52 protein-coding genes, 6 pseudogenes and 1 riboswitch (2 of these 59 only partly in view) are annotated in these 57,465 nt (G+C 59.7%); of the genes and pseudogenes, 43 read left to right on the top strand and 15 right to left on the bottom strand.

Going from position 1 to position 57,465, the window contains the following annotated elements; all coding sequences use genetic code 11:
• Nucleotides 1–262: the end of a Ger(x)C family spore germination C-terminal domain-containing protein gene (locus tag OMP40_RS28895; protein WP_277536527.1), read on the top strand. 302 nt of this gene lie to the left of the window's left edge; only the last 262 of its 564 coding nucleotides appear in the window; its start codon lies off the left edge, out of view; the stop codon is at nt 260–262.
• A 73-nt stretch (nt 263–335) separates the two neighbouring features.
• On the opposite strand, the gene OMP40_RS28890 is transcribed toward OMP40_RS28895, so the two are convergent.
• The gene (locus OMP40_RS28890; protein ID WP_277536525.1) at nt 336–827 is read right to left on the bottom strand and encodes a C40 family peptidase; all 492 of its coding nucleotides are present in this window, start codon (nt 825–827) and stop codon (nt 336–338) included.
• A 279-nt stretch (nt 828–1,106) separates the two neighbouring features.
• Between OMP40_RS28890 and OMP40_RS28885 the strand changes: the two genes are divergently transcribed.
• The 8 genes from OMP40_RS28885 (at nt 1,107) to OMP40_RS28850 (ending at nt 9,240) form a co-directional block, all read left to right on the top strand.
• The gene (locus OMP40_RS28885) at nt 1,107–1,370 is read left to right on the top strand and encodes a hypothetical protein (protein ID WP_277536523.1); all 264 of its coding nucleotides are present in this window, start codon (nt 1,107–1,109) and stop codon (nt 1,368–1,370) included.
• A 291-nt stretch (nt 1,371–1,661) separates the two neighbouring features.
• A complete protein-coding gene (locus OMP40_RS28880; RefSeq protein WP_277536521.1) occupies nt 1,662–2,924 on the top strand; it encodes a ribulose-bisphosphate carboxylase large subunit family protein in 1,263 nt (420 codons plus the stop codon).
• Entirely contained in the window at nt 2,921–4,312 is a 1,392-nt protein-coding gene (locus tag OMP40_RS28875) for a four-carbon acid sugar kinase family protein (protein WP_277536518.1), read from the top strand. Before OMP40_RS28880 ends, OMP40_RS28875 begins: the two co-directional genes overlap by 4 nt.
• Nucleotides 4,313–4,351: 39 nt before the next feature.
• The gene (locus OMP40_RS28870) at nt 4,352–5,197 is read left to right on the top strand and encodes a phosphogluconate dehydrogenase C-terminal domain-containing protein (protein WP_277536517.1); all 846 of its coding nucleotides are present in this window, start codon (nt 4,352–4,354) and stop codon (nt 5,195–5,197) included.
• 25 nt (nt 5,198–5,222) lie between these two features.
• A complete protein-coding gene (locus OMP40_RS28865) occupies nt 5,223–5,987 on the top strand; it encodes an amidohydrolase family protein (protein ID WP_277536515.1) in 765 nt (254 codons plus the stop codon).
• Nucleotides 5,984–7,045 (top strand): Gfo/Idh/MocA family protein, encoded by a 1,062-nt coding sequence (locus OMP40_RS28860; protein ID WP_277536513.1) that lies wholly within the window; start codon nt 5,984–5,986, stop codon nt 7,043–7,045. The genes OMP40_RS28865 and OMP40_RS28860 overlap by 4 nt, the downstream gene beginning before the upstream one ends.
• Nucleotides 7,046–7,077: 32 nt before the next feature.
• The gene (locus OMP40_RS28855) at nt 7,078–7,734 is read left to right on the top strand and encodes a GntR family transcriptional regulator (protein ID WP_277536511.1); all 657 of its coding nucleotides are present in this window, start codon (nt 7,078–7,080) and stop codon (nt 7,732–7,734) included.
• A gap of 258 nt (nt 7,735–7,992) precedes the next feature.
• Nucleotides 7,993–9,240 (top strand): apiosidase-like domain-containing protein, encoded by a 1,248-nt coding sequence (locus OMP40_RS28850; protein WP_277538092.1) that lies wholly within the window; start codon nt 7,993–7,995, stop codon nt 9,238–9,240.
• A 171-nt stretch (nt 9,241–9,411) separates the two neighbouring features.
• On the opposite strand, the gene OMP40_RS28845 is transcribed toward OMP40_RS28850, so the two are convergent.
• The gene (locus OMP40_RS28845) at nt 9,412–9,840 is read right to left on the bottom strand and encodes a universal stress protein (protein ID WP_277536510.1); all 429 of its coding nucleotides are present in this window, start codon (nt 9,838–9,840) and stop codon (nt 9,412–9,414) included.
• A gap of 104 nt (nt 9,841–9,944) precedes the next feature.
• Between OMP40_RS28845 and OMP40_RS28840 the strand changes: the two genes are divergently transcribed.
• The 6 genes from OMP40_RS28840 to OMP40_RS28815 all read left to right on the top strand — a co-directional run bounded on the left by OMP40_RS28840 (nt 9,945) and on the right by OMP40_RS28815 (nt 15,209).
• Nucleotides 9,945–11,312, top strand: coding sequence for a HelD family protein (locus OMP40_RS28840; protein WP_277536509.1), 1,368 nt, complete (start codon nt 9,945–9,947; stop codon nt 11,310–11,312).
• Nucleotides 11,313–11,329: 17 nt separating this feature from the next.
• Complete coding sequence (locus tag OMP40_RS28835) at nt 11,330–12,064, top strand: ATP-binding domain-containing protein (protein WP_277536508.1); 735 nt, start codon at nt 11,330–11,332, stop codon at nt 12,062–12,064.
• Nucleotides 12,061–13,215: a metallophosphoesterase gene (locus tag OMP40_RS28830; protein WP_277536506.1), complete on the top strand. Its 1,155-nt coding sequence runs from the start codon at nt 12,061–12,063 to the stop codon at nt 13,213–13,215. The genes OMP40_RS28835 and OMP40_RS28830 overlap by 4 nt, the downstream gene beginning before the upstream one ends.
• Before the next feature lie 6 nt (nt 13,216–13,221).
• Nucleotides 13,222–13,647, top strand: a complete 426-nt coding sequence (locus tag OMP40_RS28825; RefSeq protein WP_277536504.1) for a zinc ribbon domain-containing protein — start codon at nt 13,222–13,224, stop codon at nt 13,645–13,647.
• Nucleotides 13,648–14,145: 498 nt separating this feature from the next.
• Nucleotides 14,146–14,616 (top strand): hypothetical protein, encoded by a 471-nt coding sequence (locus OMP40_RS28820; RefSeq protein ID WP_277536503.1) that lies wholly within the window; start codon nt 14,146–14,148, stop codon nt 14,614–14,616.
• Complete coding sequence (locus tag OMP40_RS28815) at nt 14,613–15,209, top strand: AAA family ATPase (protein WP_277536500.1); 597 nt, start codon at nt 14,613–14,615, stop codon at nt 15,207–15,209. The genes OMP40_RS28820 and OMP40_RS28815 overlap by 4 nt, the downstream gene beginning before the upstream one ends.
• Nucleotides 15,210–15,276: 67 nt before the next feature.
• Here the strand turns inward: OMP40_RS28815 and OMP40_RS40575 are convergent, their stop codons facing one another.
• Both OMP40_RS40575 and OMP40_RS40570 read right to left on the bottom strand, forming a co-directional pair.
• Complete coding sequence (locus tag OMP40_RS40575) at nt 15,277–15,546, bottom strand: substrate-binding domain-containing protein (protein WP_338131258.1); 270 nt, start codon at nt 15,544–15,546, stop codon at nt 15,277–15,279.
• A gap of 154 nt (nt 15,547–15,700) precedes the next feature.
• A pseudogene (locus OMP40_RS40570) lies at nt 15,701–16,015 on the bottom strand (type 1 periplasmic-binding domain-containing protein); the annotation flags it as partial.
• Between the two features lie 413 nt (nt 16,016–16,428).
• Between OMP40_RS40570 and OMP40_RS28805 the strand changes: the two are divergent.
• From OMP40_RS28805 to OMP40_RS28785, 5 genes and pseudogenes are all read left to right on the top strand, one after another.
• Nucleotides 16,429–18,220, top strand: a pseudogene (locus OMP40_RS28805) (L-fucose isomerase).
• Between the two features lie 166 nt (nt 18,221–18,386).
• Nucleotides 18,387–19,046 carry a class II aldolase/adducin family protein gene (locus OMP40_RS28800; RefSeq protein WP_277536496.1) on the top strand — a complete coding sequence of 220 codons (660 nt, stop codon included), beginning with the start codon at nt 18,387–18,389 and terminating at the stop codon, nt 19,044–19,046.
• A gap of 14 nt (nt 19,047–19,060) precedes the next feature.
• Nucleotides 19,061–20,590, top strand: a complete 1,530-nt coding sequence (locus OMP40_RS28795; protein WP_277536494.1) for a rhamnulokinase — start codon at nt 19,061–19,063, stop codon at nt 20,588–20,590.
• Between the two features lie 254 nt (nt 20,591–20,844).
• The gene (locus OMP40_RS28790) at nt 20,845–21,357 is read left to right on the top strand and encodes an MCP four helix bundle domain-containing protein (RefSeq protein ID WP_277536491.1); all 513 of its coding nucleotides are present in this window, start codon (nt 20,845–20,847) and stop codon (nt 21,355–21,357) included.
• Nucleotides 21,358–21,364: 7 nt separating this feature from the next.
• Nucleotides 21,365–22,528, top strand: coding sequence for a methyl-accepting chemotaxis protein (locus tag OMP40_RS28785; RefSeq protein ID WP_277536488.1), 1,164 nt, complete (start codon nt 21,365–21,367; stop codon nt 22,526–22,528).
• 57 nt (nt 22,529–22,585) lie between these two features.
• Here OMP40_RS28785 and OMP40_RS28780 read toward each other — a convergent pair whose 3' ends face one another.
• Genes OMP40_RS28780 through OMP40_RS28770 form a run of 3 tightly spaced genes read right to left on the bottom strand, consistent with a single transcriptional unit; the run spans nt 22,586 to nt 24,473 of the window.
• On the bottom strand, nt 22,586–23,557 hold the full coding sequence (locus OMP40_RS28780) for a sensor histidine kinase (RefSeq protein WP_277536486.1): 972 nt from the start codon (nt 23,555–23,557) through the stop codon (nt 22,586–22,588).
• The gene (locus OMP40_RS28775; protein ID WP_277536484.1) at nt 23,548–23,805 is read right to left on the bottom strand and encodes a hypothetical protein; all 258 of its coding nucleotides are present in this window, start codon (nt 23,803–23,805) and stop codon (nt 23,548–23,550) included. The genes OMP40_RS28780 and OMP40_RS28775 overlap by 10 nt, the downstream gene beginning before the upstream one ends.
• A complete protein-coding gene (locus tag OMP40_RS28770; RefSeq protein ID WP_277536481.1) occupies nt 23,802–24,473 on the bottom strand; it encodes a response regulator transcription factor in 672 nt (223 codons plus the stop codon). Before OMP40_RS28770 ends, OMP40_RS28775 begins: the two co-directional genes overlap by 4 nt.
• 146 nt (nt 24,474–24,619) lie before the next feature.
• Between OMP40_RS28770 and gluQRS the strand changes: the two genes are divergently transcribed.
• From gluQRS to OMP40_RS28745, 6 genes are all read left to right on the top strand, one after another.
• Entirely contained in the window at nt 24,620–25,537 is a 918-nt protein-coding gene (gene gluQRS, locus OMP40_RS28765; RefSeq protein ID WP_338131257.1) for a tRNA glutamyl-Q(34) synthetase GluQRS, read from the top strand.
• Between the two features lie 110 nt (nt 25,538–25,647).
• Nucleotides 25,648–25,830 (top strand): hypothetical protein, encoded by a 183-nt coding sequence (locus OMP40_RS40565; RefSeq protein WP_338131256.1) that lies wholly within the window; start codon nt 25,648–25,650, stop codon nt 25,828–25,830.
• Nucleotides 25,811–26,188, top strand: a complete 378-nt coding sequence (locus tag OMP40_RS28760; protein WP_338131255.1) for a GNAT family N-acetyltransferase — start codon at nt 25,811–25,813, stop codon at nt 26,186–26,188. The genes OMP40_RS40565 and OMP40_RS28760 overlap by 20 nt, the downstream gene beginning before the upstream one ends.
• A gap of 237 nt (nt 26,189–26,425) precedes the next feature.
• Nucleotides 26,426–27,703, top strand: coding sequence for a stalk domain-containing protein (locus tag OMP40_RS28755; RefSeq protein WP_277536479.1), 1,278 nt, complete (start codon nt 26,426–26,428; stop codon nt 27,701–27,703).
• 2 nt (nt 27,704–27,705) lie between these two features.
• Nucleotides 27,706–28,749, top strand: a complete 1,044-nt coding sequence (locus OMP40_RS28750; RefSeq protein WP_277536478.1) for a phosphotransferase — start codon at nt 27,706–27,708, stop codon at nt 28,747–28,749.
• Nucleotides 28,731–29,048, top strand: a complete 318-nt coding sequence (locus OMP40_RS28745) for an MTH1187 family thiamine-binding protein (RefSeq protein WP_277536476.1) — start codon at nt 28,731–28,733, stop codon at nt 29,046–29,048. Before OMP40_RS28750 ends, OMP40_RS28745 begins: the two co-directional genes overlap by 19 nt.
• Before the next feature lie 479 nt (nt 29,049–29,527).
• On the opposite strand, the pseudogene xerS reads toward OMP40_RS28745, so the two are convergent.
• The 3 genes and pseudogenes from xerS to OMP40_RS28730 all read right to left on the bottom strand — a co-directional run bounded on the left by xerS (nt 29,528) and on the right by OMP40_RS28730 (nt 31,630).
• A pseudogene (gene xerS, locus OMP40_RS28740) lies at nt 29,528–30,618 on the bottom strand (tyrosine recombinase XerS).
• A 197-nt stretch (nt 30,619–30,815) separates the two neighbouring features.
• On the bottom strand, nt 30,816–31,172 hold the full coding sequence (sda, locus tag OMP40_RS28735) for a sporulation histidine kinase inhibitor Sda (RefSeq protein ID WP_277538091.1): 357 nt from the start codon (nt 31,170–31,172) through the stop codon (nt 30,816–30,818).
• Nucleotides 31,173–31,432: 260 nt separating this feature from the next.
• On the bottom strand, nt 31,433–31,630 hold the full coding sequence (locus OMP40_RS28730) for a hypothetical protein (RefSeq protein ID WP_277536474.1): 198 nt from the start codon (nt 31,628–31,630) through the stop codon (nt 31,433–31,435).
• A gap of 70 nt (nt 31,631–31,700) precedes the next feature.
• Between OMP40_RS28730 and OMP40_RS28725 the strand changes: the two genes are divergently transcribed.
• The 6 genes from OMP40_RS28725 (at nt 31,701) to OMP40_RS28700 (ending at nt 36,442) form a co-directional block, all read left to right on the top strand.
• The gene (locus tag OMP40_RS28725; protein ID WP_277536472.1) at nt 31,701–32,168 is read left to right on the top strand and encodes a hypothetical protein; all 468 of its coding nucleotides are present in this window, start codon (nt 31,701–31,703) and stop codon (nt 32,166–32,168) included.
• A gap of 812 nt (nt 32,169–32,980) precedes the next feature.
• Entirely contained in the window at nt 32,981–33,763 is a 783-nt protein-coding gene (locus OMP40_RS28720) for a histidine kinase (RefSeq protein WP_277536470.1), read from the top strand.
• Nucleotides 33,696–34,028, top strand: coding sequence for a sensor histidine kinase (locus tag OMP40_RS28715; RefSeq protein ID WP_277536468.1), 333 nt, complete (start codon nt 33,696–33,698; stop codon nt 34,026–34,028). The genes OMP40_RS28720 and OMP40_RS28715 overlap by 68 nt, the downstream gene beginning before the upstream one ends.
• On the top strand, nt 34,025–34,660 hold the full coding sequence (locus OMP40_RS28710) for a response regulator transcription factor (protein ID WP_277536466.1): 636 nt from the start codon (nt 34,025–34,027) through the stop codon (nt 34,658–34,660). The genes OMP40_RS28715 and OMP40_RS28710 overlap by 4 nt, the downstream gene beginning before the upstream one ends.
• Nucleotides 34,661–34,673: 13 nt before the next feature.
• The gene (locus OMP40_RS28705) at nt 34,674–35,618 is read left to right on the top strand and encodes a polyprenyl synthetase family protein (protein WP_277536463.1); all 945 of its coding nucleotides are present in this window, start codon (nt 34,674–34,676) and stop codon (nt 35,616–35,618) included.
• Between the two features lie 173 nt (nt 35,619–35,791).
• Nucleotides 35,792–36,442 carry a FusB/FusC family EF-G-binding protein gene (locus OMP40_RS28700; protein WP_277536460.1) on the top strand — a complete coding sequence of 217 codons (651 nt, stop codon included), beginning with the start codon at nt 35,792–35,794 and terminating at the stop codon, nt 36,440–36,442.
• 376 nt (nt 36,443–36,818) lie between these two features.
• Here the strand turns inward: OMP40_RS28700 and OMP40_RS28695 are convergent.
• The 4 genes and pseudogenes from OMP40_RS28695 to gcvT form a co-directional block, all read right to left on the bottom strand.
• Nucleotides 36,819–37,710: pseudogene (locus OMP40_RS28695) on the bottom strand (deoxyribonuclease IV).
• A 194-nt stretch (nt 37,711–37,904) separates the two neighbouring features.
• Nucleotides 37,905–39,395 (bottom strand): aminomethyl-transferring glycine dehydrogenase subunit GcvPB, encoded by a 1,491-nt coding sequence (gene gcvPB, locus OMP40_RS28690; protein ID WP_277536457.1) that lies wholly within the window; start codon nt 39,393–39,395, stop codon nt 37,905–37,907.
• A pseudogene (gene gcvPA / locus OMP40_RS28685) lies at nt 39,392–40,751 on the bottom strand (aminomethyl-transferring glycine dehydrogenase subunit GcvPA). Before gcvPA ends, gcvPB begins: the two are co-directional and overlap by 4 nt.
• A gap of 6 nt (nt 40,752–40,757) precedes the next feature.
• Nucleotides 40,758–41,870: a glycine cleavage system aminomethyltransferase GcvT gene (gcvT, locus tag OMP40_RS28680; protein WP_277536456.1), complete on the bottom strand. Its 1,113-nt coding sequence runs from the start codon at nt 41,868–41,870 to the stop codon at nt 40,758–40,760.
• 256 nt (nt 41,871–42,126) lie between these two features.
• Nucleotides 42,127–42,231, bottom strand: a riboswitch (glycine riboswitch).
• A 111-nt stretch (nt 42,232–42,342) separates the two neighbouring features.
• Between gcvT and OMP40_RS28675 the strand changes: the two genes are divergently transcribed.
• Nucleotides 42,343–43,449 carry a threonine aldolase family protein gene (locus OMP40_RS28675; RefSeq protein ID WP_277536453.1) on the top strand — a complete coding sequence of 369 codons (1,107 nt, stop codon included), beginning with the start codon at nt 42,343–42,345 and terminating at the stop codon, nt 43,447–43,449.
• 56 nt (nt 43,450–43,505) lie between these two features.
• Nucleotides 43,506–44,777: an erythromycin esterase family protein gene (locus OMP40_RS28670; protein WP_277536452.1), complete on the top strand. Its 1,272-nt coding sequence runs from the start codon at nt 43,506–43,508 to the stop codon at nt 44,775–44,777.
• A gap of 182 nt (nt 44,778–44,959) precedes the next feature.
• Here the strand turns inward: OMP40_RS28670 and OMP40_RS28665 are convergent, their stop codons facing one another.
• On the bottom strand, nt 44,960–45,760 hold the full coding sequence (locus tag OMP40_RS28665; RefSeq protein ID WP_277536450.1) for a DeoR/GlpR family DNA-binding transcription regulator: 801 nt from the start codon (nt 45,758–45,760) through the stop codon (nt 44,960–44,962).
• A 236-nt stretch (nt 45,761–45,996) separates the two neighbouring features.
• Between OMP40_RS28665 and OMP40_RS28660 the strand changes: the two genes are divergently transcribed.
• The 9 genes and pseudogenes from OMP40_RS28660 to OMP40_RS28615 all read left to right on the top strand — a co-directional run.
• Nucleotides 45,997–47,016, top strand: coding sequence for a Gfo/Idh/MocA family oxidoreductase (locus OMP40_RS28660; protein WP_277536448.1), 1,020 nt, complete (start codon nt 45,997–45,999; stop codon nt 47,014–47,016).
• Nucleotides 47,017–47,031: 15 nt separating this feature from the next.
• A complete protein-coding gene (locus tag OMP40_RS28655; RefSeq protein WP_277536446.1) occupies nt 47,032–48,075 on the top strand; it encodes an alcohol dehydrogenase catalytic domain-containing protein in 1,044 nt (347 codons plus the stop codon).
• 17 nt (nt 48,076–48,092) lie between these two features.
• On the top strand, nt 48,093–49,640 hold the full coding sequence (locus OMP40_RS28650) for a xylulokinase (protein ID WP_277536445.1): 1,548 nt from the start codon (nt 48,093–48,095) through the stop codon (nt 49,638–49,640).
• 67 nt (nt 49,641–49,707) lie between these two features.
• On the top strand, nt 49,708–50,682 hold the full coding sequence (locus OMP40_RS28645) for a shikimate dehydrogenase family protein (RefSeq protein WP_277536442.1): 975 nt from the start codon (nt 49,708–49,710) through the stop codon (nt 50,680–50,682).
• A complete protein-coding gene (locus OMP40_RS28640) occupies nt 50,679–51,284 on the top strand; it encodes a glucose-6-phosphate isomerase family protein (protein WP_277536440.1) in 606 nt (201 codons plus the stop codon). The genes OMP40_RS28645 and OMP40_RS28640 overlap by 4 nt, the downstream gene beginning before the upstream one ends.
• Nucleotides 51,285–51,315: 31 nt before the next feature.
• Nucleotides 51,316–53,109: an NAD(P)-dependent oxidoreductase gene (locus OMP40_RS28635; RefSeq protein WP_277536436.1), complete on the top strand. Its 1,794-nt coding sequence runs from the start codon at nt 51,316–51,318 to the stop codon at nt 53,107–53,109.
• Between the two features lie 142 nt (nt 53,110–53,251).
• On the top strand, nt 53,252–55,042 hold the full coding sequence (locus tag OMP40_RS28630; protein ID WP_277536433.1) for an L-fucose isomerase: 1,791 nt from the start codon (nt 53,252–53,254) through the stop codon (nt 55,040–55,042).
• 981 nt (nt 55,043–56,023) lie between these two features.
• A pseudogene (locus tag OMP40_RS40560) lies at nt 56,024–56,669 on the top strand (phosphatase PAP2 family protein).
• Nucleotides 56,670–57,056: 387 nt separating this feature from the next.
• Nucleotides 57,057–57,465: the beginning of an MGDG synthase family glycosyltransferase gene (locus OMP40_RS28615; RefSeq protein WP_277536431.1), read on the top strand. The gene runs 773 nt beyond the window's last position; only the first 409 of its 1,182 coding nucleotides appear in the window; the start codon lies at nt 57,057–57,059; the stop codon falls past the right edge of the window.

Genomic DNA, 57,465 nt, shown 5'->3' with positions numbered 1-57,465 from the left:
TTATATTTACGAGCTGCATGACAAGGCCCGGGAGGTGCAGCTGGAAGCTTGGGCGGAAAATGGCGTACGGGAAAAGTTTCAGCAATCTTTAGCCGCGGGGCGCGCGCAACGAATCGACCTGATCGGTTTGGAGGACGAACTGTACCGCCACCATCTCGCGACTTGGAAAAAGCTGAAGAAAGACGGAATCGAAGCAACGTCGCTCCCGATCGATGTCGTCGTAGACGTCAAGGTGACCAATTCGGGGAAGCATAAGCTTTAAACGAAGAGCGGCTTGCGAAGAAACAAGAAAAGCCGTCCCTTGCGAAGGGGCGGCCAGAAGGAACGATGCGCGATTAGAGGACGCGGCGTGCGGTCGTGTAATGGTCTTTCCACCAGCCGGAGTTGATGCTCGAGATCGTGACGCCGGGACTGCCGTAGGTATGGATCACTTTGCCGCCGCCGATGTAGATGCCGACATGATGAATCGGGGAATAGAAGAACACGAGATCGCCGGGCTGCAGGTTGGACTTGGATACGTACCTGCCCGATTTGGATTGCGCCTTGGATTCGCGGGGCAGATGCACGCCGTACTTGCCGTACAAGTATTGCGTAAAGGAAGAGCAATCGAACGAGCTGGTATTGCCGGTTTTTGCGCCGAACTTATATTTAACGCCCATATATCTTTTGCCGAGGGCGATAATGCTGGATGCTTTGGAGCTGGCGGTCACGGTCGCTTCCGCCGCGCTGACCGGCTTAACCGGGAGCGTCGTTGCCGCGCCTCCGAACAGGACGGTTAATGCGACGGCGGATGCCATTAATTTTTTAAAGGTATAGGATGCTGCCATGGATGTGATTCCTCCAATGATGTTGTAGTTGTGCTGCGCTTGCTGCTAGAATCAATATAACAGATCATATTTTCCCTCCATTTCCCTCTAAGCGGCCGAAAGCTTGATGCGTGGCGGTTTTTTCTTTTATATGAAAAACAGCTAAGAAAATATTAATTATAGACAACTGGACAAACGCCCAAAGTGCGCATTTTTTGCAAAATTGGTTTTGAAACCGTTAAAATGGGGCAAGAAGCCGCGGCAGACCGCGATTAGAAACGGCAAAAAAGGAGAATCGGCATGAACGTAACGATACGCGAGGCGTCAATGACGAAGGACGAGGTCAACGGTTACGTCGGAAAAGTCGTGTTCGAGGTCGAAGGACACGATGCGGCCTACGAGATGGCGCTGCAGAGCGACAAGGGCAGGGAGTGGAGCTATTCGCTGCTTTTCGCGGGCAAGTCGGGCAGCGAGGCGCAAATCGACGCCGTCGACGCGGAGATCGAGTCGAACGACGAGCTTTATGAACGGTTGGTCGATGCGGCGGTAGACGCGCTGGATTAACGCTGCCTGCCGTTCGACAGGGATAAGACGCATGAAGCGAGATAAAGGAAGGCCGACAGCAGAGCCCGAACAGCTCTGGCGTTCGGTCTTTTTTTGTGCTAGGGCGAAGCGCTTCGGCGGATATCGGGTTCGACGGAGGGTGCAGCGAATCGAAGAGGAGTACAGGGCAACCTATGAAATGCAGGATTCGCTGATTTGCGATTGACAGGCGGGAGGCAAGCTTTTATGCTAGGAAAGTCTTCAAAATACAACTTAGATCTAAGATAGATACTATCGAGGTGAAAACGTTCTATGAGTTCCGCAGTTGTACGCGCGACCTACCGCATCGAAACGCCGTATCCGCTCGATCGGGCGGCGGCCGTCATCGCCGGCGAGCAATCGACCGGCACCTTCGTCGCCGTGCCTGGCGAGAGCGACAGGCTTAAGGCGTTGCACGCGGCGCGCATCTGTTCCATCGAAGCGGAAGAGCCCGCGGCCGCGCCGTCGCTGCCTGGCGCGAAGACGCCCGCAGGCGATGGCGCGGTATTCAATCGCGGCAAGGTGACGCTGGAATTTCCGCTGGCGAACTTCGGACCGTCGATTCCGAATCTGCTGGCGACGGTCGCCGGCAATCTTTACGAGCTGCAGGAAGTGTCCGGGCTCCGGCTGCTCGATCTGGAGCTGCCGGACGACTTCGCGCGGCGCTACGGAGGACCGCGGTTCGGCGTACCGGGCACGCGCGCCTTGACGGGCGTATACGGCAGGCCGATCGTCGGCACGATCGTGAAGCCCAGCATCGGCCTAAGTCCCGAGGAGCTGGCGTCGCTTGTCGGAAGGCTGTGCGAAGCGGGCCTCGACTTTATCAAGGACGACGAATTGAACGCGGATCCGCCGTTCGCCACGCTGGAGCAAAAGGTCAAGGCGGTGATGCCGGTCATCGAGCGGGCCGCCGACCGCGCCGGCCGGAAAGTGATGTACGCCTTCAACATCACCGGCGATATCGAGGAACTGAATCGCAGGCACGAGCTGGTGGTCTCTCACGGCGGCACCTGCGTCATGGCGAGCGTGCAAAGCGTAGGCTTCGCGGGACTGGCATACCTGCGTTCGTTTTGCGAGGTGCCCATTCACGCCCATCGCAACGGGTGGGGCATGCTGACGCGCCATCCGATGCTGGGCATGTCGTTCGCGGCCTATCAGAAACTGGCTCGGCTCGCCGGCGCCGATCATCTGCATGTCAATGCGCTCGACAGCAAGTTTTACGAGAGCAACGAATCCGTCATCGCCTCCGTACAGGCGCTCCGTACGCCGCTCTCCGGCACCGAAAGCTGCATGCCGGTCCTCTCCTCGGGCCAATCGGCCGCGACGGCGGGAACCACGTACCGGGAGCTTGGCACCGTCGATCTGATGAACATCGCGGGCGGCGGCATTCTCGCGCATCCGGACGGGGCGGCGGCAGGCGTAGCCAGCATGCATCAAGCGTGGGAAGCGGCGCTTGCGGGGATGCCCGCGGAGCGGTACGCCGAGACCCGGCCCGAGCTGCGGCGCGCGCTGGATGCGTTCGGGAGACGCCCGTGAACGGCGGCGCGGCCGAAGGGCCGCCGACCGCCGCGCCCCTGTTGATGGCCTACTACGGCGACGATTTTACGGGGACGACGGATTCGCTCGAAGCGCTGACGACCGCGGGAATCCCGGCGGCGATGTTCCTCGAGCCGCCCGCCGCAAGCTTGCTTCGGGAGCGATTCCCGCATATTCGCGCTTTCGGCGTGGCCGGCGTCGGCCGTTCCCTGTCGCCGGCGGAGATGGCGCGGGAGCTCCCGCCGACGTTCGAGGCATTAAGCCGAAGCGGCGCCCCGGTCGTGCACTACAAGCTCTGCTCGACGTTCGATTCGTCGCCGCAGCTCGGCAGCATCGGCAAAGCGATCGATCTGGCGCTCGAGACGTTCGGCGGGCAGCGCTACGCGCCGCTGCTCGTCGGCGTGCCGCAGCTGCGCAGGTACACGGTGTTCGGCCAGCACTTCGCCGCGTTCGGCGCGGACGTCGCGCGGCTCGACCGTCATCCGACGATGTCCGCGCATCCGGCGACGCCGATGGACGAGGCCGACCTTCGCCTGCATCTGGCCAAGCAGACGGACAAGCGGATCGCGCTCTTCAGCATTCTGGACCAGGACGGCTCGCCTGAGCGCGTCGCGCGGACGTTCGACGAGACGCTGGCGGGCGATCCCGGCATCGTGCTGTTCGACGTGCTGGACGAGGCGAGGCTGCGCGCGGCCGGCAGGCTGCTCGCCCGGGAGGCGAAGCGAGGCGTAAGGTTCGTCGCCGGCTCCTCGAGCGTGCAGTATGCGCTTGCGGCCCATTGGAAGGAGTCGGGCGAGCTTGGAGCCGCCGCGTCGCTGCTCCGGCCTTCCTCGCCCGTCGAGCAGATCCTCGTCGTCTCCGGAAGCTGCTCGCCCGTTACCGAATCGCAGATCAGACATGCGCGCTCACGCGGCTTCACGGGCATTCGCGTCCATCCCGAGTTTTTTCTGTCGGATGCCGAAGGCGCCCGCGCGACGATTCTGTCGCAAGCGGAAGCCGTCTGGCGAGCGGGCGGCAGTCCGCTTGTATACACGGCGCTCGGCGGCGAGGGACTTAACGTCGGCGAACTCAAGCGGCTCATGCGCGAAGCGGGCGTCGCATCGCCAGATACGGGACGACTGATCGGGGAACAACTGGGCAAAGTCGCCCGCGCCTTCGTCGAGCGCTGCCGCCCTAGGCGGATGATCGTCGCCGGCGGAGACACGTCGGGCTACGTCGCCCGAGCGCTCGGGATCCTTGGTCTCGAATGCCTGACGCCGATCGCGCCGGGCGGTCCGCTTTGCCTTGCGCACGGCGCCGAAGCCGGCGTCGATGGCCTTGAGCTTGCGCTGAAGGGCGGCCAGGTCGGACAAGCCGACTATTTCGAACGCGTCAGACTGGGGCGATAGCCACGCTTCAGACATCATATCGGAAAGAAGGAACGCAACATGGCGATTATCGCGCTAATCGGCGCCGGGGGCAAAATGGGCGGAAGAATCTCCGACCGTTTGTCTCACGGCAGCCACCAAGTTTATTATGTAGAAAACGGGGAGCGCGGCAGGGCGAATATGAACGCGCGCGGCCTTGCGCCAAGCAGACTGGACGAAGCCGCATCAAGCGCGGACGCGGTCGTGCTCGCGGTGCCGGATACGGCGATCCGCGGCGTGGCCGCGCAGGTCGTGCCGCTCATGAAAAGCGGCGCCATGCTCATGCTGCTCGACCCGGCGGCGGCGTACGCCGGTCATCTGCCGGCACGCGACGACGTCGCCTATTTCGTGGCGCATCCGTGCCATCCGCCGGTATTCGGCGACGAGGACGACCCGGAGGCGCGCCGCGACTTCTTCGGCGGCATCAAGGCGAAGCAGGCGATCGTCTGCGCGCTCATGCAGGGCGCGGAGGCCGACTATGCGCGCGGCGAAGCGCTCGGCCGCGAGATATACGCGCCGGTCATGCGAAGCCACCGCATGACGGTCGAGCAGATGGCGACGCTCGAGCCCGGCATGGCGGAGACGATCGGCGCGAGCGCGGCGATGTTCCTGCGCGGCGCCATGGACGAGGCGATCAAGCGTGGCGTGCCTGCCGAAGCCGCCCGGGACTTTATGCTCGGACATATCCATATCGAGCTTGCCATCGCCTTCGGCGAAGCCGGCAATCCGTTCTCCGACGCCTGCCAGGTCGCGATGGCGTACGGCCGCGAAGCCTGGCTGAAGCCCGGGTGGGAACGGCTGCTTACGCCCCAAAGCGTGCGCGAACAGGTGGATATCATGCTGGCGCCGCGCGGCGGCGCGGTTTGATTAGAATCTCGAGGGGGAAGCGCCAGTGATTATCGACGTACATGCGCATCTGGGGACGGACCGCGTATTCGACGAGGCATTCACCGAACGGGAGCAATGGGACAAGATCGAGAAGTTCGGCATCGACTTCACGATCTTGCAGCCTGCGCTCGTGCACACGATAGAGGAGGTTAGGGCGCAGCACGACGTCATCGCGACGCTCGCGCGCAGTCATCCGGACCGGTTCGCCGGCATGGCGAACCCGAATCCGCATTTGCCGGACGACGTCTATGCGTCCGAAGTCCGGCGCTGCATCGAAAAGCTCGGCTTCGTCGGCATCAAGCTTCATACGTCCGCGCATGCGGTCAATCCGACGAGCCGTGACGGACGCAAAGTGTTCGAATGGGGCCGCAGGCTCGGCGTACCGGTCATGGTGCATACCGGCGCGGGCATTCCGTTCGCGAACCCGAGCCATCTGATCCCGGTCGCGCAGTCGTATCCGGACGTGAACATCGTCATCGCGCATTGCGGCATGATGGTGCTCGCGGGCGAGACGCACATCGCGATGCAAGCCTGCCCGAACCTGTATGCCGACATCACCTGGACGGGCGGCTTTCTCATCCGGCACTGGGTACGCGAGCTGGGCGCGGAGCGCTTCATGTTCGGCACCGATCATGCGGACAACTGCGGCACGGAGCTCGCCAAGGTGCGGACGAGCGATCTGACGGCGGAGGAGCAGGAATGGCTGCTGTATCGCTCCGCGCTCCGCGTCTATGGCTTGCAGGATCGCATCGGGAGATCGGGGGCATGAGCGCGAGCAAAATCTGGCGGGTCGGCGTCCTGGGTACCGGCTACTGGAGCGAGCATCATCTGAACGCGTGGAGCGCCATCCCCGGCGCGCGCGTCTCCGCGCTTTGCAACCGCAGCCCCGGCAAGCTGGCTGCGCGGGCGGCGCAGTTCGGCGTGCCGGCCGAGCGGACCTACGCGTCGCTGGACGACATGCTGGCCGCGGACGAGATCGACGTCGTCGACATCGTCACGGGACCCGAGACGCATCTTGAACTGGTCGTCAAGGCGGCCGAGGCAGGCAAGCATATCATGTGCCAGAAGCCGTTCGCGTCTTCGATGGTTGAAGCGAAGGCGATGGTCGCGGCCGCCGAGAAGGCAGGCGTGCGACTGATGGTCACCGAAAACTGGCGCTGGCTGGAGCCGAACCGGCTGATCAAGCGGCTGCTGGACGATGGCGCCGTCGGACAGGTCCGGATGGCGCGCTATACGCATACGGACTTTTATACGCCGCGCATGGCGCCGGGCAAGGCGCTGCCTCAGCCGTTTTTTCGCGAGATGCCGCGATTGCTGTTCTACGAGATGGGCGCCCATTGGTTCGATACGTGGCGCTTTCTGTTCGGCGAATCCGATCGGCTGTATGCGCAGATGCTGCGCGTGAGTCCCCATATCGCCGGCGAAGACAGCGGCATCGTCACCCTGTCGGGGGGCGGCTTCGCAGGGCTGATGGACATGAGCTGGGCGACCCGCGGGGCGCTGGAAGGTCCCGTCGGCGATCCCGTCGGGCCCGCGCATCGCGAGCAGCTGATCGTCGAGGGCGATCTCGCTACGATCAAGCTCTACCGCAGCGGCAGACTCGCCTTGATCGGCGACGACGGCGCGGAGCGAACCGTGAGGGAGCGAACGACGCTCGACCACGCCGCGAGCCACTTGCGTCTTCAGACGCATTTTATCGACCGGCTGAACGACGGGGCGCCTTTCGAGACGGATGGCGCGGACAACTTGCGCACGCTGGCTCTCATGTTCGCGGCATACGAGAGCGCTCGTACCCATCTGCCAGTCTCGCCCGCGGACATGCTATAATGACACATTATGCCGGGGGGGAGTGAGACGCGTTGAACGTCAATCCGGGTGGCGCCCAAAGCGCGCCGTTGTTGAAGGAAAAGGCCTATGCGGCCATCAGGCAGGCGATTATGGACGAGGTGTTCCCGCCGGGAGGCTTCCTGTCCGAAAAAAAGCTGATCGATTTCCTCGGCATGAGCAAGACGCCGATCAAGTCGGCGCTAGACCGGCTTGAATCCGAGGGGTTCGTGACCGTCTCGCCGAAGCAGGGCGTGCTCATTCGCGAGCTGTCCGTCGCCAAGGCGCGGGATATGTTCGAGCTGCGCGAGGCGATCGAGTGCTTCGTATGCGCGCGCGTCGCCGGCCGCTTGCGGCCGCAGGCGCTGGATGCGCTGCGCGGCTCGCTGGCGCGGCAGCGCGAAGCGGCCGCGGCGGGCGACGAGATCGCCTTTACCCGGGAAGACATCGCGTTTCACACGCTGCTGTGCGCGAGCGCGGGCAACGCCGAGTTCGAGACGCTCATGCAAAATTATCAGTCGCATCTGTACCGCTTCACGCTCGGCGTGCTTCGGCGAGTTCCGGACCGGATGCGCGCGGCGATCGATGATCACGCGGAGATCGTCGACCTGCTGGCGGCTGGCGCGGCGGAGGATGCGGCCGATCGGATGCGGGCGCATCTCGATTTCGGCAAAAAGGTGCTCACCGGCTGAAGCGCGACGCGACCTGCGCTTCAAGCGTCTACGCGAACCCCCTTTATACCGTACCGCGAGGCTGTAGGCTAACATTTTCACTTTCAGCTGCTTTCTGAATTTTGCTCGGGCCGGCAGCATCACTTTTCGCCTAAGCGGCTGCCGAGAGATACGGGCATGCAGGCGCGGGAGGTTACGAAAGCCCAAATAAACGCGTGGCAACGAAGAAAGGGGAACCAACCGTGAAAGACCGGATTCAAATTTCGAAGGACGGCTCCTATTTGGAGCGAGCGGGCAAGCCGTTTTTTTTATATCGCCGATACGGTGTGGAGCGTATTTTCCAACGCCACCCTCGAAGAGTGGGCGCAGTATCTCGATTACCGGCGGGGGCAGGGCTTTAACGCGGTGCAAATCTCGATTTTGCCGATCATTCACGACGCCAGCGAATCGGTGCTCGGCATCGAGCCTTTTCAGGCGCGGGAGGACGGAGGCTGGGATTATGCGCGGCCGAACGACGGATTTTTCGAGCGGGCGGGGACGATGGCGCGGATGGCGAGCGAGCGCGGCATTTTGCCGTGTCTGGTCGTGCTGTGGGGCAACTATGCGCCGGGCAACTGGATGAGCCGGCAGTCGGAGGGCTCGCATGTCATGCCGATCGAGACGGTGCGGCCGTACGCGGAGCTCGTGGCCCGCACGTTCCTGCCCTATTCCCCGATGTACTTCATCAGCGGCGATACGAACTTCGAGTCGGAGGAGGCAGCGGCCGGCCATTATCTGGAGGCGCTGCGGGGCATCAAGGCGGTCGATCCAGATGCGATCGCCTCGCTGCACATGAACGGCGGCGCATACGAGATTCCGGCCGATCTCGAGCGGGAGCTCGACTTCTACGTATATCAATCGAGCCACGACCCGGCAAGCCAGAACGGCGCTTATTCGCTGCCGGAGAAGTTTATGGCGAAAAGCGTCCGCCGGCCGGTGCTGAACGCGGAGCCGTGCTACGAAGGGATCGGGCATTTCGGCAAATACGGACGATTCCAGGCGTTCGACGTGCGCAAGGCGTTCTGGTGGAGCGTGCTGTCCGGCGCATCGGCGGGCTTCGCCTACGGTGCGCACGGCTTATGGTCCTGGCACCGCAAGGAGACGGCGTTCAACAGCGAAGACTTTTACTTGACGCCGTTCGTCTGGTCGGAAGCGCTGCGGCTGTCCGGCGCGGCGGACGTCTCGCTTGGCGGCTGGCTCGTCGAAAAGTACGGCTTGTGCGGCATTCCCGCCGCCCAGGACAAGCTTGCCTTCGATTGTCCGGATATCCGCGTGGCGGCCTGGCCGGACGACAGCGCCATTTTCGCCTATGTCCCTTACAGCCGCAAGCTCGCGCTTCGCGTCGAGCCGGAGCGTTACCGCTTCGAGGCGTTCGACCTGGAGCGCCGGCTGCCGATCGTCCTTGACGTGCGGGCTTGTCCGGACGGCGCGCTCGTGGCGCTTCCCGAGACGAATGCCGATCTGTTGATCGCGGCGATACGGATCTGACGCGGTCTTCCTATGTATTTTACTTGGCTAACGATATACGATATATTATAGGGCAGACCTGCACAGTCAGCCTGCATAAGCCTTGAATAACAGACATCGGTCCCTTCCCTTGCGGGAAGAGACCGATTTTTGTCGTTGGACCCGGCAAGCGCCGGAAGCTTGCTGCCCCGATTATTTGACGATCAGCACCGGCGTTTTGGCATGCTGCATGACGTTGTGGCTGACGCTGCCGAGCACGAACTCGCGGATGCCGCCGAGCCCGCGGCTGCCGAGCACGATCAGGTCCGCGCCATTTTCGCCGGCATAGTCGAGGATCGTGTTGGCCGGATCGCCGTCGATCAGCTTGAACGACGCGTTGACCGTGGACGGCACGAGCGACTTCGCTTCCTCGAGCACCTTGAACGAGTGGTCCATGTATTGCTGGGACCAGTCGGCAGGCAGGGTGACCATGAAGTCGCCGTTGTTGACGAGCGGCACCTGGTAGACGTGAATGACCGTCAATGCGGCGCCGTAGCTTTCCGCCAGCGCGGCGGCTTGGGAGATCGCCTTGCGCGACAATTTAGAACCGTCGAACGCCACCAAAATGTTGTTGTAGCTCATCGTAATGCCCTCCTCGCCGAATTATGTAAGTTGCATAGGCCATGTATCTTCCTTTATTTAACCATACTTAATCTGCCGTAATCAATTTGAAGGAGGACGCGATCGTGTCGGAAGACCAAAGATTCCGTGAAGAAACGGTGAAGCTGGAGCGCACGAAGGAAGCGATCCGAACGCAGATCGCGGGCATCGGCCCGCGGTACACTGGCAACGATTATACCGAACAGACGCTCGATGCCATCCGTCAGGAACGCAAGATTCGACTGACCGCGTCCGAGAAGGAACCGTATTTTGGCAGGCTCGACTTCCGCGAAGCGGGAAAGGGCGAGACGTTGCCGCTGTATATCGGCAAGTCGGGCGTGGGCGAAGAGAACGGACACCGTCTGCTCGTCGTGGATTGGCGGGCGCCGGTGTCAAGCTTGTTTTACGCGTTCTCGGGCGGCGATCCGGAGGTCGTCTACGACTCGCCTGAAGGACCGGTGTCGGGCACCGTACATTTGAAGCGCAATTTGCTCGTGCGCGAAGGCGAGCTGCAGCGCGTCGTGGACAGCTACGCCGAAGACGGCGAGCAGGGCGGCTCGGCCGGCGACGAGTTTTTGCTGCACAAGCTAGGAGAGAGCAAGGACAACAAGCTACGGGATATCGTGTCGACGATTCAGCAGGAGCAGGACGCGATTATCCGTACCGAGAAAAACAAAGCCGTGTTCATCCAGGGCGTCGCGGGAAGCGGCAAGACGACCGTCGCGCTTCATCGGCTCGCCTACCTGCTCTATCGCTATCAGGATCGCGTCCGCGCCGACCGCATGATGATTCTTGCGCCGAGCAAAATGTTCCTGAATTACATCTCCGGGGTGCTGCCCGAGCTTGGTGTCGGGGATATCGGCCAGCAGACGTTCGAGGACTGGGCGCTCGAGCAGATCGGCGAAGAGCTACGGCTCCGGGATCCGGCGGAAGAGCTGGCCCGGTGGTTCGAGGGCGATGCCGCCGCAGGCGGGCGTTCGGATACGCCGGCGAAGCGCAAGGGCAGTCTGGGCTTCTTGGCCGAGATCGACGAAGCGATCGCGGAGCTTGCGCGGACGATGGTGCCGGACGAGCCGTTCTCGCCCGACGATCGCCGCATGCTGACGGCCGAGCAAGTTCGCGCCTGGTTCGCGGAGGAAAATCCGCTCGATCCGCTCATGAAAAAGCGCGAACGGGTATTGAACCGGATCAAGCGCTGGATGGAGATCGAGCTCGGCAAAGCCAGATGGAGCGAAGCCGAGGTGCGCAAAAAAGGCGAACGCCCGCTGGAAGGCATACGCCGGCAAACTGCCGCAGCATACAGCCGCTTCTTTTTTACAAAGCGTGCGGCTGGCTGGCGGACGAGGCGGAAGGGACGAAGCGCGCTGGCGCGTCTTCCAGATCAAAGGGGAAAAGCAAGGCTTCCGCCGTTTTCGCCAGAGAAGATCTGGCCGCGCTCGTTCATATTCATCTAAAGCTGCTTGGTCCGACCGTGCCGGCCTACGACCATATCGTGATCGACGAAGCGCAGGATTATTCGCCAGCGCAGTTGCACGTGCTGAGGCAGCATCAGCGGATCACGTCCATGACGGTGCTCGGGGACCTGCAGCAGGGGATTCACGACTATGCGGGCGTTACCGACTGGGCGGAGCTCAAAGGCTTGTTTCCCGCGGATGAAACGTCGTATTACGAGCTCGACCGGAGTTATCGTTCCACGCTGGAGATCATCGAATTCGCCAACCGCATTTTGAAGGGCATGGGCGGGGGCGTCAAGCCGGCGCGGCCCGTCTTCCGCAGCGGCTGGCCGGTGGAGGTCGAGCGGACCGCCGCCGAGTCGCCGGACGTCGCCGCGATCGCTTCGATCGTCGAAGCGTGGGGGCGGGAATCCGAGCTGCAAAGCATCGCGGTGCTGGGACGGACGGCCGTGGCCTGCGCGCGCATTCATGCCGGGCTGACGGCCCGCGGCATCCAAGCTTCGCTGCTCGAGGCGAAGCAGCAGAATTACGAGGGCGGGATCACGGTCGCGCCGGTGTATTTGTCCAAGGGACTCGAATTCGATGCCGTGCTCATACCCGATGCGGACGCGGCGGACTACGGGGCGGAGGACGCCAAGCTGCTCTACGTCGGCTGCACGCGCGCGCTGCACAGGCTCAAGCTGCTGTATGCGGACGCGCCGACGCCGCTCATCGCCGAGCGGGACGGCGTGCCGGAGGAGGCGAGCCGATGAGAAGAGGAGGATTGCGGGCTGTCTTGACGTTCGCGCTAGTCATTGCCGCGTATCTCGGTCTGAACTTCTTTATCGGCTGGAACGCACAAACCTGGCTGAACGCCTGGCTGCCCGGCTTTCCCGGCGCGGCGCTGTGGACATTGCTCGCTTTGGCCGCGCTCGGCTATTTGATCGGACGTCTCCGTTTTCTGCCGAAGCCGGTCGGGCGCGGGCTGAAGGTGTTCGGCGCTTATTATATCGGGCTGTTCGAATACGCGGTGCTGCTGCTGCCGATCGCGGATTTGGCGGTATGGCTGTTCTACGAAGCGGGATCGGATTATAAAGATACGGTAGAATCGATCGGCTTCGTCGTGGCCGTCCTGCTGCTGCTCCTGTTCGCCTGGGGAACCTGGAACGCCTGGACGCCGATCGTGCGCAAGTACGAGATCGACGTCGAAAAGGCGGCCGGGGGCCGACGCCGCATGGATATCGTGCTCGTCAGCGATCTGCATCTGGGCAATATCGTCGGCAATCGCCACTTGGACCGTCTGCTCCCCCGCGTGGAGCGGATCAAGCCCGATCTTATCCTGCTGGCGGGCGACGTGCTCGACGACGTCATCGAGCCGTTCATCCGCAACCGGATGGCCGAGCGGCTCGGCCGGCTCGCGGCGCCGCTTGGCGTCTATGCCGTGCTCGGCAACCACGAATATTACGGCGGCCATATCGAGGAATACGTCGAACGGATGGCGGCGCTCGGCATCCCCGTCCTGCGCGACGAGCGCGCGACGCCGGGCGGCATCTTGAACGTCGTGGGCCGCAAGGACAAGGCGGCGGAGTCGATGGACCCGCAAGGCCGCAAGCCGGTGGCGGAGCTGCTTAAAGGCGTCGATCGCTCGCTGCCGATTATATTGATGGACCATCAGCCATACGGCTATGCGGCGGACGAGGAGGCCGGCGTCGACATCGTCGTTTCGGGACACACGCATCGGGGCCAGTTCGCGCCGAACCACTGGGTGACGGGAAGACTGTTCGAGCTGGACTGGGGTTATTTGCGAAAAGGCAGGATGCACGCCGTCGTCTCGTCCGGCTACGGCACCTGGGGGCCGCCGGTCCGTCTGGCGAGCCGCAGCGAGATCGTGCACTTGTCCGTCACCTTCAGCGGAGGAGCGTGAAAAGCGGTGGAATGTCCTTATTGCCAGGCCGCGCTGGCGCGTGTCGCTGGCAGATGTCCGAACTGCGGTCGCAAGCTGTACGAGGTAACCGAAGAGGACTTCGAGGAATCGGCGTTAAGCGCTGGCAGCGCGTCGGAGGATGACGGAGCTCCGATCGGTGCGGACGGCGAGGAGCCTACCGGTATTCGCGAGCTGGCGGAGACGCTCGAATCCCGATTCGTCTGCCGCCGATGCGGCAACCATGGGGGCATTGCCAAAGAGGTGGCGATGACCGGCGCCGGACTCAGCAAGCTGCTGGACGTGCAGCATCGCCACTATTTATTTGTGTCCTGCGAACGCTGCGGCAACGTCGAAATTTACGACCCGGAGGTGCTGCTCGGCCGCAAGCCGGGTATGCTGGGCACCCTGCTCGACGCGCTCTTCGGAGGCTAACAGGAAAAAGTTACGCTACAGACTTGCTAACCGGGCTAAATGGAGCTGTAGAGGAAAAAAGTTACGCTACAGGCTCGCGAACGGGTCTGAATGGGGCTGTAAAGGAAAAAAGTTACGCTACAGGCTCGCTAACCGGGCTAAATGGAGCTGTAGAGGGAAAAAGTTACGCTACAGGCTCGCGAACGGGTCTGAATGGGGCTGTAAAGGAAAAAAGTTACGCTACAGGCTTGCTAACCGGGCTAAATGGAGCTGTAGAGGAAAAAAGTTACGCTACAGGCCCGCGAACCGGTCTAAAAGGTGCTGTAAAGGAAAAAAGTTACGCTACGGTGTCGCGATTCGGAAACATGATGCTGTAAAGTCAAAAAGTTGCTCTACGGGCTCGCGACCCGGTCCGATGGTGCTCTAGGGAGGACTTTTCGCAGCGTTTGTTTTGCTTTAAAATGTGAACCAAGCATGTTTTTTCCTTGTGTGAATCATTCGATCCAAAGGAGCCTGACCATGTCACGTAAGCTTCTGCTGTTGTTCGCGGCGCTGATGCTGCTTGTTCCGTCCGTTGGCGCCGCGGCCGGCTGGGACACGCCGTTTGTCGTTTATTACGACAATTTGTACAAGATAACGGATGAAGCCGTGCCCGCCGACCGGCTCGGCATGAAGCTGGGCAAAGTTTCTCTCTATGCCGAGAGCGAAGGCGCTTACAAGGGCAACTTCTCCAACGCGCTGCCGAAGGGCACCGAATTCAAAGGCATTCTGGGCATCGACGTGCAGGATGCGATCGCCATCGACGCAGGAGGCGGCGCCTATGTTAAAGCGATCTATCTGGAGTCGTACAAGGACAGCAGCCTAAACAGCACAAGACAAGCGCTGGCGCGTCTGGACTGGCTATGGTCGCTGCTTATTGCCGCCGCCGCGATCGCCGCTTTCGTCATTTGGCGGCGCAAGACGAAGCGAATCGACGGGCCAAGCCTGTGATCATATGGATCAACGGCGCGTTCGGCGCAGGCAAGACGACGGCCGCGTACGAGCTGCGCCGAAGGCTGGCCGGCTCGCTTGTGTTCGATCCGGAGGAGGCCGGCTTCTACATCCGAGCGAGGCTGCCGAAGCCGCTTCGCGGCAGCGACTTCCAGGACTATCCGATGTGGCGGTCGATCAACCGCGACATGCTGGCCTACCTCGCCGCGAAGCATGACGGGCCGATCATCGTGCCGATGACGGTCGTGAACGAAGATTACATGAACGAAATGGTCGGCGCGCTGCGCGGCTCTGGCATCCGGGTCGACCACTACGCGTTGACGGCATCGCGGGAAACGCTAATGCGACGCCTTCGAAGCCGGTGGGAGGGCGAGCGGTCCTGGGCGGCCATGCAGATCGACCGATGTCTGGACGGTTTGTCGAAGCCCGCATTCGAGGTCCATATTCAAACGGACGGCATGAACGCAGATCAAGTCGTTGACCGCATCGCAGAGCTGTCCGGACTCGCGCTCGCGCCGGATCGCCGGAGTCCGATCAAGCGGGCATGGGACCGGCTCCGAACGAAAGCCGGGCATATTCGGCTCGGACGATAGCGGGCAAGGGGTTCGCCAATGGCGCCGCGGAAAATATTCCGCGGCGCCATTTCATGTGACGCCACCGTCACAGCTGGCGAACCGAACGCCTCACGATCAGCTCAGCGGGCAGCACGATCTTGCGCCAGCCCGGCGCCTGTCCGTCGCGCGATTGAATCCGGTCGAGCAGCATCTGCATGCCGAGATGGCCGAACTGGTAAGCTTGCTGGGAGATGACCGTGAAAAAGGGGTCCATCTCGGCGTAAGAGGCCAATTCGTCGAAGCAGACGATCGACACGTCTTCCGGCACGCGAAGCCCGCGCGAACGAAGCGAACGCATGAGCTCGACGGCAAGCACGTTGTTGCCCGCGACGACGGCGGTAGGAAGGGGGGCGCATGCGGTCGAGCCACGCTTCGATGCCCGTCAGATCGCTGCGCGGACCGAAGCTCGTTTCCAACACGAGCGCTTCGTCGTATTCGAGATCGTTCAGCTTGAGCGCTTCCCGGTAGCCGTCGAGCCGATCCCTGGCGCTCGAGATGGTGCGCGAGCCGTTGATCAGCGCGATGCGGCGATGGCCGCCGCCGACGAGCTGCTTGACCAGTTGGCGCGCGCCTTCTTTGCTGTCGCCGAGCACGACGTCGCTATCCATGCCGGGCACTTCGCGGTCGAGCAATACGAACGGCACGCGGTGACGCCGCAGCATCTCGAGGTGAGGGAGGGACGCATCCCCGGCCGGGGCGAGCAGCACGCCGTCCGCCCGCGTTTTCAGAACGGCGTCGATATAGTCGTTTTCTTTTTCCAGATCCTCGTCCGTGTTGCCGAACAGCAGCCGGTAGCCATGCTTTTTCGCCGCATCCTCGGCGCCGCGCGCAAGCGTCGTATAAAAAAGGATTCGTAATATCGGTAATCATCAGAAACAGCAGCCGCGTCTCCTGAAGGACGAGGCTGCGCGCCATTTGGTTCGGCACGTAACCGAGCTCGTCCATGACGCGCTTGACCTTCGCCCGCGTTTTCTCGCTGATTCGCCCCGTGTTATTGATAACTCTAGATACCGTCATCGCCGAGACGCCGGCTTTTTCCGCGATATCGTAGATGGTGACCATACGCGTCCAATCCTCTCATAAATCCGGCTCATACTTAACATCTATCTTACAAAACTAATGGATTGACAGCAATACGTTTCGTTGTTAACTTAGAGTTATCGATAACATATTAATCGCTTTCAAGGAGGCTTCATTGATGACTGACCATGCATACCGGTACCAAAGCGGATTTCCCAAGATCGGCATTCGTCCGACGATCGACGGCCGGCGCAAGGGCGTGCGCGAATCGCTCGAAGACCAGACGATGAACATGGCCAAGGCGGTGGCCGAGCTGCTCAGCGGCTCGCTTCGCTATCCGAACGGCGAGCCTGTCGAGTGCGTCATCTCGGACACCTGCATCGGCGGCGTCGCCGAAGCGGCCGCGTCGGCGGACAAGTTCGCCAAGGCGGGCGTCGGCGTCTCGCTCACCGTCACGCCTTGCTGGTGCTACGGCACGGAGACGATGGACATGGACCCGACGCTTCCGAAGGCGGTCTGGGGCTTCAACGGCACGGAGCGTCCTGGCGCGGTCTATCTGGCGGCGGTATTGTCCGGCTACGCGCAAAAAGGGCCTGCCGGCGTTCGGCATCTACGGCGAGCAGGTGCAGGATTCGGGCGACACGACCGTTCCCGAGGACGTCCGCGAAAAGCTGATCGGTTTCGCCCGCGCGGGTCTTGCGGTCGCGATCATGCGCGGCAAATCGTATTTGTCGATGGGCTCGGTGTCGATGGGCATCGCGGGCTCGATCGTGAACGACGGGCTGTTTCAGGAGTACCTCGGCATGCGCACGGAATACGTGGACATGTCCGAGTTCGTGCGCCGCATCGAAGAAGAGATCTACGACCCGGCTGAGTTCGAGAAGGCGCTTGCCTGGGTGAAGGAAAACTGCAAGGAGGGGCCCGACAACAATCCGGAGCGCTTGCAGAAGAGCCGCGCGGACAAGGACAAGGATTGGGAGACCGTCGTCAAAATGACCCAGATCGCCCGCGACCTGATGATCGGCAATCCGCGTCTGGCCGAGCTCGGCTTCGGCGAAGAAGCGCAGGGCCACAATGCGCTCGTCTCCGGCTTCCAGGGACAGCGCGCCTGGACCGACCACTTCCCGAACGGCGACTTCCTGGAGACGATCCTGAATTCTTCGTTCGACTGGAACGGCATCCGCGCGCCTTATATCGTCGCCACGGAGAATGACAGCCTGAACGGCATCCCGATGCTGATGGGCTACCTGCTCACCAACACCGCGCAAATTTTCGCCGACGTCCGGACATACTGGGGACCCGATTCGGTCGAGAGAGTTACCGGTCACAAATTGACGGGCGCGGCGGCGGGCGGCTTGCTTCACCTCATCAACTCCGGCTCCGCGACGATGGACGGCACCGGCGAACAATCGAAAGACGGCAAGCCGGCGATGAAGCCGTTCTGGGACATCTCCGCCGATGAGGCGCAAAAATGTCTGGACGCGACGAGCTGGCGTCCGGCGTCCGCGGAATACTTCCGGGGGGGCGGCTATTCGTCCGACTTCCTGACGAAGGGCGGCATGCCGATGACGATGTCCCGCCTGAACTTCGTCAAGGGCATCGGGCCGACGCTGCAGATCGCCGAAGGCTATTCGGTGGACCTTCCGCCGGAAGTGCACGACGCGCTCGACAAGCGCACGGACCCGACCTGGCCGACGACGTGGTTCGCCCCGGTCGTCACGGGCAAGGGCGCGTTCCGCACCGTATACGACGTCATGGACAATTGGGGCGCGAACCACGGCTCGATCAGCTACGGCCATATCGGCGCGGACCTGATCACGCTCGCGTCGATGCTCCGGATTCCGGTCAGCATGCACAATGTCGCCGAGGAGCGCGTCTTCCGCCCGCGGGCCTGGGGGCTGTTCGGCACGGACGGCATCGAGGGCGCCGACTTCAGAGCGTGCGCGAACTTCGGACCGCTTTACAAATAAAGGGTCAACCGGCGAAGCCGTCCGCACCGGGCGGCCTTCGTCCCGTTTTTTCCGTTTGGCATGAACGCGTCGACGCTATCCTTTCGATCCGATACGTTTTCGTCGGCATCTTCCTGTTGTCGGCATCTTCCCATCGTAACATTTTAACCTTGGAGGTCATTCACGCATGAGCGCCACCGATATTCGCAATGAGCTGTGCAAGTACGCGCGCAAGACGGTATCGAACAAGCTGGTCGTCGGACCCGGCGGCAATCTGAGCGCCCGTCACGAGGGCAAGATGTATCTGTCTCCGAGCGGATTCGCGCTGGACGAGATCGCGCCCGAGCAGTGGGTCGAGGTGGACATCGAGAGCGGCGATATCACCGACATCGGCCTGCGGCCGTCGTCCGAGGTGCTGATGCACTTGTACGCCTACCGGGCCAACCCGTCCATCGGGGCGATCGTGCATACGCATCCGCCGTATTGCATCGCCTTTACGCTGGTCGAGCAGAACCTGCCGGTCATGTTCCCCGACCAGGCGGCACTCGTCGGCACGACGACCTACGTCCCCTACGTACTGCCCACGACCGACCGCCTCGCCGACGCCGTCGTCGCCAAGGTGAACGACTATAGCACGATCCTGCTAGGCAATCACGGCCTCGTCACGACGGGACGCAATCTTCGCGAAGCCTACTACCGCACCGAGGTGGTCGAGGAGAGCGCGAAGATCTGGCTGATCGCAAGCGCGATCAAGACGCCCAAGGCGTTGACGGACGCGGAATACAAAGAGATCGCTTCGCTGGAGAGCGAAGCCTACCGGATCGAGCTGCTGCAAAAAATGAAATAGGCGGGGGACGGGACATGAGCGAGACAACGGCTGTAGTTGGCGAATCTCGCCGCGCGATCGCGCTGGCGTTCGATATGGGCGCAAGCTCGGGACGCGCCTATGTCGGCGAGCTTGCCGCGGAAGCGGACGGCACCCGCAAGCTTAAAGTGGCCGAGATGCACCGCTTCGAAAACGAAGCCGTCCGCGTGGGCAAGCATTTGCACTGGGATATTCTGCGCCTGCTGCAGGAGATCAAGCGGGGCATCCGCAAGACGTTCCAGGCCGGCTACGATCCGCGGACGCTCGGCATCGATACGTGGGGCGTCGACTTCGGACTCATCGACGGCGGCGGCGAGCTGCTCGGCAATCCGTATCATTACCGCGATCCGCAGACCGAAGGGTTGATCGAGGAGCTGAGCGCGCGCTTCGGCGCGGACGCGCTGTTCGCGTCGAGCGGGCTTCAATTCATGCCCTTCAACACGATTTATCAGCTATACGCGATGAGCCGGACCGGTTCGGCGAAGCTCGCCGCGGCCAGGACGCTGCTGCTGACGCCCGATCTGCTCACCTATCTGCTGACGGGCGTGCCGGCCTGCGAATTCACGATGGCGACGACGACGCAGCTGTTCGATCCGCGCACGCGGAGCTGGAACAAGACGTTGATGAGAGAGCTGGGAATCCCGGAGACGCTCTTTCTGGAGCCCGTCGCGCCGGGCACGCGGATCGGCCCGCTGTCGGAGGAAGTGCTCGAGGAGCTGCGAATTCCCCCGGTCGAGGCGGTGGCGGTCGGCTCCCACGATACGGCATCCGCGATTGCGGCCGTGCCGGCGGGAGACGAACCGTTCGCCTATCTCGTCTGCGGCACCTGGTCGCTGCTCGGCACAGAGCTGGCGGAGCCGGTTCTGAAGCCGGAGACGCTCGCGCTGTCCTTTTCCAACGAAGGCGGCGTCGGCGGCAAGTATCAGCTGCTTGAAAACATCATGGGCTTGTGGATCTTGCAGGAATGCAAGCGGGAATGGGACGATGACGGATCCCCGATCGGCTATCCGGAGCTGGTCGAACGCGCTGAAGCGGCCGAGCCGCTGCGAAGCTTGATCGACCCCGACGACGCGCGCTTTTACGGGCCTTCCGACATGACGTCCAAGATCCGCGCTTTCTGCCGGGAGACCGGACAGCCGGAGCCGCGTGACCGGGGCGAATTCGCCCGCTGCATTCTCGAGAGTCTCGCGCTTCGTTATCGCCAGGCGTTCGAGCAGGCGGAGACGCTCGCCGGGCGGAAGTTCGCCGGGCTCCACATGGTCGGCGGCGGCATCCAGAACAAGCTGCTCTGCCGGCTCTCGGCCGGCGCGATCGGCCGCCCGGTCTTCGCGGGACCGGCAGAGGCGAGCGCGATCGGCAATTTGCTGCTGCAGTTCGTCGCGCAGGGCGAGATCGCGGATCTCGCCGAAGCGAGACGTCTCGTGTCGGATTCGTTCCCGGCCGATCGCTACGAGCCTGACGATAGGGAGGCGTGGGAAGCCGCATACGGACGGTTTCTGGCGCTGAGCGCTGCTTCTAAAGCTTAGCTTCCGTCCAAATTAGACGATGAAATACGCATCAGAAACCCGCTGCTTCCCACTGGGAAAAGCGGGTTCTTTACGTTGCGTGCTTTCGATTTTTACGACATAAAACGACATAATGCGACTTAATTGTTTATGTTTCATCAAATTCTTCCTCGATTTTCTGGTTTGCTGTTAAGTTTTTTTTTAACTTCGCACCGATATGATTAAGAGGAAAGCAACATTATGAGGCCGGACGTGCGGCGGGAGGCAGTCAACGGATGAATTGGACGGTCGGCAAAAAAATGGTAGGGGCGTTTAGCGCCATCGTCGTCGCGCTTGCGGCGCTGGGTTTTATCAGTCTGGTCAACATGAGTTTGATGAACAAGCAGTCTCAGGAGATCGGCACCGATTGGCTGAACGGCGTGGAAACGATGAGCAGCATCAAAATCGATCTTCAGGAGATCACGAATTTATATTATCAGTCGTTGATGGCCGCGGACGCAGCAGCCAAAAAGAAGGCTGTCGATCAAATGAACGCATTGTTTCCGGAGATCGAGAACCACGTGAACGAATATAAAGGCTCCGTAGCGAACGAAAAGGATCAAAAGCTGTACGCGTCGTTGGAGCAGGATTGGGAGCAGTTCAAGGCTACCTATGCGGCTTCTGCGAAAAACGCCGGAGATGCGGACGGCGCGAGCAAGGCGGGCGAGGCCTTTAAAAAGCTCGAAAATGACGTGGACCAGTTGATCGACTTTAATCACGAAGGCGCCGCCAGCAGCGTAAAAGGATAACGATAAATTGTTCAAAAGCAGCGCAACGCTCGTTTTCTATCTTGGCATCGCGATCGTCCTGCTCGCCATCGCGCTGTCTTGGCTGCTGATTCGCAACATTACGGTGCCGCTGAAGCAGACGACGGAAGCGCTCGGACGAGTGGCTGCGGGCGATCTGCAGATATCCGTTTTTAATACGAAACGTACCGACGAGTTCGGCACGCTGCTCATGAAGCTCAACGATACGGTCGCCAAGCTGAGGGGTTCGGTCCGTCAGATGCAGGACAGCGCTTCCGTGCTCGCGACTTCCTCGGTCCAGCTGTCGGACGGGTCCGAGCAGAGCAAAGGCGCATCCGGAAGGATCGCGGAGTCCGTCTCGCGCATCGCTTTTAATTCGGAGAGCCAGGCCAAGTCGGCTGCCGAGTGCGACAGGGTCATGGAAGAGATGGCCGAGGGCGTCGGCAGAATCGCCGAGACGACCTCCGAGGTGGCGGAGTTGTCCGCCGGCGCGGCATCCGCGGCGACGACCGGGACGAATCGCATCGTCAACGTGACGGAGCGAATGGCGTCGCTCGAGCGGACCGTTGCGCAGGCCGGCAAGCAGATCACGAGTCTGGTCGCGAAATCTCAACAGATCGGCGAAGTAACGGGCATCATCGGCGAGATCGCCTCCCGCACCAACCTGCTCGCGCTCAACGCGGCGATCGAAGCGGCGCGCGCAGGCGAGCACGGCGCAGGGTTCGCGGTCGTCGCGGGCGAAGTGCGCAAGCTTGCCACCCAGACCAACGAGTCCGTCGGCAACGTGTACACGCTTATCACCGAGGTGCGCGAGCAAGTCGAATCGATGTCCTCGCTCATGAGCGCGAGCATCGAAGAGGTTCAGGCCGGCAGCGCGGCCGTGAACGAAGCGGCTTCCGCCTTCACGCAGATCGCGAACGCTTCGTACGAGGTGTCCACGCGCGTGCAGGAGGCTGCCGCTGCAGCCGAACAATTGGCTGCGAGCTCGGAGGAAGTGTCCGCATCGGTGTCGAATATCGGCCATATGGCGTCCATGACCGCTTCAATGACGCAGGAGGCGGCGGCATCGGCGGAAGAGCAGCTCGCATTCAGCGAGGAGCTGTCTTCCTCGTCCCGCACGCTGTCCGGCATCGCCGCGGAATTCAAGAACGCCGTGAGCGCCTTCAAGCTTTAGAATCGAAGACACGAAAAAGCCGTCCTCGCGCATTTGCGAAGGCGGCTTTTGTCGCTATCAGGGAGGGGCGTCGATCTGCGAGAGCGGAAGCTCGACCGTGGCCCGCGTTCCGGCGACGAGCCGGTTGGCGATCGTCACCTCCCCGCGATGCATCTGCACGATTCGCTGGACGATCGAGAGACCGAGGCCGCTGCCGCCGGCCGCCCGGTTGCGCGACTTATCCGCTTTGTAAAATCGCTCGAACAGCCGTGGGAGATGCTCGGGCGAAACGCCGGGTCCCGTATCTTCGACGTGTACGACGGCGCTGCTGCCCGTTACGGACAAAGAAAGGCCGAGCGAACCGCCCTCGGGCGTGAATTTGATCGCGTTGTGCAGCAGGTTCACCCACACCTGTCTCAGCAGCTCTTCGTCGGCGTTCAATTCGCATTCGGCGAGCCGGATATCGAGCTCCAGCCCTTTGGCCTGCCATTGTGGTTCCGCGGCGAGCACGACCTGGCGCAGCTGCTTGTCCAGCCTGTACGTGCGGGGCTGGTAGGGCGGGCGCTTGGATTCGAGCGTCGTAAGCTTCAGCAGGTTGTCGCTGAGCCGGGACAGCCGTTCGCTCTCCGCTTCGATAATGTCGAGGTAGTGCTTGCGCTGCGTCTCGGACAGCCGATCCGACTTGAGCGCCTGCGCGAAGCCTTTGATCGACGTGAGCGGCGATTGAATTTCATGGGAGACGTTGGCGACGAATTGCTGTCGCATATTTTCGATTTGTCCGAGATCCGCCGCCATCTGCTTGAAGTTTTTGACGACCTCGTAATATTGTCCGGCGTACCTCGGGTTGACCTCCAGATTTACGTTGAAGTCGCCTTTGCCCATGCGGGACATCGCGTCGGTCAGCGCGTTCACGAGCTGCATCGCCCTCGCTTCAGGCCTGAACAGGTAGCGGATGACCACGATGGACAGGCCGAACAGAAAAAACGTCAATATTAATGTCAAATACTCGCGCAGCGTGCCGGGCATCGGCAAAAAAACGATTAACGACACGAAGCAACAAGTGCGCCGCGGTCCAAAGAACGGAGTAGCAGATCAGGAATACGGAGACGCCGGTCAAAAAGTGAAGCAGGGGCGGCAAGCCGTTCGAACCACGCCCGCGTCCCGCCGGCCGCAAGCGCTTCGCTTCTGCGCTGTTCGCGCATGCGAGTCTCGAATTCCTTTTGCAGCTTGCGATATTCCTTGTGGCTTTGCGCGAATTTGCGCCACAATCGGGTCAGCCTCGAACCGCCGATGTTCAAGCAAGCACCTCCAGCCGGTAGCCGAGTCCCCGTATCGTCGTGATCCGGAAGCCGCAATCGTCGGGAAAGCGCTCGCGCAGCCGTTTGATATGCACGTCGACCGTACGCTCGTCGCCTTCATAGTCGAAGCCCCAAATCTGTTCGATGAGCTGGTCCCGGGAGAACGTCTGGCCGGGATGGCTGGCCAGCTTGAACAAGAGCTCGAACTCTTTGAGCGGCAGCGTGAGCGGTTCGCCGTCCAGCCGAAGCTCGAACGTCTGCCGGTTCATGACGACGCGGCCGATCTGCGTCTGATGGGAGACGGCGATCTTGTACCTGCGCATGAGCGCCTTGACGCGAACGACCAGCTCCGCAGGCTCGAACGGCTTCACCATATAGTCGTCGGTGCCGAGCTGGAAGCCTTTGACCTTCTGGGCGGTCTCGCCCATCGCGGTGAGCATGAGGATCGGCAGCTCGTAGTGCGTCCGCAGCTCGCGGCACAGCTCCCAGCCGTCCATGTTCGGCATCATGATGTCGAGCACGACCAGGTCGAACGGCGAATCGGCCAGCAAGGCCAGCGCTTCAGCGCCGTCCGTCGCTTCCTGAATCTCGAAGGCCTCGGCCGCCAGGAAGTGTCCGAGCAACTCGCGGATATGCGGATCATCGTCTACAATAAGAATGCGCGCCACAAGCATCGGCCACCTTTGCGTTAGGATTGGGGCTCACGCAGGTTGCGCAGCCTATTGGAATAGAACTTATTTTGACGCTCGTATGTGAACTGAATATGAATCCTATTATGCGACAAGATGGAGCTTCGGAGAAAGGGGGGAGGGAGATGGCTTCAAGCGGGAAAGCCATTCGCGGCAGGTTCGCGCCTACGCCGTCCGGCAGGCTGCATCTGGGCAACGCGATGACGGCGCTGCTGGCTTGGCTGCAGATTCGTTCGGCGGGCGGGGAGATCGTCCTGCGGCTGGAAGACCTCGACCGGCAGCGCTGCAAGCCCGAGCTCGCCAGCCAACTTCCCGGAGAGCTGAAGTGGCTGGGACTGGACTGGGACGAGGGACCGGACGTCGGCGGACCGCATGCGCCATACGAGCAGAGCAGACGTACGGCACAATACGAACGGATACTGGACGAGCTGCAGCGGCAGGGCCGTTTGTATCCGTGTTACTGCAGCCGCGCCGACCTGCAGGCCGCGGCCAGCGCGCCGCACGGACTTGACGCCGAAGGACCGGCTTATCCGGGCACCTGCCGGAAGCTGACCGCTCTCGAGCGGACGGAGCGGGCGCTCCGCAAGACGCCTTCGCTGCGCTTCGCGATGAACGAGGAAGCGACCTATCGGTTCCATGACGGCATCGCGGGCGAGACGACGTTTGCCGGAGCGAGCGGCGGGGACTTCGTCGTAAGGCGCGCGGACGGCATCGTGGCCTATCAGCTCGCGGTCGTCGCGGACGATATCGAGATGGAGATAACCGACGTGCTGCGCGGCTGGGATCTGCTCGATTCGACGCCAAGGCAGCTGGCGCTTTACGAAGCGCTCGGCAGCCCGCCGCCGCGCTTCGCGCATTCGCCGCTGCTGCTCGGCGGGGACGGCAGCAGGCTGTCGAAGCGGCACGGGGCGGTATCGCTAACGGAGCTCAGGGATCGGTTTGGCGTACGCCCGGAGCGGCTTCTCGGTTTTTTTGGCATGGCTCGCCGGGCTGTGCGACCGAATCGAAGAGACGAAGGCTGCGGATTGGGTCGCCGCCTTTGACCTCTCGTCCGTTCGCAGGCGATCGGTGACGCTGCCGGACAACTGGATCGACCTGCTGACCGGCAGGGAAAATGCGCGCCTTATATTTTAGCGGAAGGAGACATGTTAAGATGCCGCATATCGTCGGCAAGCGCGTTCGCTTGCGCGAATATCGCCACGAAGATCTCGTGCCGATCCGCCAATGGGTGAATGACGAAGCGATTACAGGATTTTTGTCGGATATTTTTTTTGTTTCCACACGGCTTGGAATCGACCGAGGCTTTCCTCGCGGACATGATGGAACAGCGGCCTGACACCCGCGGCTTCGTCATCGCGGAGGTTGATACGGAGCTGTATATCGGTCAGATCGGCCTGGATGCGATCGACTGGAAAAACCGCTGCGGGCGGATCGGTATCGTCATCGGCAAGCTCGAGCGCTGCGGGCAAGGGCTTGGTACCGAAGCGATGCGGCTGCTGTGCGAATATGCGTTCAAGGAGCTGAATCTGAATCGGCTGGAGCTGGAGGTATACGACTTCAACGAACGGGCCTATCGCAGCTATCTGAAGTGCGGTTTTGTCGAAGAAGGCAGACTGCGACAGAAGCTGTATCGCAACGGGCGTTATGCGGACGTCATTCAAATGGGATTATTGAGGTCGGAATGGACGGAATAAAAGCTACGTCATAAAATATATTATGTAAACTTTATTCGGCAGATCCATCCGTTATGCATCACATGTGCCTCAAATTCGTTTAAAGGCGATTTGAACGAATGTCGTCCATCCTATCGCATCGTCGATCTATTTTGCACCTCGCGAGGGATTTTTTGGCCGATGATTGCAACTCCTAATCTTTCAAAGCGTCTAATGAAGAGATTCATAGATTGCTCGAAGGAAGGAAGCGTTGCTCTCATGAAGTTGCCAATCCCCGTTCAAAAGTGGCTTCCGGCCATTCTGGCTACGGCCATGCTGCTGCCGGTCGGCGCGCAAGGCGCCGCGGCTGCAGCCGCGCCTGCGGTCACGATCGTGCTGGACGACGTGAAGCTGCCCGTGTCCGTGCCGCCGATCAACAGCCAAGGAACGATACTGCTGCCATTCCGGTCGCTATCCGAAGCGCTTGGCGTGAACGCGGTTTGGGTGCCTGCGACCAAGTCGGTCGTCGCGAAGGGCAAAGACGCGGCCGGAAGGGCGGTTGAGGTGCATTTGACGCTCGGCCGGAAAACGGCGACAATTAACGGGGTTAAATATGCATTAAACGCCGCGCCGGTCATGTCTCGCGATTCGGTACTCGTGCCGCTCGCTTTTTTCAGTCAAGCCTTCGGGGCGAAGGCCGCATGGGACGGACCGGCGAAGACGGTGCGCGTCGTGTCGCCGCAGCGCGAGATGCGCTTGCTGGGCTTTTACGCGATCTCCTCGTTCGACCAGCTGCCGCTTGCCGACCGTCTGAACGATGTCGCGTTCGGCTGGGCGCAAGTGGGCTACGACGGGGCGATCTCGCTGACGGACGCGACCGGCAGCAAGTGGCTATGGCCCAAGCCGGCAGGCGAAGTGACGCCGGAATCGATCGTCGCGCAGGTGAACGCGAAAGGTTCCGGCAGCTATCTGGCCGTGCTGGGCAAGGACGGTCAGGGACAGCTCATGAAGATGTTGACGGACAAGGCCCTTCGGGACGCTTCGATCGATCGTCTGCATGCGCTTGCCAAGGACAATGCGTTCGGCGGTATCATGCTCGACTTCGAAGGGCTTGGCTGGCAAGACGATCCCGTCATGGCCCAATCGGCGTTGAACGCCTATGTCAAGCAGCTCGTCTCGGCCGTCAAGCCGGACGGCATCAAGGTATCGCTTGCGGTGCCGCCGCTGAACGGCGAATACAAGGGGTACGATTATGCGGCGTTGGCCAAATGGGCAAACGAGCTCGTCATTATGGCCTATGACTACGGAGACAACAAAAAGCCGCAGCCGAACGCGAAGGTCGAAGAGGCGATCGGCAAGGCGATCGCGACGGGCGCGCCTAAGTCCAAGCTGCTGCTCGCGATTAATTTGGACGCGGAAAACGAGACTACGGTCGACGACAAGCTCGGTCTTGCGAAGCGCTACGGCCTTGGCGGCGCAGCGTTCTGGAGATTGGGGATATTTACGGACGCCGAGCGGACCGCGATCGATCGTTCGGTGAAGAAGATCGGAGGATAGGCATGCCGTTTGCCGCTTTATTGTACCGCTACGATCCGGCTACGCGCTGGACGGTCTCCGAGGGAGAGAGCGGCTGGAACAACACGACGCGAATCGCGGAAAACGATCGCGGCGACAAGCGCGTGCTGCGCATCTACGAGACGCACAAGGATGCCGACAAGATCGCGTTCGAACACGATGTGCTGCTGAAGCTGAGCGAGAGGGCTTTGCCGTTTGCCGTACCGCGGCCGCTCGCGCTGCCCGACGGGGCGACCTTTACGGCGCTGGGGGACGGGACGGGGCGTTATGCCGCGTTGTTTACGTATACGGCGGGCGTCAGGCCGGACGGATCGGAGCCCGCCGTCGCTGCGTCGATCGGCGAAGCCGTCGGTCGCTTGTCGCTGGCGCTGCGGACGCTTCAACCGGCTGCGGCTCCCGCCTATTTGCCGTGTTATGAACTTGAGCGGACGCACCCGTCCTGTCCGGGACACGTCATCGCGGCTTTTTGCGAGGCCCCGCAGGCTGCTTTTCTCGATCTGAAGGACGAGCTTCGTCTGATCAGCGATGCGATGCGAGCCTTTCAGGCGGCGCTGAAGACGGTGCGTACCCTGCCGCATCAACTCGTGCACGGCGATATTAACGATTCCAATCTGCTGGTCGGCATGCATGATCGCACGCAGATCGCGGCGATACTGGATTTTGAATTTTGCACGATGGAACTTAGGGCGATGGAGCCGGCGGTTACGTTGGCAGGGTTAATCGGCGAGGCGGGGAGTCTTGAAGCTGCCGCTTCGTTTTTAAGCGGCTTCGGCAGCATCGCGCCATTGAGCGAAGAAGAGATCGATGCGTTGCCCTTGCTGATGCGATTGCGGAGGCTGGACGTGTTCGTCCATTTTCTGGGGCGCTATTTGAGCGAAGTGGACAGCGCAGACGTCCTTCGCCAACAGACGAAGGAGACAGCAGCCGGGCTGACGTTATTGGATCGGCATGAAGCTGCCGTACGGTCGATGTGCAAGGAGACGATGACAAAGAAAGCGAGCGGAAAACGATGGCAATCGCACAAGTGACGATCGTGCCGATCGGTACCGGATCGACGAGCGTGAGCGCGTACGTCGCAGAGGTCGAGCGTGTCCTGCGCATGGCCCCGGAGCGAATCAAACACGAGATGACGCCGATGAGCACGATTATCGAAGGAGAGCTCGAGGATGTGCTGGCTGTCGTCAGACGCATGCACGAGACGCCGTTTAATCATGGGGCACGGCGGGTATCGACGTCGATCACGATCGACGATCGCAGGGACAAGCACGGGACGATGGCGCAAAAAATGGAGGCCGTGGCGGACAAGCTGCGGCAGCAGTCGGAATAATAAGCCGCTTGTTGGCCATTTGTTCGCATTCGCGAATGGGCCAGCCCGCGAGGCTGTAGAGTAACTTTTCGCGCTTACAGCACCTTTTGGACCGTTTCGTGAGGCTGTAGAGTAACTTTTTGCGCTTATAGCACCTTTTGGACCGTTTCGTGAGGCTGTAGAGTAACTTTTTGCGCTTATAGCACCTTTTGGACCGTTTCGTGAGGCTGTAGAGTAACTTTTTGCGCTTATAGCACCTTTTGGACCGTTTCGTGAGGCTGTAGCGTAACTTTTTGCGCTTACAGCATCTTTTGGACCGTTTCGTGAGGCTGTAGAGTAACTTTTTGCGCTTAGAGCACCTTGAAAACCGTTCCGTGGGCTTGTAGAGTAACTTTTTGCCTTTACCTACAATACCTTTGCGGTTAGCGATGCTGTCGCGTAACTTTGTGATCGATTAAAAAAGGGACGATTCCGTATCGTCCCTTTTGCCGCGCCTTCGATTAAGCATCCGGTGTACGGCGCTTGTCGATCGCTTCCTCCATCGTTTTGTCCGTCAGATGCGCGTAAATCTGCGTCGTCTCGGGCGACGCGTGGCCAAGCTGCTCCTGCGTCTTGTACAGATCGTTGGACAGGTAATAGTCGGTCGCGAATGAATGGCGGAGCTTGTGAACCGACAGATAAGGCTTGCCGAACCGCTTCGCGTATTTGATGACCATTTCCTGCACCGCGCGCTTGGTCATGCGCGAGCCTTCTTTCTTGCCGTTCGCCAGCGCAAGAAAGAGGGCTTTTTCGCGTTTAGGCGCACGATAGCGGAGCTCGCGCTGTTGCAGGTAGGACTCCAGGTTGGCAAGCGCATCTTGTCGGAAAAAAACCGGCGTCTTGAAGGTGTCGTCGTTGCTCCCCTTGCGATAGACGTACACAAGCTTCTTTTTTAAGATCCAAATCTTCGAGGTTCAAGTTCACGAGCTCCGATACGCGCAAGCCCGAATTCAAAATGAGGCTTACGATACTGGCGTCTCGCGTATGGTTAAGCTCGTGCGCATAAAGAGCCTGCTTGTTGTCCGCGACGTCCGTTGCATAATGTTCGTTGATATACGCGATAAATTCCGAAATTTCCTCCTCCTGAAGTAGCTTGCCTTCCAGCTTGGCCGCCGTATCCTTCGGCTTGTGCGTGCGCTTGATCGACACCTTGGCCATCACATTGCGCTTGAGCAACGGATAGAAGTCGTCGTCCTCCGCGATCTGGCTGAGATAGTGGAACAGCGAGCGAAGGGAGGAGAGCTTGCGCGAGATCGTCGTACGCGAATTGGCGTGCTCGCGCCGGGTGGACAGCTCCATTCGGAAGCTGTCGATCTCGTCCATTTTCAGCTTCTCCAACGCTTCGATCGGAATGTCCGATATCTTTTCCGCCGTCGTCAATCCTTCGCGCATCAACCAGCTAAAAAAACGCCTCGTAATCTCTCACGTACTCCAACAGGGAAGAAGGGGAGAGGTCCGGCAGCTTGTAGTTAATAAACTTCTCGACGTACCAGGGCATGCCGGGCACGCGCTGATCCAACTGCTCGCGGTCTTTTATTTTTTGCAGATTCATAGGTTTCGCGCTCCATGCGGATTTTATTTAGGGTTATTATACCAGACGCATGGATGGAAGTGCGCTTCGAGCTCTTTATATAAGGCGTCGTAATAAATATTATGTAAACAATTTTCAATAACTGCTTCTAAAAGCAGTTAAAAGAGCGAGAGACGCATTTCGACAATTAATGACACAAACATATTGAATTCGATAAATTAATGCTCTAAATCCTCGCAAACCAGATCTTTAATATCTCTCCGTATGATCTCGCAACGAAGCATTTGAACGAACTCTGCATCCAAACCAAGCGATCTCGCCTCGAAATAGCTGCTTGCCAGATGTTCGTCCTGCAGATGCGCCAAAATGAATCTCATTTGAGGAATCACCTTGCCGGATGGGGTCTTCACGAGCTCGGCTGCTTCCTTGAATCGCAGCGTCTCCAGCTGTACTTCTTCGGCGATATTCAATATTTCATGGCGGTTAAGCCTTGCCCTGACCATTTGCTCCTGCAGTACCGTCTGAACCGCGAGGGAGACGTACCGCGCATCGTCGCTTTCCTTAAGCACTTTCATCGTGATCACCTGCTAAACCTCGTTTACTTTTAGTTTGAAAGGAATAGAAATCTTTTGAATGGATCGCGCTTATATGTTAAAGTTTACCTGTAATTTATTGGTGTTGTCAGTGCAATGTGAGTGCGTGAAGATGCAATAAACAATGCATCTATATCAATAAAAATCTAAAGACGCATGTTTATAATTTAAGTAACATTAAAAAAACCCTTTCTTCTCTTTGTAGAGAAAAAAGGGGTGGTTCGTAGACATAAAAATTCAGGTTAATTCCAATAACCCGCCGTAGTTACACCATCAGATTTAAAGACCACTTTATTTAGCGCTGAAACTTCTTTGCCATTCAAAGTCGAACAATGTTTAGTGGGTGCATTTCGAATTTCATTCTCTTGTAAATCCTTTTGTAATGATTTAAAGGATTTAATTTCCTTCTTAATTTCAATTGCGGAATAGGTCAAAAGCATAAGTATTACCTCCTTTAGTAGTATAAACCTAAGTAAAAATATACCATAAAAACGACGAGTGGGGAGAATAATGTCGAATAAAAAAATGTATCCGATTCTCTATTTAGTTTTATTGGCAGTCTTAATTTGGTTTATTAGTGTGATAGAGAAATATCCATATATTGATATTGAAGTTGCATATAGCAACGGTAAGTGGTACGTAACTGGAATTGATCCAAAAAGTCAGGCTTTTAAAACAAGTTTAAAAGTTGGCACTGAGATTTTAAGCATTGATGGAAAGGAAGTTTTATCAAATCGTTCCGTGCAAAAATGGAGAACAATTAATAAAGCGAAATTTATAGAAATATTTCAGGATAATAAAATTCAAACGATCAATTTTGAGAATTATCCTAAACTTACGAAAGCTGATACAGCTTCATTGATCGAAGGTTTGTTCAGTTTCTTGTTATCGTTTCTCTTGATTTCTAATGTGAGGAAGTCCTTGTCAGCTCGTTATTTATCGTTCGTATTTATAAGTATATCTTTAACTTTTTTTTAGTTTAGGAGCTTCTATAAGAGGGGATTTTCTGGGGAAATTTACAATCGGTATTTGCATGAAGTTGATACCGGTTGTTTTGCTGCATTTTATTTTTGTTTTCTTGCATGAAAAGAGTAAGATTCGTTTAAGTACACGGTTTTTTTAGTTGGATTTATAGAATAATCTTAGGTACATCATTAATTGAAATTTTGTACTTATTTGATCTAAAGTTTAATTATAAATTGCATGATGTTCAGGCTATTTTCGAGTTGGTATTTTTTTCATTAGGCGTATTATTTGATATTGTTTTTTTATTTTACATTTACAGAACAAATAAAAATAGTAATCCATATGTATCTACTCTCCTTAAATCCGTTGGAGTATTTTTTTCCATATCAGTATTTCCAATTGTATTTCTTTCTTTTTTTTTCAAAAATAATTTTGGGTGAAGTTTGGGTCCATACCGTTTACACGACCTGGTTTATTCTTTTATTTCCAATATCATTTACATATCTTTTATTAGCCAAAAAAAATCTATGATATTGACCTTGTAGTGCGGAGATTAATTCTAACCACTACTGTGTCAGTTGTCCCAAGTCTTTTAATGGTCAGCATTATATTTGTGCTATTTCCTACAAACCTGAAGTTTGATACCTTGCTTTTGACTTTTATTTTTACGTTAGTAATTTTATCAGGAACTCTATTCTCATTAGAATATTTATCCTCTCGTTGGGAGCGCGTTATTTTTCCGAGAAGACATTTTTTGCAAAATTCATTAAAAAAAAATCGCAAAGAAGTTGAGTTTTATATCCAGCTTTAAAGAGCTGAAAGAAATGATTCTTGTAGACATTCTTGAGAGTCTAAACGTGTCCGGAGGAGCCGTTATATTTAAACATAACAATTCTACAGAAATCATTAGTGTAGGTGAGATCGACCATAGTCAGATTGAAATTCAAGTATCATCAAATTCTCAATATGACTCAGACTTATTATTGTTTGAGTTGACTCGAAATCAAGATTATGCAAGCTACCTTGTTTTAACTCAAAAGAAAACCAACACGCAACTCGGTAATGAAGAACTTCAATGGCTCAATTTAATTATTTCGTATTTATCTGTAAGTTTGGAAAACTTATATTTAATTCGTAAAATGTCTGAACGCCTTGAGCATTTGGCATCGCAAGTCCCTAGCGAGGAAACCGCAAACGACATCGCTTGGTTTCGCAAACTCATGTTCGAACTTCAAGAAAAAGAAAGATTTCGGATCGCAACCGATCTTCACGATACGACGATGCAGGATTTGTTCTTTTTAAAAAGAAAGCTGGCTGCATTGCTTGATAAGTATGCGGATGATTGGCAGGATTCGGAGCAGGCGAAGAGCTTGCTGGATTATATCGACATTATCAATATGAATTTGCGCCAGAGCTGCTTCGAGCTGCATCCGTATTTGCTTCAGGAGCTGGGATTGGTTCGAACGATCGATAAGCTGATCGAGCTCGAGCAAACCACTCTTCCTTTTGAAATTGAGTTCAGGTACGGGGGGGATCGACATGATCGAATCCTGCGATATCGAGATGAAGCGTCATCTCTTCCGCGTCTTCCAGGAACTGATCAATAATGCCAAGAAGCATTCGAACGCAACCAAAGTGAATTTTAGCCTTAGCGCTTCCAGCGGCAAACTGATTGTTCAGTACCGCGACGACGGAATGGGCTTCATGTCCGGAAAGGACGCCGTACGCGAGATCGGAGGCTCGCATATCGGTTTGGAGCAGTTGAAGAGCAGAATTTTATCGATGCGCGGCGTATTCGAGATCAAGTCCGGCCAAGGCAGCGGCATGTCGTTCAGCGCCGCAATCCCGCTTAAAGAAGGGATGACGGCATGAAGCGAAAATATAAAACGATCGTCGTGGACGACCATCCGCTGATGGCGCAGGCGACGCTGCAGCTTGTTAGCCAGATGGACAGAATCGAGACAGCTGGGTTTGCAAAGAGCGGTGAGGATGCCCTTCAGCTAGCCGCTGCCGTGCGTCCCGATCTGGTGCTGTTGGATTATCAGTTGCCCGATCTGAGCGGCACGCAGGTCGCGGAGCAATTAAAGGCGGCGCATCCCAACCTCAAAATCATTATTTTCACGGGCGTCGATGTATCGGATTTGCTGCCTTTTCTGTTGTCCGGCCTCATCGGAGGCATCATCTCCAAAGGCGTCACCGAGTCGACGATGAAGCATATCGTCGCTTGCGTGCTGGACGATCACATCGTCCTGCCGCAGAGCATGCTGCCGCAGCTCAAGAACGTAACGGGCAAAGACGCCGTCAACCAGCTGTTGACGGACGAAGAGGTGCTGTTGATGACGCTGATCATCAAGGGCGATACGTACGAGAAGATCGCCGAGCAAATGTATATCAGCAAACGTTCGGTCGACAATTATTTGCGGCGCATCTACGAGAAGCTGGGCGTTCAGACGCGTGCGCAGGCGATTGAGAGATTCGTGCAGAGCCCGCAATATCAGGGCTGAGAGGGAGACGGACATGGACGAGAGCATTCTGTTGGAGCTTCACCGCATGGTTGACGAATACGCGCTGGAGCCTACGCTGAACGCGACGCTGCGGAGCTTTATTGCGGAGAAGGCCTCCGAAAAGACGTCCTGGGCAGAAATGACCCGCTGTACGCATCGGATGCTGGGTGGACGGTCGCCAGACTTGGAGCGGCACGCAGCGCTGACGGAGCTGATCATCCTGCTGCTGGACATCGTGGACGACCTGCAGGATCGGGATAGCCCGAACAGGCCTTGGATGACATGCGAGCCGGCGGTTACGCTCAACGCGGTGCTGGCGATGTTCGCGGCGATCCTCGGCCAATGCGGCCAGTCAGGGATCGGCAGCGCCGTCGGCAGTCTGCTGGCTAGGTCGATTCAAGGACAGCAGGCGGACATCACCGATAAGGTGCTGTCAGAAGAAGATTATTTTCACATGGTTGCCGATAAATCCGGCACTCTATTGCAGCTGGCCGTCTATATGGGATCTGCGCTTGTCGACGGGGTCGACTCCAATGTGCAGGAGACGCTGAACCAGCTGGCGGTATGCGGGGGCATCGTGTCCCAGATCGAGAATGACGCAAGAGACGTACTGAGGCTTGACTTCAAGAACGATCTTTTGCATAAAAAGCGTACGCTGCCCGTCCTTTTCATGCTCGAAGACAGCCATGCAGAATTCCCGGCGCTGAACGAATATTATGCGGGTACGCTGTCGCGCGAGCAGTTCGCCGAGAGACAGCGCGAATTCGTGCAGTACGCGCGGGATTCGGGCTGCATCGAATATTGCAAGGTCGTGCAGGCGCTTTATAAAGACAAAGCGAACGAGCTTTACGAGCTGTTGCCTCCAATGCTGGAGCCATGGGCCGGACAGTTCAGAGAAATATTTGTCCCTGACTACGACGTTCGGTATAATGCAAGTGGAGAGGGGGGCGTTAGTTGATGGCAAATCACTTTGCCGGAATGCGCTTAACTCATGCAAAGCCTGCGAACAGGGCGATACTTTGCATGGGGCCGGACTTTCAGCTTTAATCGATCGCCCGTACCAGCGTTATCGTTTCTAATCGTGGGCTTTGCACCTAATTAGCGAACTATACTAATTAAGGGGCTGAAAGCATGCAACCATTCATTAGAAACCACCAATATAACCTGATCAAAAAACAAGTCGGTCTTCTGCAGCAAGCCTGCGCGACCGTCGCGGACCCGAAGATCGTCGAATCGGTCCGTTCGAATATGCAGTTCAAGCTCACTGAGGCATTTCCGGAAGCGAGCATAGAGGCGCTTCAGATTGTGCTGCGGGGTATAGAGCTGGGAACGGCGCCGGAATTTCAGCTGTATCTGGCTTCTCTGGAGACCTGCCGGATACCGTTCGAGACGGGGACGGAGCAGCAGCTGAAAAAGTTGTTCCCGAAGATCAAGAAGCTGAAGCTTCCGGATCTGGCCGCGCTCGACAGGAAGGCGATCAGCTATCTGGGTTGGTCGGACATCGCCGCGAACAAGCTGTTTATCGTGTACCCGCTGGACGGACGGCTCGTCGGCATCGAAGGCCGGTTCACGGCCACGAACAAGAAGGGGACCTGCTTCGTCTGCAACCGGCAGACGGAAGTCGGCCTGTTCACTGCGCTTACGAAGTCCAGGCCCGCGAACGCTTCGCCGGACTATTACAAGGCGATCGGCAATTATATGTGCGCGGACAGCGTCGTCTGCAACGGCAACATCACGGATACGGCACCGATCGAGCAATTTTTGAACAATGTGGTGAAGTAGTGGCAATCGCAAGGTGAAGAAAGTTAAGTAAGGTCAGTAAAGCAGCAGGCAGAGCAATGAACGGTGAAGCGCACGCGGCTTCACCGTTTTTTTAACATTCTGGCTTGGGCGGCGGCAAACTGAAAGACTGGTGAGCGCGCATTTGGTGCGTCGGCGCTTTTCGGAGGTTTGGTGAGTCGAAAAACCTGCATTCGTACATGTATTTTCTGCTTACCTAGCGACACTGGATGAAATTCCTGCAAATGCGCAGGTAATTTTAAAGTACATGCCGATTATGCCGCCGAAAGAGGAAAATAAATGCATATTCGCATCTTTTTTTCTGAATAGGTCGGTCTCTTCTAAAAAAGGATGTATATTTGCAGGTATTGTGATTGATTCAAGACACTGCAGACGTCTTCACGACGGGCTCGTCCACTTCGCCGCGAAGCAGCGCGATCTCATGCTTGTAAGGCGGGTTAACGTACTTCTTCGCGCCGATCGACGGCGTCTCGAGCAGCATGGGCAGCCCCTGAAGCTGGGGGGTGACGGACGACATATCGAAGCGCTTTTAATCCGATTCGGCCATGACCGATATTTTCGTGCCTGTCCTTGCGCGAGCCTCGATCGTGCTTCGAATCGTTGATATGCAGCACCTTCAGCCGATCCAGGCCGACGATGCGGTCGAATTCGTCCAGAACGCCGTCGAAGTCGGCCGCGACGTCATAGCCCGCATCGTGGATATGGCAGGTGTCGAGACAGACGGACAAACGCTCGTTGTGCGCGACACCGTCGATGATCCGCGCCAGTTCCTCGAAGCTTCGGCCGCACTCCGTACCTTTCCCCGCCATCGTCTCGAGCGATACCTGTACGCCACGGCGTTCGGACAGCGCTTCGTTAAGTCCTTCGACGATGCGGGCGATTCCCGCTTCGGCGCCTGCGCCGACATGCGAGCCGGGATGCAGGACCAGCTGCCGGCTGCCAAGCGCTTCCGTGCGCGCGAGCTCCTCGCGAAGCATCTCGATGCCGAATTCGAACGTGCGCGGCGAGAAGGTGTTCGCAAGGTTGATAATAAACGGCGCGTGAACGACGATGTTGGAGATGCCGTGCTCGCGCATGTGGGCGGCGCCCGGTTCGATCTGGAGCGCTTCGATCGGCTTGCGGCGAGAGTTGTGCGGCGCGCCGGTATAGATCAAAAACGTATTCGCGCCATATGAGGCCGCTTCCTCGCTGGCCTGCAGCAGCATGCGGGGGCCGGACATCGATACGTGCGAGCCGATTAATAAAGACATGCCTGCCATTTGCCTCCTTCAAAAGCGATTCGTTCGACCGGTCGACTCATTTCCCTCATCATAAAACGCCTCCAGCGCGTCGTCCAATGCCAAATAAATCAAACGCGCAGCCGCTCCGCAAAGGGAGGGGCTGCGCGCAGGCAGACGGACTGGATGTCAGACAGACTTATAGACTAAAGACTGAGACGCAGGCTTTAGCTGCAAGCGCAGTTGAGCACGGGCTTGCGGGCGGCGGTCGTCTCGTCGAGACGGCGGACGACGGTGCCGTAAGGCGCGTTCAGAAGGAGCTCCGGGTTCGTGCGGGCTTCCTCGGCGATCCGGATCATCGTATCGATGAAGCCGTCCAGCGTCTCCTTGCTCTCGGTCTCGGTCGGCTCGATCATGATGCATTCCTCGACGTTAAGCGGGAAGTAGATCGTCGGCGGATGGTAGCCGAAGTCGAGCAGCCGCTTGGCGACGTCGAGCGTGCGTACGCCGAATGGCTTCAAACCGCGGCCCGACATGACGAACTCGTGCTTGCACACGCCCGGGTAGGGCATCTCGTAGTGCGGCGCGAGGCGGGCCATCATATAGTTGGCGTTCAGCACCGCGCATTCGGACACGCGGCGCAAGCCTTCCGGTCCGTACGTCCGAATGTAGGTGTAGGCGCGGACAAGGATGCCGAAATTGCCGTAATACGCCTTCACGCGACCGATCGATCGAGGAAGATCGTAGTCGAAGAAATACGTGCCGTCATCGCGGCGTGCGACGAGCGGCTTCGGGAGAAAGGGCATCAGCCTGCTTTTCACGCCGACCGGACCGGCGCCCGGCCCGCCGCCGCCGTGCGGCGTGCTCATCGTCTTGTGCAGGTTCAAGTGCACGACGTCGAAGCCCATATCCCCCGGCCGCGCGATGCCCATGATGGCATTGGCGTTCGCGCCGTCGTAGTACAGCAGACCGCCCGCCTCGTGGACGATCGCGGCGATCTCGACGATCTGCTCCTCGAACAGGCCGAGCGTGCTCGGATTGGTCAGCATGAGCGCCGCGGTGTCGGCCCCGACGGCCGCGCGCAGCGCCTCCAGATCGACCATCCCGCGTTCGTCGGATTTGATCGTGACCGTCTCGAACCCGGCGACCGTGGCGCTCGCCGGGTTCGTGCCGTGCGAGGAATCGGGCACGATGACCTTCGTGCGATGCTCGCCGCGGCTCTCGTGGTAGGCGCGGATCATCATGAGTCCGGTCCACTCGCCGTGGGCGCCTGCGGCAGGCTGGAGCGTCACCTGATCCATGCCGGTGAGGGCGGCGAGATCGCATTGCAGCGTGTACAGCAGCTCCAGCGCGCCCTGGATGCTCTCCTCCGGCTGATAAGGATGGATCTTCGCGAAACCGGGGAAGCGGGCGGTATCTTCGTTGATCTTCGGGTTGTACTTCATCGTGCAGGAGCCGAGCGGGTAGAAGCCGTTGTCGACGCCGAAGTTGCGGCGGGACAGTGCGGTGTAGTGGCGGATGACGTCGACTTCGTACACTTCGGGCAGCGCGGCCGGCGTCTCGCGCAGCAGGGAAGCGGGAATCAACTCGGCGGCCGGCACCTCCGGCACGTCGCACGGCGGCAGCGAATAAGCGACGCGGCCCGGCTTGCTCAGTTCAAAGATCAACGCTTTTTCAGTCGGTGCTGCATTCGGACTTGCACTCGTCGATGCGGTCATACGGCCACCTCCTCCAATTTGGCTGCGAAGCTGTCGATCTCCTGGCGCGTTCGTTTTTCGGTAACGGCAACCAACATATGACCCGATAGCTCCGGATACGCGATGCCGAGATCATACCCGCCGAGGAAGCCGGCTTCCAGCAGCTTGAGATTCGTCGCTTGAACGGAGACGCCTGCCGGCAGCTTTACGACGAACTCGTTAAAGAACGGTGCGCCGAACGGCAGCGCGAAGCCGCGCTTCGCCAGCTCGCCCGCCGCGTAGTGCGCCTTCTGCAAATTCAAGTTGGCGGCATCGATCAGTCCTTGCTTGCCCATCGTCGACAAATAGATCGAGGCGCAAAGCGCGAGCAGCGCCTGGTTGGAGCAGATGTTGGACGTCGCCTTCTCGCGGCGAATATGCTGCTCGCGGGCCTGGAGCGTCAGCACGAAGCCGCGCTTGCCGTCGATGTCGGTCGTCTGGCCGACGATCCGGCCAGGCATGCGGCGCATGAGCGGCTCCGCGACGGCGAAGAAGCCGCAGGTCGGGCCGCCGAGCGATTGCGAGATGCCGAGCGGCTGCGCGTCGCCGACGCAGATGTCCGCGCCGAGCTTGCCGGGCGTCTCGAGCAGGCCGAGCGCCATCGGATTGGCGCTGACGACGAACAGTGCCTTGGCGCCGTGGACGATCGGCTCGATGGCGGCCAGGTCCTCGATCGCGCCGAAGAAGTTCGGCGATTGCACGAGCACGGCGGCCGTATCGTCCGTGATCGCTTCGCGCAGCGCGTCGAGGTCGGTGACGCCGTTCGCGAAGCCGATCTCGGCGATGTCCAGGTTGAGCCCGCGAGCCATCGTGCGAAGCGCTTCGCGCGCTTCCGGGTGGACGGCGCGGGAGACCAGCAGCTGCTTGCGCCGGGTGGCGCCGGCGGCGAGCGCGCCCGCTTCGGACAGCGCGGTGACGCCGTCGTACATGCTGGCGTTGGCGACCTTCATGCCGGTCAGCTCGCAAATGTACGATTGAAACTCGAATATCGCTTGCAGCTCGCCCTGGCTGATTTCCGGCTGATAGGGGGGTGTAGGCGGTATAAAATTCGGAGCGCGAGATCATGTGGTTAATAACGACGGGAACGTGATGGTCGTAAATGCCGGCGCCGAGGAAGCTCTTGTAGCGGTCGGTATCCGCGTTGCGTCCGGCCAGCGCCTTCATGTGCTCGAGCAGCGAAAACTCGTCGAGCGCGCCGGACATCGGCAGCGTCCCGCGGTACCGGATCGCCTCCGGAATGTCGCGGAAGAGCGCGTCAACGGACGAGACGCCGATCGTCGCCAGCATGTCGGTCTGATCCTGCTCGGTCATCGGGATGTATCGATGGAGATTCGTCATGGTCCTTTAGCGCTCCTTGTGCGTTCGTTTGTAAAAAGGTGTCTTGATCACTTCCGCCTTCAGCCTTTTGCCGCGAATCTCGACTTCGACCGCGGTTCCGGGCGCCGCGTGCGCCGAATCGATCAGCGCGAGACCCAGGCTGCGCTTCAGCGTCGGGGATTGGGTTCCCGTCGTGACTTCGCCGATTCGCGTCTCTCCCGCGAAGACGGGATAGTGGGAGCGGGGGATGCCTCTATCGATCATCTCGATGCCGACTAGCTTGCGGGGCAAACCCGCTTCCTTCTGTCTGACCAGCGCGTCCTTGCCGATGAAGTCGTCCTTGTCCAGCTTGACGAAAATGCCGACGCCCGCTTCCAGCGGGCTGATCGCGTCCGAAAGCTCCTGCCCGTAAAGCGGCAGACGCGCTTCGAAGCGGAGCGTATCGCGGGCGCCAAGTCCGGCGGGCACGAGACCGAACGGCTCGCCGGCCGCCATCAGCGCTTGCCAGACGTCTCCCGCCCGGTCGGCGGACACGTAGATCTCGAAGCCGTCCTCGCCGGTATAACCGGTCCTGGAGACCAACGCGCCGGCGCCGGCGATCGGGGTGTCGTCCTTGAAGCGGAAGGCGGGAAGCGCCAGCACGTCCTGCGAGGCGCCGGCTGCCTGGAGAATGTCTGCGGCGCGAGGGCCCTGAAGGGCGAGCAGGGCGAGACGGTCCGATGCGTTTTCGAGCATGGCGCCTTCGGGCAGCTGGGCGCGCATCCATTCGAAGTCCTTGTCGATGTTGGACGCGTTGACGACGGCCATATAGCGATCCGCCGCGATCCGATAAACGAGCAGGTCGTCCACGACGCCGCCTTCCGGATTGCACATGAGCGTATACTGCGCCTGGCCGTCGGCGAGCTTCGAGACGTCGTTCGTCGTCAGCCGCTGTAAAAAGCGCTCCGCGGCCCCGCCCGTCACGATAAACTCTCCCATATGGGAGACATCGAACAGACCGGCGTGCTGCCGTACCGCGTCGTGCTCCCTCTGAATGCCCGAAAATTGCACGGGAAGCTCCCAGCCGCCGAAATCGATGCAACGCACGCCGGGAAGCTCGGCATAATGCGGGTAGAGCGGTGTCCTTTTCAAATCGGTCATTGTCGTCGTTCGCCTCCTTGATCGAAGTGTCGGTAAGACTTGCCTGAATTCGTCTTAACTTGCCCGGACTTGCATGGACGCAAAAAAAGGACAGCCGCAAAAAGAAAGCGCGCCCCCAGCCGAAGCTGCCTGCGTCCTCTTTTCGCTCTGTCCTTTGTACCTGAGAGTTACCTTAGTTCCGGCTTGACGTTCGGCCCGACGCTAAGTTTCCCCGTGGGTGATCCCGCATCTCGCCGCGGAATGCTCTCCAGAGTCGCGTCCGGCAAAGGTCCTTTTGCCTGAGAGATTCTCCTGGTTAAAGGGTTACTCCTTCGGCGCCGCCTCCAAATACGTCGTGGGCGATCTCTCCCGTTGCCATCATCCGCATCTATGCGTTTATACGTACAGTCTATTCATACATGAGTCTGGGAGGAAGTGTCAACGATAAATTGCATGATATACTAGGATAATCGAAAATCAGGGAGGCATCGACATGAAAGACAGCATGACTTTGGCGGATGCATTCCAAAACTGCAAGTATCCGGTCGTCGGCCACGGCAAGCGCAACGTTCGGGTTTTGCTGGAATCGCTGGAAGGAACGGACGGGGATACGGCAAGCGATATGTACGGAAAAGGGGATACGATCGAGCGATTTGAGGCGAAAATGGCCGCCTATCTGGGCAAGCCGGAGGCCGTCTTCTTCCCGAGCGGAACGATGGCGCAGCAGATCGCGCTGCGGATTCATTGCGACGAGACGGGGAAGCGCAAGGTCGCTTACCACCCGCTTAGTCATCTGGAGCTCTACGAGGAGGACGGCCTGAAGGCGCTGCATCGGATCGAGACCGTGCTGCTGGCCGATCGGGATCGGCTCATCCGTCCCGAAGACGTTCGGGACTTGGAGGATGACGCGGCCTGCCTGCTGCTCGAGCTGCCCCAGCGGGAGATCGGCGGCCAGCTGCCGCCGTATGCGGAGCTTGAGGAAATCTCGGCCTACTGCCGCAGCCGCGGGATCAGGCTTCATCTGGACGGCGCGCGTTTGTTCGAGATTTTGCCTCATTACGAAAAGTCGGCCGCCGAAATCTGCGCGCTGTTCGACAGCGCGTACGTGTCGTTTTATAAAGGGCTCGGCGGCGTCGCCGGCGCGATACTGGCGGGAGAACCGGCGCTGACCGAGCGTTCTAAAGTTTGGAAACGGCGGCATGGCGGGGACCTGATCAGTCTGTATCCGTACGTCATCAGCTCGGATTACTACTTCGACAAGCGCATCGGCAAAATGGCGCAATACTACGAGGAAGCGATGGCGCTGGCGGAAATGTACAACGGCTGCGCCGATACGATACGCACCGTTCCGGCGGTGCCGGCGTCCAACATGTTCCACGTCCATGCGGACGTGTCCAAGGAAGCGCTGGAATCGATCTTGGCCGGCGTCGCCGAGGAGACCGGCGTAGGCCTGTCCGCCTGGGTCAAGGCGCTTGACGACGGGGGCAGCGGCTTTGAAGCGACCATCGGCGACCGCTATGCGGCCGTGCCCGAGGATCGGCTGCGCTCTGCTTTCTCGCTGCTTGGGCATAAGCTGAAGGAAGGCGGGTATCGGGCTTAATGACAACGCGCATGCTAAACGGGATTGCCGATCGTTTCTAAGCGAGGGAGACCGGTATGCGCAAAAATGAATTCGAAACGCTTCAGGCGCTGGAGCGGCATGCGACGCCCTTTACCGGCGCCGCGTACGCGGAGGCGCTCGTGGATCGCGCCGGCGAAGCGAGATTCGCATTGATCGGCGAAGCATCGCACGGTACGTCTGCGTTTTACGCCGAGCGGGCGGAGCTGTCCAAGCGCCTGATCGTGGAGAAAGGCTTCAAGTTCGTCGCGGTCGAAGGGGATTGGCCGTCCTGTTACGTGCTGAACCGTTATGTAAAAGGGGACGAGGCGGCAGGGACGATCGCGGCCGAAGCCCTGCGGCACTTCGCGCGCTGGCCGAGCTGGATGTGGGCGAATCGCGAGGTCGCCGCTTTCGCCGATTGGCTGCGCGTGTTCAACGACGGCAAAGCCGCGGAAGACAAGGTCGGTTTTTACGGCATCGATCTGTACAGCTTGTGGGAGTCGATGGAGGAGATCCTGAAGTACCTCGGGCAAAAGGACGGCGCGGATCTGCAAGCGGCCAGACGCGCCTTCGCGTGCTTCGAGCCTCACGGGCAAGAGGCGCAGCAGTACGGCCTCGCGGCCAACTTCTACGGCGAGGGCTGCGAGGACGAAGTCGTCGAGCTGCTTCGCAAGCTCCAGGACAGATGGCGGACCGCCGACCCGGGAGATCGCGAGGAAGAGCTTGCCGCCGAGTTGAACGCGCTCGCGGTCAAGGGCGCGGAGGATTACTACAGAACGATGATCCGTAACGATGCGCAATCCTGGAACGTGCGCGATCGGCACATGGTTGCGGCGCTTGAACGTCTCCTGGCCTTTCACGGACCTGCGGCGCGGGCCATCGTGTGGGCGCACAATACCCATATAGGCGACGCGCGCGCGACGGACATGAGCGAAGAAGGCATGGTGAACGTGGGACAGCTGCTCCGCGAATCTTACGGCACGGAGGTTTATGCGGTCGGGTTCGGCACCTATGAAGGCACCGTGATCGCAGGGCGCGCCTGGGGACGTCCGCAGGAGGCGATGAAGGTTCCTCCTGCGCAGCCGGGAAGCCTCGAAGAGCTGCTCCACCGGATCGAGCCTTCCGACAAGCTGCTCATGCTCGACGATGCCGAGCAAGTTCTGCGCGAAGCGCCGGTGGGACATCGCGCCATCGGCGTCGTTTATGATCCCGAATTCGAGCGGGGCAATTATGTGCCAACCAAGCTGGCGGAGCGGTACGACGCTTTTATATTCCTCGATCGGACGACCGCGCTGACGCCGCTTGCAGTAGAAGAGGTCCTTAACTAGCCGGCAGGGCAAACGCAAATAGACGCAGGAAGCGGAAAGCGGAAAGCGGAAAGCGCAGATAAAGGTTAAAGTAGACCGTCAGGGCGATTGCCCCGGCGGTTTTTTGCCCTTTGCAGCACCTTTTTACCGGACTGTGTGAGAACTCCAAATAGCACTTTTGGTCTTGCGCGCGGCAGCCATCTTCAGCCGACGTGCTCAACCATCACCTCCAAGCCCGCTTCGGTCATTTCTCGCAGGTGCTGTGCGGAGATCCGGCTGTCGGTGATCACCAGATCGATCTCGCCGGGGTCGGCGAATTGCACGAACGAATTTTTGCCGATCTTGGCGCTGTCGCACAGAAGGACGACCTGCGTCGCAATACGGATCATCGTTCGCTTGACCTCGGCCTGATTCATGTCCGGCGTCGTGCAGCCCTTGCGTACGCTGAAAGCGTTCGTGCCGAGGAACGTCTTGTCCACGTTCAGTTCGGAGAGCAGCTTGACGGCAAAAGGGCCGACCGTGCAATGAAAACCGCGGCGCAGCAGGCCGCCGATGAGGACGACGGACACGTTGTCGAAATGCTCGAGCATCGAGGCGATCTCGATGTCGTTGACGAGGACGGTCAGGTTCTGTTTTTCCTGCAGGTATTCGCACATCGCTTTGGTCGTAATGCCGGCGTCCAAGAGGATAATATCGCCGTCCTCGACCAGGCCTGCAGCCCTTTTGGCAATCGCCTGCTTCAAAGGCAGCGCTTTTGCCGTCTTGTCCGTATTGTCAGGCTCGAACCCGACTGGCGGGGCGTCGCCCGGTATCGCGCCGCCGTGCGTGCGCTTGATCAACCCTTTGGCTTCAAGATCCCGCAGGTCGCCCCGGATCGTAGCCGGCGACATCTTGAAGAAGGCCACGAGGTCGGGTACGCGTACTTTCCCCAGCTCCTGCACCATTTTGGCGATTGCCGCCTGCCGCTCTTCCGCGAACAGGACGTCCGTATTTCCTTCGTTCATGGCCATCTTCCTTCGAGGTTGAATGATTCTCGCAAATATCGGCGCCCGATCGCAAAAATGATCAATCAAGCAAGCGGTTGTTCTCAATTATACTATATAACAGAAAACGATTGTTATTTAGTTGAATTCTGTGTTGAACCTTTTCATTTTCAAAGAAAACGACAATGAACGGCAATGAAGGACAATGATTCGCAATCTGAATATTAATTGATTCCTCAAAGCGGGTGAATGGGATTATGAAAAAAAGGGAAATCGGCGTCTGCGTGATCGGGGCGGGGAGAGCGGGCATGATCCACGCCGCCAACTTCCGTAAAAACGTGCCGTTCGCCAGGCTCGTCGCCGTCGTCGATCCGATCGAAGAAACGGCCGCTTCGGCGGCAAAGGAGCTCGGAATCGACCGGTACTACACGGACTACAGGCAAGCGCTCTTAGATGCGGAGATCGACGCCGTCGTCGTCGTGACGCCGACGATTTATCACCGCGATATCGTCGTAGCTGCCGCGCAGGCGGGTAAACATGTGCTCTGCGAAAAACCGATGGCGATCAGCGTTCGCGAATGCGACGACATGATCGCGGCATGCGAGACGGCCGGCGTCACGCTGCAGGTCGCCTTCATGAGACGCTTCGACGAAAGCTTCGTCGAAGCGAAGCGGGCGATCGACGAAGGCGCGATCGGCGAGGTCGTGCTCGTCAAGTCGCTGACGCGCGGACCGAGCCAGCCGATGCCCTGGATGTACGACCTCGCCAAGAGCAACGGTCCGCTCGCCGAGGTCAACAGCCATGACATCGACACGATCCGCTGGTTCTCGGGCTCGGAGGTGTCGGAGGTGTACGCGATCGGCGGCAATTATCGCAACCGGCATGTCGCGGCCGACTACCCGGACTTTTACGACAACGTCTCGCTCACGGCCCGCTTCGCGAGCGGCGCGCAGGCCAGCATCGACGGCGCGGTCGCCGTCCGCTACGGCTACGACAGCCGCGTCGAGATTCTCGGCACCGAGGGCGTCATCTTCCTCGGTCAGACGCACGAGAAGACGACGATCGTCGCAGGGCCGGACCGGCTGCTTCGACGGCCGTTCATGAACAGCTGGCGTTCGCTTTTCAAGGAAGCATATCTCGCCGAGGATACCGACTTCGTCGCCGCGATATTGGAAGGCCGTCCGCCCCGCGTGACGGGGCATGACGGCAAGATGGCCGTGCGCGTCGTCGAGGCCGGCAACGCGTCGATCAAGAGCGGCGCGCCGGTCAGGCTTTAAGGAGGAGAAGCGAAAATGTTAGCGGCCAGATTGTACGGACCCGGCGACATCAGGCTGGACGAGGTGCCTGTACCGGTCATCACGGACCGGGAGATTCTCGTCAAGGTCAGAAGCGCGGGCATCTGCGGGACGGATATGCGGATGATTAAAAACGGCTTTCCGGGCATCTCCGAAGCGTCGCCGCGGACGCTCGGCCACGAGCTGAGCGGCGAGATCGCCGAGGTCGGCGCGCAGGTGACCGGCTATCGGGTCGGCATGCGCGTCGGGATCGCGCCCAATATGGGCTGCGGCATCTGCGGAGAATGCATCCGCGGCAACCAGCATCTGTGCGCGAGCTACGAGGCGCTCGGCGTCCAGACGGACGGCGGCTTCGCCGAGTACGTGCGCGTGCCGGAGCAGGCGCTGCGCTTCGGCAACGTCGTCGAGCTGCCGGCGCAGGTGACGTTCGACCATGCGGCAGTCAACGAGCCGCTGTCGTGCGTGTACAACGGGATCGAGCAGTGCCCGATCCGCGCCGGAGACGACGTGCTCATCATCGGCGCCGGTCCGATCGGCATCATGTACGCTCAGCTCGCCAAAATGTCGGGCGCCGGCAGGGTGTTCCTCAGCAACCGATCGACCGGCCGGCTGGAGCTGGCGTGCCGCATCGATCCTTCGTTTATCGCGCTGCCGGCCGACGGGCTGAAGGAAAGCTTGCTAACGCAAACCGGCGGCCGGGGCGCGGACGTCATCGTGACGGCCAATCCGTCGCCCGAAGCGCAGCAGCTCGCGGTCGAGCTTGCCGCGATGGGCGGCCGAATCAACTTTTTCGGCGGCCTGCCGAAGGACAGCGTCCCCGTCGCGCTGGACACAAACATCATTCATTACAAACAGCTGCTGGTGACGGGCAGCACGAAGGCGAACAACGCGCATTTCCGCAAGACGCTTCATTTTATCGCGAGCGGCATTCTCGACGTCGGCAAGCTCGTATCCGCGCGTTATGCGATCGACCGCTTCGACGAGGCGCTGCGCCATGCCGGCAGCTCGCAGGGCATCAAGACGGTCATCGCGTTCGATTAGAGGGGGAGAGGGACCACTTGCCATCCGACAATAGCCGCCCAGACTTCACGGTCGCCGTGGACCTCGGCACGCAGGGGACAAAAGCCGCGCTCGTCTCCGCGGACGGCCAACTGCTTGGCAGCGCGTTCGTGCCCTCGAACCTCATACGTCCCGCGCCCGGACAGGTGGAGCAGGACCCGGACGAGATGTTCGGATCGGTCGTCTCCGCCATCCGGTCGGTCATGGACCGCACGGGCATCTCTCCCGCGCGCGTAGCCGCCGTCGGGATCGGCGGCCAAATGGCCGGCGTGCTGGGCATCGACGCGGACTGGCAGGCCGTGACGCCTTACGACTCCTGGCTCGACAGCCGCTGCGAAGCGGCCATGCCGATCATTCGGGATTGGGGCGAGGACGCTTTTATTGGCATCACGGGCAGTCCGGTCACCTATGCGCACGGACCGAAAATTCTGTGGTGGCGGCGCGAGCGGCCGGAGGTCTATCGTGCGATCGCCAAATTCCTCGTACCCAGCGCCTTCGTCGCCGGCAGGCTTGCCGGCCTGCGCGCGCAGGATGCGTTCATCGATCATACGCATCTTCACTTTGCCGGCTTCGCCGACATTCAGCGGATGGCCTGGTCGGACGAACTGCTGCGGGCGTTCGGCGTCGACGGCGCCAAGATGCCCGCCATCGTTCGTCCGTGGGACATCGTCGGCGGGCTGACGGATCGATACGCGGCCGCGGCAGGACTGCGGCCGGGCACGCCGATCGCGGCGGGCCTCGGCGATACCGCAGCGGCGACGCTCGGCGCGGGCATCGCGCGGCCGGGCTTGCTGTTCGACGTGGCGGGCACGGCGTCGGTCTTGTCCTGCTGCACGGCCGAGTATCGGCCGGATACCGAAGGCAAGACGCTGATCTACGCCCGCTCGGCGCTGCCCGAACTTTGGACGCCGCTCGCGTATATCAACGGCGGCGGTCAATGCCTCGCCTGGTTCAAGCGGCTCGCCGGCGCGAGCTACGACGAGCTCAACGCGCTGGCCGAGGCGGTCGAACCCGGCTGCGGGGGGCTGACGTTCGTACCGCATTTCGGCGGACGCGTCTGTCCGAACACGCCGGGTCTGCGCGGCAGCTGGACCGGCATGGCCTGGTCCCACGAGAGCGGCGCGCTGTTCCGGGCGATCCTCGAATCGGTCGCCTACGAATACAAACATTACCTTGGCACACTCGAGCGGCTCGTCGGCAGCGCCTCGTACGAAGCGGTGCACGTCGCGGGCGGCGGCGCGCGCAGCGCGCTGTTCAACCGCATCAAGGCGGACACGCTCGGCATTGCGTACCGGCCGCTCCAGGCGGAGGATACGGCGCTGATCGGCGCGGCGCTCGTCGCAGGGCACGGTGTCGGGCTTTTCCCGGATCTGGCGGGAGCGGCGGAGCGCTTCGCGGCGCCGGGAGATGCGATCGAGCCGGATGCCGGTAGGCATCGTCTGTACGCGGCTGCCGCAAGCCGGTACCGCCGAGCGGTGGACGGCATGCAGGCGTTGTATGCGAGTCTGAACGAGAACGAGGAACCGGTCGAAACGTTCGAACGATAAGGAAACCAGCATATACACAGATGCCCCGAGGCGCGATGTCCGGTGGCAATGAGAGGAGCGCGAACCTATGAAACTGCCGCCAAGCGCGGCGTCGCCGACGATGTACTTCGTTGGCGTGACGACCGGACAATCGTCCATTATGAAGCTGTTCCCGCTGTGGGCCAAAGCGCTCGGCCTCGGCGGACCGAAGATGGTCGGCATCGATATCGCCATTCACGCGGAGCCCGAGGTTTACCGGGAATGCGTCCGTTTTATCAAAGAGGACCCGCTCTCCCTGGGCGCGCTCGTCACGACGCACAAGATCGATCTGTTCAACGCCGCACGCGATCTGTTCGACACGCTGGACCCGTTCGCCGTCACGTTCGAGGAGATCTCGTCGATCTCCAAGGCGGACGGCCGGCTCGCCGGACACGCCAAGGACCCGATCTCAAGCGGGCTGTCGCTCGAGGCGTTTGTGCCGCCGGGACACTGGAAGCGGACCGGCGGCCATGCGATGATCATGGGCGCGGGCGGCAGCGCGCTCGCCATCTGCAGCTATTTGACGGCGCCGGAGCGGGAAGACGATGTGCCGGGCACGATCGTGATCACGAATCGCAGTCCGGAGCGTCTCGCGTCGGCGCGCGAGCTGCTCGGCCGGATCGATACGCCTGTGCGGTTCGAATACAGGCTGTGTCCGGAGCCGGCGGACAATGACGCGGTGCTGGCGGAGATGCCCGCCGGCTCGCTTGTCGTCAATGCGACGGGGCTCGGCAAGGACCGCCCGGGCTCTCCGCTTACGGACGATGCCATTTTTCCGGAAGAGGGACTCGTATGGGAGCTGAACTACCGCGGCGCGCTCGACTTTATGCATCAGGCGCTTCGTCAGCGGGAGCAGCGGCGGCTCCACGTGGAGGACGGCTGGATTTATTTCATTCACGGCTGGACGCAGGTCATCTCCGAGGTGTTCCACGTGCCGATCGAGGGCGAGACGTTCGACCGGCTGGAGCGGATCGCGATGGAGCTGCGCGGCAGCGGCGAAACGAAAGGAGCTGCAAAGACATGACGCATACGCACGCTACCGGTACGAAGCTGTCAAACCCGTTAACCCCGTTTGCGCTTTATTTCAGCCTGAACAACGGTTTGTCCGACGCGGCGCCTTCGCTGAAGCGGCATTTATCGAAAATGAAGGGCATGTACGCCGACGACGCGGCGCTAGGCCGCCTGCTCGAGGGCGGAGCCGACCCGCTCGTCTACGAATTCCATGAGCTCGGCATTCCCGAATCCGAGGGCAATCTGGCGTTCGGCACGAGCATCGTCTATCCGGGAAAGGTCGGCGACGAATATTACATGACCAAGGGGCATTTCCATACGATCCTCGACACGGCCGAAGTGTACTACTGCATCGGGGGCAAAGGGATGATGCTCATGGAAAATCCGGAGGGCGACTGGGTCGTGCAGGAATTCGCGCCGGGCAAGGCCGTCTATGTGCCGGGCCGGTACGCGCACCGCAGCATCAACACCGGGCATGAACCGCTGATTACCTTCTACGTCTTCCGGGCGGACGCCGGGCACGACTACGGCTCGATCGAGACGAAGGGCTATCGGAAAATCGTCGTCGAACGCGACGGAGTACCCGCCGTGCTCGACAATCCGAAGTGGAAATGAGCAGAGCGCCGCGCAAAGGAGGGCTGCCGTCATGGCACCAAAGCTGAAAATCGTCGTGACGCCCCGTTCGTTCGGCAAGTCGGATCCGGCACCGATCGATCTGCTCGCATCGCAGGGGTACGACGTCGTGTATAACCCGTACGGCCGCATTCTGACGAAGGACGAGATGAAGGAGCTGCTTGCCGATGCCGACGGCGTCATCGTCGGCGTCGATCCGCTCGATCGCGACGTGCTGGCGCAAGCGCCCCGGCTCAGAATCATCTCCAAGTACGGGGTCGGGACGGACAACATCGATTTGAAATACGCCGAGGAGCGGGGGATTCGTGTCGCGACGGCGGCGGGGTCGAACACCGAGGCGGTGGCGGATTTTGCGTTTGCGCTGATGATGGCGGTTGCCCGGCGAGTGAACGTCATCGACCGGGCCTGCCGGGACGGCGTGTGGAAGGCCGAAGCCGCGATCGACATTTACGGCAAGACGCTGGGCTTGCTCGGACTCGGCGCGATCGGCAAGGCGGTCGCCCGAAGGGCGGCCGGCTTCGGGATGAAGGTGCTCGCCTACGATCTGTTCCGCGACGAAGCCGTCGCGGCGGCGCATGGCATTGCCTATCGCGACACGGTGGACGAGATCGTTCGCGAGGCCGACTTTATCAGCCTGCACCTGCCGCTTGACGACAAGACGGCCGGCATCATCGGACGCGAGCGGTTCGCGTTGATGAAGCCGACCGCGGTGCTCGTGAATACGGCGCGCGGCGGGCTCGTCGACGAAGCGGCACTGCTGGACGCGCTGCGTGCGAACCGCATCTGGGGCGCCGGCATCGACGTGTTCGAGAAGGAGCCGCCGGACAATCCGGAGCTGCTCGCGCTCGGCAACCTGATCGCGGGCTCGCATTGCGCGGCGTCGACGCAGGGCGCGGTGCGCAACATGGGACTTTTTTGCGACGCAAAATTTGATCAAGCACCTGGAGGTGTCCGTATCATGAAGCTCGGCATTCACGCCTACGCCTGGTGCTCTCAGTGGAGCAACGAGACGCTCGGCCTCATCGATCGCGTCAAAGGACTCGGTCTCGACTTCATCGAGATTCCGCTCATGACGCTCGATACGTTCGACGCCGCCGCCGTGAAGCGGCGGCTCGCGGACGCCGGGCTTGACGCGGTGACGTCCACGGTGCTGCTGCGCGGCACGGACATCACGAGCGCCGATCCCGCGGTACGCGCCGCCGGCATTGCTTATTTGAAGGACTGCGTGCGCGCGACCGCCGCCATCGGCAAGACGAACCTGTCGGGCGTCGTTTATTCGCAGCACGTCAAGGAGACGAACGCCCGGCCGACGGAGCAGGAATGGGACTGGGCGGCGGAGGGGCTGCGCGAGGCGGCCGTCTATGCGCAGGAATACGGCGTTCAGATCGGTCTCGAGCCGGTCAACAGGTACGAGTCGAATCTGGTCAACACGTGCGGGCAGGCGCTTGCGCTTAAGGAGCGGATCGGCGAGCCGAACATCAAGATTCATCTGGACACTTACCACATGAACATCGAGGAAAAGAGCTTTTACGAGGCGACGAAGGCGGCAGGCTCCGAGCTGATTCACTATCATATTTGCGAGAACGACCGGGGCATCCCGGGCACGGGCCTCGTCGACTGGGACGCGATCTTCCGGGCGCTGTCCGAGATCGGCTATACGGGCTACGCCGCGCTGGAGTCGTTCGTCGACGTGACGGACAACATGAACACCTGGGTATGGCGCCAGCTCGCGCCGAGCGGCGACGCGCTGGTCGAGGAAGGCGTGCGGTTCATTCGCGGGAAAATGGCGGAATACGGGCTGGCTTGAGTTCATGCGCGCAGCGGCGAGCTGCGCCTGAGAGCCTGAGAGCCTGAGAGCATACGGGCCTACGAGCATACGAGCCTGAGAGTCGGCCCTACGAGCCTACGAGTAAACAAGCTTAGAGCGAAATGAGCGAGGAGCGAAGCATATGGCGGATTTGGCACATCGCTACGAGCGCGGCTTTCCGAAGATCGGCATAAGGCCGATCATCGACCGCCGCAAGCTCGTGAAGGCGGCGACCCAGGAAATGACGATGGAGCTGGCGCTAGAAGCCGCCAGACTGCTGTCGGCGAATTTGCGATATCCGGACGGCACGCCGGTCGCCTGCGTCGTGAACGACGTTTGCATCTCCGGCCTCAAGGAAGCGGCGGACTGCGCGGACAAGTTCGCGAAGGAAAACGTCGGCGTGCTGCTCACCGTTGCCTCCGGCTGGTGTTATCCGCTGGAGACGATGGAGACGGACTCCCGGCTGCCGCATGCGGTATGGGGCTTTAACGGCACGGAGCGTCCGGGCGCGGTATATATGGGCGCGCTTCATGCGGCGCACAACCAAAAGGGACTGCCGGTCTTCAAAATCTACGGCCGGCACATCCAGGACATCGGCGAGCGGACGATTCCGGCGGACGCGGCCGACAAGCTGCTGCGCTTCGCCCGCGCGGGGCTTGCGGCGGCGATGCTGCGCGGCAAATCGTATTTGTCGATCGGCTCGGTGTCGATGGGCATCGCTGGCTGCATCGTCGACGACGATTTTTATCAGCGGTATCTCGGGATGAAAAACGCCTATGTCGACATGACGGAGGTGAGCCGCCGCATCGAACGGGGCATCTACGACGAGGAGGAGTTCGTGCGCGCACTTGCATGGGTGAAGGAGAAATGCATCGAAGGCACCGATCCGAACCCCGAGGCGTTGATCATTCCCGAAGCGCAAAAGGCGCAAAACTGGGAGACGGTCGTCAAAATGGCGCTTATCGTCCGCGATCTGATGATCGGCAATCCGCGGCTTGCCGAGCGGGGATTCGAGGAGGAGGCATACGGCTATAACGCGATCGCATCCGGCTTCCAGGGACAGCGGGAGTGGACGGATCATCTGCCGAGCGCGGACTTCCTCGAGGCGGTGCTGAACAGCTCGTTCGATTGGAACGGCACGCGCGAGCCGTACATCGTCGCGACGGAAAACGATAACTTGAACGCGGTGACGATGCTGTTCCAGCATTACCTGACGAACACGGCGCAAATCTTCGCCGACGTGCGCGCGTACTGGAGTCCCGAGGCAGTGGAGCGCGTGACCGGTCATCGGCTGGAGGGACGCGCGGCCGATGGCGTGCTGCACCTGATCAACTCGGGGCCGGCGGCGCTCGACGGCACAGGGGAGATGACGAGGGACGGGCTGCCCGCCATGAAGCCGCACTGGGAAATCTCCGAGGAAGAGGTCGAACGCTGTTTGGCTGCGACATCCTGGCGCCCGACCTATATGGATCAGTTCGCGGGCGGCGGCCACTCGACCGACTTCCTGACGCGGGGCGGCATGCCCGTCACGATGGCCAGACTCAATCTGGTCGAAGGCGTCGGTCCGGTCCTGCAGCTGGCCGAAGGCTATACGGTCGATCTGCCGGCAGACGTGCACGCCGCGCTCGACGAGCGGACGACGCCGACCTGGCCGACGACGTGGTTTGCGCCTAACCTGGTACCGGGCGATCCGGTCTTCGAAGACGCTTATACGGTCATGGCGCATTGGGGCTCCAACCACTGCGTCGTCAGCTGCGGTCACATCGGCGAAGATCTGATCACGCTGGCAAGCATCCTGCGCATCCCCGTCAACATGCACAACGTGGACGCGAAGCGGCTGCTGCGGCCAAGCGCTTGGAGCGCGTTCGGCACGAAGGATCCGGAAGGCGCGGATTATCGGGCGTGCGCGGCTTACGGGCCCTTGTACAAATAAGCGAAAAGCGAAATGAGCAAAGAAACAAAATGAGGGAAAAGGCGCACAGCAAACGTGCGTCTTTTTAACATATCAGAAGGTATAACTTTCGGGGTGAAGCTCAGAATTCACCCTTTTCTTAATTACATGGGACTGCCGAGACGCAGCGACGCCCGGAGCGAGCAGAGTTGTTCCTACAGGGACTATTGAGACACAGCGATGCCCGGAGTGAGCGGATTTGTTCCTATATGAGACTGCTATGGGACTGCCGAGACGCAGCGACGCCCGGAGCGAGCGGGTTTGTTCCTACATGGGACTACCGAGACGCAGCGACGCCTGGAGCGAGCGGATTCCTAAATGGGACTGCCGAGACGCAGCGACGCCCGGAGCGAGCGGATTTGTTCCTACATGGGACTACCGAGACGCAGCGACGCCTGGAGCGAGCGGATTTGTTCCTACATGGGACTATTGAGACACAGCGACGCTTGGCCTGAGCGGATTTGTTCCTATATGAGACTGCCGAGACGCAGCGACGCTTGGAGCGAGCGGATTTGTTCCTATATGGGACTACCGAGACGCAGCGATGCCCGGAGTGAGCGGATTTGTTCCTACATGGGACTATTGAGACGCAGCGACGCCTGGAGCGAGCGGATTTGTTCCTACATGGGACTGCCGAGACGCAGCGACGCCCGGAGACATTTTCAGCGTACATTTTCGTGCGATGGCCCTGTCGGATCATGATGAATATTAAACGTTTATGTCGTTAATTAAGGCGATTAATGATCTGTTTTCAAGGGAATCGACGTAGCCGTAATTGTCGAAGATGAAGAATGAAGCAACCGAGCTTCGACCGCCGATGCCGCACTGTCGCACGGGATTCGACAATGTGCCGTCTATGGGATATATTTCTATTGTTAATGCAGTTAAATGAGCTGCGCAACGCTTACGCCGGCCGAAGATTTCGCCGCGCCAACCGTATGAAGATGGGGGGAGTTCTCTTCGATGAAGCTTACGCTTAGGCTGGGCGCGGCGCTTCTGCTCAGCATCTTGTTCGCGGCGGGGTTCGGCCTCATTGCGCTGCTGGTCGGATACCATCGCTTGAATGCATTCGATCGTGCGGTCATTCGTTTCGTGCAAGGGGCCGAGTCGCCGGCGCTTTCGCAGGTCATGAAGTTGTTCACCGCGATCGGGGCGGGACTGCCGGTAACGGCGATCGCTGTGGCGATCGGGCTGGTCTTGTTTTTCGTGCTGCGGCACCGGCGGGAGCTGCTGCTGTTCGTCTTCGCGCTCGCCGGATCCCAATTGCTCAACGTGGTGCTTAAGCTGGCGTTCCACCGCGAGCGTCCCGACCTGCACCGGATCGTTCAGGCAGCCGGTTACAGCTTCCCGAGCGGGCATTCGATGGGCGCGTTCAGCCTATACGGCATATCGGCTTACTTGCTGTGGACGCATATCCCCGGCCGGGGGGGGAAGAGCGATCCTCGTCGCAGCTTGCTCGGCGCTCGTACTCGCCATCGGCGCAAGCCGGATTTACTTGGGCGTCCACTACCCGAGCGACGTGATCGGCGGATATCTGGCCAGCGGATTTTGGCTGACGTCCACGATTTGGGCGTACCGCAGATACGATCGGCATCGTGATCGGGGTTAGAAAAACGCCGATGAGGCCTTTTGGGCGTGCATCGCGCATCGCGAAAGGACTGAGGGGCCGTTATTTTTGTTCAACTCGCGATTGGCGGCCTGCTTGCGGACTCAGGGACCGTTATTGAGGGACCGCCTGCCTGTTTTAGGCTAAATTCGGTTAAATAACGTCCCTCCGGTCCGAAACAATCGCGATGTGACCGGTTTTTTATGTAATAACGGCTCCTGAGTCCGATGTCCCCTGCGTGACTTGCATTCAGCGATTGCCCGCAAAAATTTAATGTTTACATCCCGTTAAACGACGCTTTATCCGCCGATTAGGATCGCGCCTTATATTGAGGTGAGAGCGAGCGCTTCGCGCCTGCCGCGATACGCTTGGCCGGAGGGGGGAACGGCGATGAAGGAGCGGGCATGGAAAATAGTCATCGTATACGCCAGATTCGGTGACGGGCATTACCAGGTGTCCAAAGCTTTGGAGCAGCAGTTCGCCTCGCATCCCGATGCGCGATTCGAGGTACATCTCGTCGATCTGTTCGGCGAGGCGCATCCCGCGATGGACGCGATCGTGCGTTTCGCGTATGCGAGAAGCATGACGTGGTTCCCGAAAACGTACGGCTGGAGCTACCGCGTCACCAACGGCATGACCCACGATCGCCCGCTCGGCAGATGGCTGCACGCCCTCGGCCAAGGCAAGATGACTTCGCTTCTGCGAACGATCAGGCCCGACGCAGTCATCCATACGTTTCCCTTCCTCGCGACGTACGCGGCGATGGCGTCCGCCGGCATCTCGATTCCAACCTACACCG

This window comes from Cohnella rhizosphaerae (assembly GCF_029525575.1).
In the GTDB taxonomy this organism is placed as follows: Bacteria; Bacillota; Bacilli; order Paenibacillales; family Paenibacillaceae; genus Cohnella; species Cohnella rhizosphaerae.
Note: the sequence above shows the minus strand (reverse complement) of the source record. Positions and strands in the feature narration are given on the sequence as shown.

Bases quoted from the DNA above. Each gene is read 5' to 3' on its own strand.
- gcvPB (WP_277536457.1), bottom strand. From the start codon at position 39,395: ATGACCGCATCGACGAGTGCAAGTCCGAATGCAGCACCGACTGAAAAA.
- gcvT (WP_277536456.1), bottom strand. From the start codon at position 41,870: ATGACCGATTTGAAAAGGACACCGCTCTACCCGCATTATGCCGAGCTT.
- OMP40_RS28755 (WP_277536479.1), top strand. From the start codon at position 26,426: ATGAAGTTGCCAATCCCCGTTCAAAAGTGGCTTCCGGCCATTCTGGCT.
- OMP40_RS28725 (WP_277536472.1), top strand. From the start codon at position 31,701: ATGTCGAATAAAAAAATGTATCCGATTCTCTATTTAGTTTTATTGGCA.
- OMP40_RS28670 (WP_277536452.1), top strand. From the start codon at position 43,506: ATGCGCAAAAATGAATTCGAAACGCTTCAGGCGCTGGAGCGGCATGCG.
- OMP40_RS28700 (WP_277536460.1), top strand. From the start codon at position 35,792: ATGCAACCATTCATTAGAAACCACCAATATAACCTGATCAAAAAACAA.
- OMP40_RS28885 (WP_277536523.1), top strand. From the start codon at position 1,107: ATGAACGTAACGATACGCGAGGCGTCAATGACGAAGGACGAGGTCAAC.
- OMP40_RS28715 (WP_277536468.1), top strand. From the start codon at position 33,696: ATGATCGAATCCTGCGATATCGAGATGAAGCGTCATCTCTTCCGCGTC.
- OMP40_RS28795 (WP_277536494.1), top strand. From the start codon at position 19,061: ATGAGCGAGACAACGGCTGTAGTTGGCGAATCTCGCCGCGCGATCGCG.
- gluQRS (WP_338131257.1), top strand. From the start codon at position 24,620: ATGGCTTCAAGCGGGAAAGCCATTCGCGGCAGGTTCGCGCCTACGCCG.
- OMP40_RS28845 (WP_277536510.1), bottom strand. From the start codon at position 9,840: ATGAGCTACAACAACATTTTGGTGGCGTTCGACGGTTCTAAATTGTCG.
- OMP40_RS28760 (WP_338131255.1), top strand. From the start codon at position 25,811: ATGATGGAACAGCGGCCTGACACCCGCGGCTTCGTCATCGCGGAGGTT.
- OMP40_RS28665 (WP_277536450.1), bottom strand. From the start codon at position 45,760: ATGAACGAAGGAAATACGGACGTCCTGTTCGCGGAAGAGCGGCAGGCG.
- OMP40_RS28730 (WP_277536474.1), bottom strand. From the start codon at position 31,630: ATGCTTTTGACCTATTCCGCAATTGAAATTAAGAAGGAAATTAAATCC.
- OMP40_RS28645 (WP_277536442.1), top strand. From the start codon at position 49,708: ATGAAACTGCCGCCAAGCGCGGCGTCGCCGACGATGTACTTCGTTGGC.
- OMP40_RS28830 (WP_277536506.1), top strand. From the start codon at position 12,061: ATGAGAAGAGGAGGATTGCGGGCTGTCTTGACGTTCGCGCTAGTCATT.
- OMP40_RS28890 (WP_277536525.1), bottom strand. From the start codon at position 827: ATGGCAGCATCCTATACCTTTAAAAAATTAATGGCATCCGCCGTCGCA.
- OMP40_RS28800 (WP_277536496.1), top strand. From the start codon at position 18,387: ATGAGCGCCACCGATATTCGCAATGAGCTGTGCAAGTACGCGCGCAAG.
- OMP40_RS40565 (WP_338131256.1), top strand. From the start codon at position 25,648: ATGCCGCATATCGTCGGCAAGCGCGTTCGCTTGCGCGAATATCGCCAC.
- OMP40_RS28630 (WP_277536433.1), top strand. From the start codon at position 53,252: ATGGCGGATTTGGCACATCGCTACGAGCGCGGCTTTCCGAAGATCGGC.
- OMP40_RS28870 (WP_277536517.1), top strand. From the start codon at position 4,352: ATGGCGATTATCGCGCTAATCGGCGCCGGGGGCAAAATGGGCGGAAGA.
- OMP40_RS28635 (WP_277536436.1), top strand. From the start codon at position 51,316: ATGGCACCAAAGCTGAAAATCGTCGTGACGCCCCGTTCGTTCGGCAAG.
- OMP40_RS28750 (WP_277536478.1), top strand. From the start codon at position 27,706: ATGCCGTTTGCCGCTTTATTGTACCGCTACGATCCGGCTACGCGCTGG.
- OMP40_RS28745 (WP_277536476.1), top strand. From the start codon at position 28,731: ATGGCAATCGCACAAGTGACGATCGTGCCGATCGGTACCGGATCGACG.
- OMP40_RS28720 (WP_277536470.1), top strand. From the start codon at position 32,981: ATGATTCTTGTAGACATTCTTGAGAGTCTAAACGTGTCCGGAGGAGCC.
- OMP40_RS28820 (WP_277536503.1), top strand. From the start codon at position 14,146: ATGTCACGTAAGCTTCTGCTGTTGTTCGCGGCGCTGATGCTGCTTGTT.
- OMP40_RS28705 (WP_277536463.1), top strand. From the start codon at position 34,674: ATGGACGAGAGCATTCTGTTGGAGCTTCACCGCATGGTTGACGAATAC.
- OMP40_RS28710 (WP_277536466.1), top strand. From the start codon at position 34,025: ATGAAGCGAAAATATAAAACGATCGTCGTGGACGACCATCCGCTGATG.
- OMP40_RS28880 (WP_277536521.1), top strand. From the start codon at position 1,662: ATGAGTTCCGCAGTTGTACGCGCGACCTACCGCATCGAAACGCCGTAT.
- OMP40_RS28660 (WP_277536448.1), top strand. From the start codon at position 45,997: ATGAAAAAAAGGGAAATCGGCGTCTGCGTGATCGGGGCGGGGAGAGCG.
- OMP40_RS28655 (WP_277536446.1), top strand. From the start codon at position 47,032: ATGTTAGCGGCCAGATTGTACGGACCCGGCGACATCAGGCTGGACGAG.
- sda (WP_277538091.1), bottom strand. From the start codon at position 31,172: ATGAAAGTGCTTAAGGAAAGCGACGATGCGCGGTACGTCTCCCTCGCG.
- OMP40_RS28860 (WP_277536513.1), top strand. From the start codon at position 5,984: ATGAGCGCGAGCAAAATCTGGCGGGTCGGCGTCCTGGGTACCGGCTAC.
- OMP40_RS28675 (WP_277536453.1), top strand. From the start codon at position 42,343: ATGAAAGACAGCATGACTTTGGCGGATGCATTCCAAAACTGCAAGTAT.
- OMP40_RS28640 (WP_277536440.1), top strand. From the start codon at position 50,679: ATGACGCATACGCACGCTACCGGTACGAAGCTGTCAAACCCGTTAACC.
- OMP40_RS28790 (WP_277536491.1), top strand. From the start codon at position 20,845: ATGAATTGGACGGTCGGCAAAAAAATGGTAGGGGCGTTTAGCGCCATC.